This is a genomic window from Mesorhizobium sp. M1406, from assembly GCF_040317555.1.
GTDB lineage: Bacteria > Pseudomonadota > Alphaproteobacteria > Rhizobiales > Rhizobiaceae > Mesorhizobium.
Genome location: NZ_JAMYKW010000039.1, coordinates 1 through 49,849, shown reverse-complemented (window position 1 = coordinate 49,849; position 49,849 = coordinate 1). Strand labels below are relative to the sequence as shown.

Genomic DNA, 49,849 nt, shown 5'->3' with positions numbered 1-49,849 from the left:
CCTCCAGCTCCAGCCAGAAGGTTGAATCAAATTCCAATCGATTTGGGAATCCCTTATCGACTCACCGTAATTTCATCCCGCTCTATGCGGCGGGTGGGACCGTTCAGCCGAGCCGCACGGATAGTTCGACATCCTCGCCGAAGGGCGTGGACATGTAACCCGACGCCGGCGAGCGCACGCGTTCCAGATATTCGGGGCAGAAATCGGCATTGTCGGCGATGACCAATGCACCCGGCCTCAGGCGGCTCTCGACGAGGCTCAGGATCTCCGGATAGATCGCCTTGGCGCCGTCGAGCAGCAGCAGGTCGATCGTATCCGGCAGGTCCGCGCTCAACGTCTGCAGCGCGTCTCCCTCGCGGATCTCCACCAGGTCGATGAGGTCGCCCTCAGTCAGGTTGGCCTTGGCCCGCATGACCTTGGACGGCTCGAACTCGGTGGTGATCAGATGGCCGCCGCCATTGTCCCTCAGCGCCGCGGCAAGGTAGAGCGTCGAGATGCCGAACGAGGTGCCGAACTCGATGATGATGCGCGCGCCACTGCCGCGTGCCAGCATGTAGAGAAGCGTGCCGGTCTCCGGCGAGATCGCCAGCCAGAGGTCCTTCAGCCGTCCATAGAGATCGACATAGTCGGTCTTGCTGCGCGTGAGACGCGCCCGCTCTTCGCGCGAGAGTGCGGTGAGCGCGGGGCTGGTCGCCGCACCGGCCTCCTTGAACAGGCGAGCCAGCAAGGGTGCAAGCGGGGCGTTGGTGAGCGTTGTCATGAAAGTCTCCGTTCGAAAAATGACTGCGTCTTGTGTCGTGCTGAAAATACGAATATTCCTTCAGGTTTCCAATTCGCATTGCTGGGGCGCGACATGGCAGGACGCGTAAGCCTTTCAATTTCCTCCCGAAAACAGCCAAAACAGACTCGCGCCACGGAGCTCGTCGCCGCGATTTTGGAGGCTGCTGTTCAGGTTTTGGCGAGCGAAGGCGTGCGGCGTTTCACCACCACGCGCGTCGCCGAAAAAGCCGGGGTGAGTGTCGGCTCGCTTTACCAGTATTTCCCGAACAAGGCGGCGCTTCTGTTCAGGCTCCAGAGCGACGAATGGCGACAGACGGGTGGCCTGCTGCGCACCATACTCGAAAACGACCAGCAGCCACCGCTCGAACGACTGCGTGCGCTGGTTCACGCCTTCATCCGCTCGGAGTGCGAAGAGGCTGCGGTGCGCGTGGCGCTCAACGACGCCGCACCCCTTTACCGCGACGCGCCTGAAGCGCACGAGGCGAGAGCCTCGGGAGCGCGCATCGTCGAGACCTTCCTGCGGGAGGCATTGCCCGAGGCTGGGGAAGCCGTCCGCGCCTTGGCGGGAGACCTGATCATCACGACACTCAGCGCGGTGGGAAAGGATTTTTCGGGAACCCCTCGAACGCCAGGCGAGATCGAAAGCTACGCCGATGGCATGGCCGACATGTTCTGCGCCTACCTCGAAAGCCTCGGTTATCGGGACTGAGACCGCCGGCTCTGGCCGGTCGCCCCTTTGATGTTATTCCGCCGCCGATGCCAGCGGCCTGACCCTGGCCATCATCGTGCGCAGCACCGCCGGTTTGAGCGGCTTGTTGATCATCGGAATCTCGAGCCCGCCCGCGGCCGTGCGCACCTCGTTGGAGCGGTCGGCGGTGACCAGCACGGCCGGCAGGTTATCGCCATGGATCGCGCGCAGTCTGGCGATGATATCGAGACCAGTTTCACCGTCGAGATGGTAGTCGGCAAGGACGATGTCCGGCCGGTGCATCGCGGCACGCTCCAGATCCCTTGAGCCCGACACCGTGTCGACGTTGCAGCCCCAGCCTTCGAGCAGGAGCCTCATGCCTTCGAGGATGCGAGCGTCGTTGTCGATGCACAGCACGTGCAGCCCGGCCAGCGAAGCCGTCGCGCGGGCAGGAGCCCTGGTTTCGATTTCGCGCCGCGTCTCCTGCACGGCCGCCACGGGCAGGATGACGGAAAAGCGCGTGCCCTTGCCCGGATTGGAGAAGATCCGGATCTCCAGGCGCAGCACCCGGGCGATGCGGTCGACGATGGAGAGGCCGAGACCGAGGCCTTCGGCCTCGCGCGCGCCTTCGTCGAGCCGGGTGAACTCGCGAAAGACGGTGTTCAGCTTGTCGCCGGCGATGCCGATGCCGGTGTCGATCACCTGGATCTCGGCCAGCTCGCCGCGCCGCCTGACGCCGACCAGCACACGGCCGTGGCGCGTATATTTGATGGCGTTGGAGACGAGGTTCTGGATCAGGCGGCGCAACAAATTACGGTCCGTCGTCACGGTCAGTGATGACGGCATGATCGTCAACTCAAGCTTCTTTTCGGCGGCGAGCGGCCGGAAGTCATTGCCGATCTGGCGCAGCAGCCAGTCGAGGTTGAAGGCGCTATCGTCCGGCTTCATCGCACCGGCATCGAGGCGGGAGATGTCGAGCACGGCACCGAGAATGGTCTCGACCGATTCCAGTGAGGATTCGATGTTGACAGCTGCCTTGCCGGCAGGCCCCTTGCCGGCTTTCTCGATCAGCGACGAGCAATAGAGCCGGGCGGCGTTCAGCGGTTGCAGGATGTCGTGGCCGGCGGCGGCGAGGAAGCGCGTCTTGCCCAGATTGGCCTCCTCGGCCAGCATCTGCGCCTGCGCCAGTTCCTCGTTGACCCGGGTCAACTCCTCGTTGACCCTAGTCAGCTCGATGGTGCGGGTCTTGACGCGCTGCTCCAGCGATTCATTGGCGCGTTTGAGCGCCAGGTCCTGCTCGACTCGTCCGGAAATGTCGGCATAGGTGGCGACGATGCCGCCGTCCGGCATCGGGTTGGAGCGCAGCTCCAGGATGCGGCCGCTGGTCTTCAACTCCATCTGCCACGGGCTGACGAAACTGGTCAGCCGGTTGAGCATTGCCACGCGCTGCTCCGCCGGAATGTCGCCGCGCTCGGCAAGATGGCGCAGGATGCGATCGAGCGAGACGCCGACCTGGCCCATCTCGTCGGGCAGGTCGAACAGCGCCCGGTACTGGCGGTTCCAGCAGATCAGGCGGAAGTCGCGGTCGAAGACGGTGATGCCTTGTTCCATCTGGTCGAGCGCGATCTGCAGCAGGTCGCGGTTGTGCTGCAGCGCCTCGGTGGCGTCGTCGAGCAAGCGGAAGGCATCCCTGGATTCGCGGTCGTGGCGCCGAAACAGCAGCGACAGGATCAGCCGTGCCGAGGAGGAGCCGACGGCGCTGGCCAGCAGTTGCTCGGAAAAGCGGATGACGTCCATGCTCGCCTGCTCGTTGCCGTGCAGCGAGGTGCCGTTGGTCTTTTCGAACGACTGGAAGGAGCGCTCGGTGCGCTCGACGCCGAGATAGCGCCCGATCGTATCCTTGAGGTCGTTGACGGTGATAGCGGTGCGAAAGCGGCGCAGGCTGGGCATCGGGCTGGCATCGCGCGGCACGAAGATCGACGCCTGGATGCGCTCCAGCGGCACTGACGCGCGCGAGAGGGAACCCAGCACGAAGAACACCGCGTTGATCGACAGGCTCCATAATACGCCGTGGTTGAGCGGTTCGGCGACGGTGCCGAACAGGGCCTGCGGCCGCAACGCCTCGAAGCCGAACAGCCCGTGCGCGATGATGCCGGTATCGGGCGCGGCAAGCGATGGAAACAGCAGCGTGTAGCCCCAGACGAGGATGCCGGCGACCATGCCCAGAGCTGCACCCCGGCCATTGGCGCCGCGCCAGATCAGCCCGCCGATCAGGGCGGGTGCGAACTGGGCGATGGCGGCGAACGACATCAGGCCGATCGACGACAGGCGCACGCTGTTGGTGCTCTCGCGATAGTAGAGGAAGGCGATGAACAGCAGGATGAAGATCGCCCCGCGCCGCACGTTGAGGATGAGCGTCGACCAGTCTTCGTTCTCGGAAGTCGATGTCTTGAGCAGGCGGCGTACGAACAGCGGAATGACGAGGTCGTTGGAAATCATGATCGACAGCGCCACGCTTTCGACGATCACCATGGCGGTTGCCGCCGACAGGCCGCCGATAAAAGCCGCCATCGCCAGCACGTCATGGCCGCTGAACAAGGGCAGCGACAGCACGTAGAGATCGCTGCTGGTCCCCGTGCCGACCAGCGACAGGCCGGCGAACGCGATCGGCAGCACGAACAGATTGATCGCCACGAGGTAGAGCGGAAACACCCATGTCGCGGTGCGCAGTTCGGCCTCGCCACGGTTCTCGACGATGGTGACGTAGAACTGCCGCGGCAGCATGATGATGGCAAAACCGCTCAGACAAGTCAGGACCAGCCAGGTGGCCAGCGAGGTGTTGTAGCTCATCGCCTGCCGAACCTGCGCATTCTGGGCGAGCTTGTCGAATATGTCGCCTGGGCCGCCGAAGATCAGGAAGGTGACCATCAGGCCGATCGCCAGGAAGGCGGCAAGCTTGACCACGGTTTCGACCGCCACCGCCAGCACCAGCCCGTCCTGGTGTTCGGTTGCGTCGGCGTGGCGCGTGCCGAACAGCACCGCAAACAGCGCCAGCAGTATGGCGACGACCAGCGAGATGTCGCTGACGAAGGGATCGAAGGAGGGCGGCGATCCCGTATAGTGCTCGACCATCAGGCTGACCGAACCGGAAATCGCCTTCAACTGCAGCGCGATATAGGGCACCGCGCCGATGGTGGCGATGAGCGTGGCGATCGCCGCGACAGTGAAGCTCTTGCCGTAGCGGGCGCCGAGGAAGTCGGCGATCGAGGTGATCTTCTCGGTCTTGGCCAGCCGCACGATGCGGTTGAGCAGAGGAAAGCCGAACACGAACACCAGCACCGGGCCGGTATAGATGCCGAGGAATTCGAGGCCGCGTTCGGAGGAGAGGCCGACCGAGCCGAAGAACGTCCAGGACGTGCAGTAGATGGCGAGGCTGAGCGCGTAGATGAAGGGCCGGGCCCGGCTTGGCTCGGAAATGGCCGAGCGGCGGTCGCCCAGGCTGGCGATGGCGAACAGCAGCGTCACATAGGCGATCGCGATGATGACGATGAACAAGCCCTGCACGCCGGCAATATCCTCCCTTGCCGAATTTCAACCCGGCTTGCCCAGACGCAATCACAGCTTGGCTTCCGAGTCCATCACGGCTTTGGGTGCATGAAGGCTGTGATTCCGATGCATGTCGACCAAAGAGCGCAGCAGCTTTGGGCAACGGCATGCACAAAAGCAAAAGGCTCAAAGCACGGCGTAACGCGCTTTAACGGATGGCCGTCGGGTAACGGGAAACCGGTTGCTTTCTGCTTTTTGCCGATGTTGCAACCGGAGGTTTTTGTTATGTTTGTTCTTAGGTCGATGCCTGAGGACGGGAAACGGCAGCTCGGCCGGTCATGACAAGGAGGGTCGAATGCTGAAAGAGTTCCAGGAATTCATTTCCAAGGGCAATGTGATGGACCTTGCGGTCGGCGTCATCATCGGCGCGGCCTTTGGCAAGATCGTCGATTCCCTCGTAAACGACATCATCATGCCGATCGTCGGCGCGATTTTCGGCGGCCTGGACTTCAACAACTATTTCCTGGGGCTCTCCTCGGCCGTCAATGCCACCTCGCTGGTGGACGCCAAAAAACAAGGTGCTGTTTTCGCGTATGGCAGCTTCATAACCGTCGCGCTGAACTTCATCATCCTTGCTTTCATCATCTTCCTGATGGTCAAGGCGGTGAACAATATGCGCAAGCGGCTTGAGCGCGAGAAGCCCGCCGCGCCGGCCGCTCCGCCGCCCGCCGATGTCGCGCTGCTCACCGAAATTCGCGACCTGCTCGCCAAGAGATAGACAGATCAGGTTCTTCTGGACCAAAACCCCGGTCGTTCACGGCCGGGGTTTTCTGTTTTCGCATCTGGTAAGGAGCGCTGATCAACGCCCGAGATCGGAACGGACCCGCCCATGACCCTGATCGACAGCCTTCGCGCCGAAGCCCGCGCCGCGCCCGAAAGCGGCATTGTCGCCGTCGTCAATTACGGCCGCCTGCGCGAGGGCATGATCCCGCTCTGGGCCGGTGAGGGCGACCTGCCGACGCCTTCGTTCATCGCCGATGCCGCGTCAAAGGCGCTGGCCGGCGGCGAGACGTTCTACACTTGGCAGAGGGGCATCCCCGATCTCAGGCAGGCGCTTTCCCGCTACTATGCCAGGCATTTCGGCAAGACGTTTCCCGAGGAGCAGTTCATTGTCACCGGGTCCGGCATGCACGCCATCCAGCTGGCACTCGACGCGCTCGCCGGTGCCGGCGACGAGGTCATCTATCTGTCGCCGGCCTGGCCGAATTTCGACGCCGCGGCGGCGATATCGGGGGCCGTTCCGGTGGCTGTCACGCTCGACCATTCCGGCAATGGCTGGTCCTGCGACATTGAAAAGATCGCGGCGGCGATCACGCCGCGCACCAAGGCGCTGTTCATCAACACGCCGTCGAACCCGACCGGCTGGACCGCCGATCACGAGACCTTGCAGGCGATCCTCGATCTGGCGCGCGCGAAGAACCTCTGGATCATCGCCGACGAGATCTATTCGCTGTTCCACTACGGCCACGGCCGTGCGCCGTCCTTCCTCGACATCGCCACGGCGGAAGACCGCATCCTGTTCGTCAACAGTTTTTCCAAGAACTGGGCGATGACCGGCTGGCGCGTCGGCTGGATCAAGACACATCCCGCCTTGCAGCAGGTGTTCGAGAACCTGATCCAGTATTCCAACTCCGGCGTTGCCCAATTCATGCAGCGTGGCGCGGTTGCCGCCCTTGATGAGGGCGATGCCTTCGTTGCCGAACAGGTCGAGCGGGCAAGGAAGGCGCGCGACCTGGTCTGCGGTATTCTCGGCGCCACGGGCCGCGCCCGGTTCACCGTGCCGCAAGGCGCGTTCTATCTGTTCTTCACGGTCGACGGCATCACAGATTCACGCACTGCTGCCTTCGACATTGTCGACAAGGCCAATGTCGGCCTGGCTCCCGGCACCGCCTTCGGCCCCGGCGGCGAAGCCTTCCTCAGGCTGTGTTTCCACCGCCGCCTCGACCAGATCGAGGAAGCGGCGCATCGTCTGGCGAATTGGATGAAGACTGTTTGATGCCCTGAAGCCGGATTGAAAGTCGCTCCGGTGAGTCAACTGGCGCGGTTTTCGAGAACCGGAGCGCAGCGGACCTTTGGGTCCGTGAGCGGCGGAAGCGCAGAAAACTGTGTCAGATGGCCGCCGGAGTAGAGTTTCAAACGGCTTCAGCCGCCCGACTTGGGCACCAGCAGGGGAATGATCCGGTCGCTCTTGGCCACGGACGGCCGACCGGCGGAGCCATAGGGAATGCCGAGCGCATCCCAGGTCTCGACCAGCGCATCCTGCAACTCGGCGATCAGTGCATCGGAGTGGAACGGCGTCGGCGTGATGCGCAGCCGCTCGGTGCCGCGCGGCACGGTCGGGTAGTTGATCGGCTGAATGTAAAGGCCGTGAACGCCGAGCAGGCGGTCGCTGGCCATCTTGCAGAGTTCTGGATCGCCAACCAGGACCGGCACGATATGGGTGGCCGATTCCATCACTGGCAGGCCGGCGGCAGAGAGGATCTGCTTGGTCCTCGCGGCCTGCTGTTGCTGGGCGTCGCGCTCGGCCTGCGAGCGCTTGAGATGGCGGATCGACGTGGTCGCGGCAGCCGCGATCGCCGGCGGCAGCGCCGTTGTGAAGATGAAGCCCGGCGCATAGGAGCGCACGGCGTCGATCACGGCACTGGTGCCGGTGATGTAGCCGCCGAGCGTGCCGAATGCCTTGGCGAGCGTGCCTTCGATGATGTCGATGCGGTCGGTCAGGCCTTCGCGCTCGGTGATGCCGCCGCCGCGTGGTCCGTACATGCCGACGGCATGCACTTCGTCGATATAGGTCATGGCGTTGTAGCGTTCGGCGAGTTCGACGATCTGCTTGATCGGCGCAATGTCGCCATCCATCGAATAGACGCTTTCGAAGACGATCAGCTTGGCGCGTTCGCGGCCCGCCGCCTGCAGCAGGCTTTCCAGGTGCGCGACGTCATTGTGGCGGAAGATCTTCTTCTCGGCGCCCGAGCGCCGCACGCCTTCGATCATCGAGGCGTGATTAAGTTCGTCCGAGATGATCAGGCAATTGGGCAAAAGCCGCGCGATGGTCGAGATCGACGCTTCGTTGGACACGAAGCCTGAGGTGAAGACGAGTGCCGCTTCCTTGTCGTGCAGGTCGGCGAGCTCCAGTTCGAGCTCGACCAGCGGGTTGCTGGTGCCGGAAATGTTGCGGGTGCCGCCGGCGCCCGAACCCATCTTGCCGGCCGCATTCTGGAACGCGGCGATGACGTCGGGATGCTGGCCCATGCCGAGATAGTCATTGGAGCACCAGACGGTGATTTCCTCGGCGCGGCCGTTGGAACGCCAGATGGCGCGCGGAAACTTGCCCGCGATACGCTCGAGGTCGGCGAAGACGCGGTAGCGACGCTCTGCGTGGAGCTGGTCGATCGCTTCCTCGAAGAACCGCTGATAGTTCATGTCGGCTTCCCAATTTTTGCGCGGGATCATAACCATTGCCCTATTGGTCGTCCACCGGGCCTTCTTGGTCAAAATGCCACGCCCCGGACCTGTTCCTAACGACCACGGATCGTGGCCTATTCCCTTGATGTGGATCAACTTTGTTTCGGGACGATGCCACATACCGGCGATGCCGGTTACCATGAGTTGTAATGGCCAGGCGGCAGGCTTTCCAGTAAGGCGGGGGTTGAGACAGTTTCCGATAAATCTTGAGATGCGAGGTCGCGGATGACAGTTTTGGTAACAGGCGGCGCCGGTTATATCGGCAGTCACATGGTCTGGGAGCTGCTGGATGCCGGCGAGAGCGTGGTCGTTCTCGACCGTCTTTCGACCGGCTTCGAATGGGCGGTGGCGCCGGAGGCGAAGCTGGTGGTTGGCGATGTCGCCGACAAGGAATTGGTCGGCTCTATCATCAGGGAAAACAAAGTCGACGCGATCATCCATTTCGCCGGCTCCATCGTGGTCCCGGAATCGGTCGCCGATCCACTTGGCTATTACGAGAACAACACCTGCAAGACGCGCACGCTGATCGAAACCGCGGTCCGCGAGGGCGTGCCCAATTTCATCTTTTCCTCGACCGCGGCCGTCTATGGCGGCGCCGGACTGGAGCCAGTGCGCGAGGACGCCCGTCTGGCCCCGGAATCGCCCTATGGCCTGTCCAAGCTGATGAGCGAATGGATGCTGCGCGATGCGGCGATCGCGCACGGCCTGCGCTATACCGCGCTGCGCTACTTCAATGTCGCCGGCGCCGACCCGAAGGGCCGCACCGGTCAGTCGACGCCGGGCGCCACCCATCTGATCAAGGTCGCCTGTGAGACGGCGCTCGGCAAGCGGCCGTTCATGCAGGTGTTCGGCACCGATTATCCGACGCCGGACGGCACCTGCATGCGCGACTATATCCATGTCAGCGACCTGGCGGCGGCGCATCGCCTGGCCCTGCAGCGGCTGCGCGCCGGGGGACAAAGCCTCGTCGCCAATTGCGGCTACAGCCATGGCTACTCGGTGCTGGAGGTCATCGACAGCGTGCGGCGCGCCTTTGGCCATGATTTCGAGGTGAAGATGGGCGATCGTCGTCCCGGCGACGCCGCGGCGGTGGTTGCCAATTCGGATCTCGCCCGCGCGGAACTCGGCTGGACCCCGCAACGCGACGATCTCGACCAGATCGTTGCCGACGCGCTCGCCTGGGAGCGCATCCTGACCGGCAAGAACTCCGCTCGGGGCTGAGCCGGGTTCTCCCAAGGGCTCGCAAGGCGGGCGGTGAAGCGCTATTGAAGGCATTCGCGGCACGGCATGGAGGCGCTGCGCCGCGAGGAGCTTTTGGGGGATGGCATGAAAATAACGGTGCTCGGGGCCGGTGTCGTCGGTACGGCGGCCGCCTATTATCTGGCCAGCGACGGGCACGAGGTCACCGTGATCGAGCGTCATCCGGCGCCGGCTCGCGGCACCAGCCAGTCGAACGCCGGTCTGGTGTCGCCGGGGGACGCCACCGCCTGGGCCTCGCCGGCGGCCCTGAAGACATTCCTGCGCGCGCTCTACAACCATGATCTCGGCATCAAGGTCAGGCTGCGCTTCGATCCCTATTTCCTCGCCTGGAGCCTGCGCTTCCTGCGCCAGTGCACGAAAGAGCGCCTGCGCGCCAACAGCCGGGTCAAGTTGCGCCTGGCGCTCTATTCGCGCGACTGCATCAACGCCATCTCCGCCGATACCGGCATTCACTATGACGAGCGCAAGAAGGGCATCCTCTATTTCTTCCGCTCGCAGCACAGTCTCGACACCGGCACCGACAATTATCGCTATCTGGCCGAGCATGGCCTGCCGATCGAGATCGTCGGCCGCGAGCGGCTGGTCGAGCTTGAACCGGGTCTTGCCGGCGTGAAGGGAAAGATCGCCGGCGGCGTCTATTCGCCGATAGACCAGACCGGCGATTCCCGGCAGTTCGTGGAAAAACTCGCCGCCTATTCAGCCGAAAAGCTCGGCGTGAAATTTCTCTACGGCACCACGGTCGAGGGTCTGGACATCGAGGGCGACCGGGTGCGCGCGGTGATGACTTCGGCCGGCCCGGTTTCCGGCGATGCCGTGGTCATCTCGATGGGACCTGAGAGTGGCCTGCTCGGCCGCCGTTACGGCATCGACCTGCCTGTCTATCCGGTGAAGGGCTATACCGCGACCATTCCGCTGGAAGACGAGAGCAAAGGGCCGACCATGGGCGGCGCCGACGAGGATCAGCTGATCGCCTATTCCAGGCTCGGCAACCGGCTGCGACTGGCCTCGACCGCCGAATTCACCGGTTTCGACCGCTCGCACAAGCCAAGCGATTTCGCCGCCATGTTCAGGACCGGCAAGGATCTGTTCCCCGGCGCCTTCGACGAGAAGAAGGCGGAGCTGTGGGCAGGCCTGCGGCCGATGATGCCGAACTCGGTGCCGGTCATCGGCCAGGCGCGCTATAGGAATCTCTATCTCGACACCGGCCACGGCCACGTCGGCTGGACCATGGCCTGCGGCTCGGGAAAATTCCTTGCCGACCTCGTCGCCGGCCGCAAGCCGGAGATCGACCCGCAAGGGCTGGTCTACGGAGGCTAGGATGTCGGGACCGCAAGTCGCCATCGACCTTGGCCGCATCGAGCGCAATGCGCGCACGATCGTCGAGCGCTGCGCGCTCTCGGGCATCAAGGTCTTCGGCGTCACCAAGGGCACTTGCGGCATGCCGCAAGTGGCGCGCGCCATGCTACGCGGCGGTGTCGCCGGCATCGCAGAATCCCGCTTCGAAAACATCCGCCGGCTGCGCGACAGCGGCATCAACGCGCCGATCATGCTGTTGAGGAGCCCGCCCATGGCCCGTGTCGAGGAAGTGGTACGCACCGTCGACATCAGCCTGCAGTCGGAATTGAGCACCATTCGCGAGATTTCGCGCATCGCCGAGCGCATGGGCCGGATCCACGACATCATGCTGATGATCGACCTCGGCGATCTCCGCGAAGGCATCTGGCCGAACGACCTGATCCCGACGGTCGAGCAGATCCTGCGGTTCAAAGGGGGTGCGCATCGCCGGCATCGGTACGAATCTCGGCTGCTTCGGCGCCATCATGCCGACGCCGGATAATCTCGGCCAGCTCGTCGCCCATGCCTACAAGACCGAGCGCCTGTCCGGCAAGAGCCTCGACGTGATCTCCGGCGGCGCCTCGTCGTCGCTGCCGCTGCTGCTCGAAGGCAGACTGCCGGCCGGCATCAACAATCTGCGGGTCGGCGAGGCGATCCTGCAAGGCGGCGTCGAAACCTTCCGCGACACGCCTTGGGCCGAACTCGAACCCGATGCCTGCCGGCTGACCAGCGACATCATCGAGGTCAAGCTCAAGCCGTCACGGCCGATCGGCCAATCCGGCTACGACGCCTTCGGCAACCAGCCGGTCTTCCCCGACGAGGGCGACAGGCTGCGCGCCATTGCCAATATCGGCCGCGAGGACGTGCTGGTCGAAGGCCTGACACCGATCGCCAAGGGGATACGGGTGCTCGGTGCCTCCAGCGACCATCTGCTGCTGGATGTCGCCGATGCCGATCCGCCGCCGGCCGTCGGCGACCGTGTCGCCTTCCGCATGAGCTATGGCGCCATGCTGCTGGCGATGACCTCGGAATATGTCGAGAAGGCCCCGATGCACGACGTCGAGGACTTTTCCGGTCGCAAGATGGTGCAGATCACGGCCGAGCAAGGGGCTGCCGGCATCCTCGCCCGGGAAGGCACCGGCGCGCGGCTGGAAGCGATGAATTTCGACGTCATCGAGTTGGCCGATGTCGAGCGGCCGCCATCGGGGCTGATTCGGCTTGCCGCCGGCGCCGACCGTCGCATCGCGCACAAGGCGCTGACCGCAACGGCGCGCGCGACGCATTCCTTCGGCCTGATCTGGATCGATTCCATCGCCGCCCTGATGCCCGAGGACGAGGATGGCATCGACCTGCCGGAAGGCTCGGTGCTGGCGCGTACCCTCGGCCTCGATCACAAGGCGGGCGCGCTGCAGCCGCAGCTGTCGCCGGAGAATGTCGTCATCGTCGGCTTGCGCCACGCCGATCCGGCCGAGGCACGGGTGCTGAAGGATTCGCGCGTCTCCGCCTTCACCATGACCGACATCGACGCCATGGGCATGCGCGACCTGATGCATGAGGCGATCCGCGTCGCCACCTCCGGCACGCAAGGCTTCCATGTCAGTTACTCGCCGACCGCTACCGAATTCGCAGGCTGGGCGGCGGGCTCCGGCGGGCTGACGGTGCGCGAGACGCATCAGGCGATGGAGGCGATCGCGCTCTCCGGCGGACTGCTGTCGATGGATGTTTCCGGTCTGATCGCGGCTCTGGAGCCTCGGATCGGCACCGATGTCGTCAACTTCGTCATGTCGGCCTTCGGCAAGCGGATTTTGTAGCTGAGCATGATCCCGAAAAGTGGGTTTCGGTTTTTGGAAAAGGTCATGCTCAAACAGACAGACCCCAGCCCTGCGCTACGACCGCGGCGCGCCAGGCGCTGATGTAGTCCGCCCAGACAGGGTCGGTCGGCGGCTCCATTCTTTCGCCTTTGCCCTGCGCCATCAGTTGATCGGTTCCCAGCAAGGCAGCGCCGATGCTGGTGCCGGTGGCGGCCTCGGACGCAACGACAGCGCGTCCCGTGCTGGCTGCCAGCATGCCGACAAAGAGCCGGTTGCGGGCAAAGGGGCCTTCGACAGTGGTCGGGCCGTCGGCGCCGATCAGGTGGAGGCAGGTCGCCGTCATCAGCGCCAGATAGAATGAGATGGCGGCAAAGCACTGGCCGCTGTTCATCCCGTCGGCGTTGAGCCATGTCGCGATCTGATGCGGGAACGGCCCCGACCCTTGCTGGGTCGATGGCAGCAGCAGCACCTTCCGCGTCAGCACGGCGCCGACATCATCTTCGCTCCACTGCTCCGGCTGGTCCTTGGTCAGCATGGAAAACTCGCGGCCACCCATGAAGCGTGCCGAGGGGACGGGATTGCCGAGTGCGTTGACATTGACCAGCGTGTCGCGTGCCGCATCCAGCGCAATCTGTTTGCCGCCGACCGCCATCGACACCACCCAGGTGCCGGTCGAGACGACGGAGAAAGGCGGTTTGTCGGAGAGAAGATGCGGCAGCAGCGAGGCGTTGGAATCGTGCAGGCCGCAGAAGACCGGCGTTTGCGGGTCAAGGCCGGTTCGCGCGGCAAGCGCGGGCAGGATCGGGCCGAGGCGATCACTGGCTGGCCGCACCGGCACCATCAGCCAGCGCCAGTCCAGCCTGTCGACCAATGATGAAAAATCCGCCGTCCATGGGTTCCACAGATCAGTGTGGCAGCCGAGCGAGGTCACCTCATTGGCGGCGACGCCGGTCAGGCGCAAGGCCCAGTATTGCGGGTACATCAGCATCGCGGCGGCCTTGGCGAATTCCGCCGGGAAGCTTTTCTGTTGCCAGAAGAATTGCGCGCCGAGATTGAGGCCGAGCGGCAAGCGCGGCGTGCCGGTCTCGGCGAAGGGCGGCCGGATCGCGTCATAATCCACGGCCAGCCTGTCGGGGCCATCGAATTCATAGTCGAGCACCGGCAGCACCAGATCGCTCGCGGCGTCGACCAGTGCGCCCGTCGCGCCATGGGTCGTGATCGAAATGGCGTCGATGCGCTGTTCGCGGTTGAGGCCGGCAAGGCTGTCGAGGATGAACGTCCACAGCGCTTCGACATCATGATGCGGATAGGGCGCCTGCCGCACCGGCGCATTGGCCATGCGGCGCAACGCCACCTCGCTCAACGTCACGAGGTCGACGACCGCGACCTTGGCGTTGGTCTTGCCGATGTCGATGACGGCAATATGGCGCATCGCACTCATGCCATATGGAACACGGTTTCCAGCGGCACGGCCACCGGCTCGTTGTCCGGCCTGGTTTCCATGATGTCGGCCATGTGGGCCCACCAGCGCTGCATCACCGGATGCTTCGGCAGGTCGTCCATGCCGTGGTCGTCTCGCCGCCACAGCACGCCGAACAGAATGCTGGTCTCTTCGTCGAGATGGATGGAATAATCGGAGACGCCGGCCTGCTTCAGCAGTGATACCAGCGACGGCCAGATCTCGTCGTGGCGCTTCTTGTATTCGGCCTTCATGCCGGGCTTCAGCTTCATCCTGAACGCGTATTTCTGCGGCATCAGCGTCCTCCGAGCAGCCGCCAGACGATCGGCAGAGCGATGACGATGATCAGCAGCAGGCCGATGAAGATCGACATGACGATGCCGGGTACATTGAGCAGGCCAAGGCCGAAGGTCACCAGCCCCATGATGAAGGCTGCGAGCACGACGCCCAGAATGCTGCCGGCGCCGCCGAGGATGCTGACGCCGCCGAGCACCACCATGGTGATGACTTCCAGCTCATAGCCCTGCGCGATCGAGGGCCGCGTCGAACCGAGCCGCGAGGTGATCAGCACCGAGGCGATGCCCGACATCAGCCCGGTCAGGCAAAACAGGATGAACTTGGTGCGGCCGACGCGCACGCCGGAAAATTGTGCCGCCACCGGGTTGTTGCCGATGGCAAAGACACGGCGGCCGAAACTCGTGCGGTGCAGCAAGAACCAGTAAACGACGGCCGCGACCAGGAAGAGCACCAGCTCGAACGACACCACCCACCAGACATAGCCCTGGCCGAAAAACGCGAAGCTTTCGGGATAGCCCTTGTAGGCCTGGTCGCCGAGGATGATGAAGGCGATGCCGCGAAAAAGGCTCATCGTCCCGATGGTGACGACGATCGAGGGCAGCCCGAGCCTCGTCACCAGCAGCCCGTTGAAGGCGCCGCAGCCGAGCCCGACGACGATGCCGATCAGCACCAGCACCGGCGTACCGGCGCCGGCCTGGACCGCCATGCCCATCATGGTCGAGGCGAGCGCGATGATGGCGGCCACCGATAGGTCGATCTCGCCCGAAATGATCAGCAGCGCCATGGCGAAGGCGATCAGACCCTTCTCGGTGAAGTTGAAGGTGAGATCGGACAGCGAATACGGATCGAGGAAATACGGCGAGGCTAAGCTGTTGATGGCGAAGATGGCGACCGCCACCACGACCAGCAGCGCTTCCCAGGAAAAGATCGCCGAACGAAACGGCTTGTCGAGCCGGTCGGGAATGTGGCGCGGGGCCGGGATTTCGGTCATGCCGCCTCTACTTTCCGCAGGATGATGCGGCCCTGCCGGCGTTCGCCGCGCGCGTTGAGCACGACAGCCAGAATGATGGCGCTGCCCGAGATCGCCATCTGCCAGAAGGGCGAGATGTTGATGACCGGCAGCGCGTTGGAGATGATGCCGAGGAACAGCGCACCGAGCACCGCGCCGCCCACCGAACCGATGCCGCCGGCGATCGAGATGCCGCCGATGACGCAGGCCGCGATGATGTTGAGCTCATAGCCGTTGGCGACCTCGACCGAGGCGATCACATAGCGGGAGATCCAGAGATAGCCGGAAAGTCCGCCGATCATGCCGGAGATGCAGAAGACGATGAATTTCGTCCTGCCGACATCGATGCCGGCATAGACCGAAGCCGTCGGGTTGACGCCGATGGCATAGATCGAGCGGCCGAGCGCGGTGCGCGTCATCAGGACGAAGAACAGCACGATGACCAGGATGGCGATGCAGGACAGCACCGGAATGCCGAGGAACGCCGCCCGCTGGAAGCCGATGAAGTCCGGGCTCATCTTGTCGGCATTGACCCAGGCGCCGCCTGACAGGACGAAGGTGGCGCCGCGATAGATGGTCAGCGTGCCCAATGTCACCACGATCGAAGGGATGTTCAGCCGCCAGACCAACAGGCCGTTGATGGCGCCGAGCACCAGGCCGACGACCAGGGCGATGCCAATCAGCAGCGGGATCGGGATTGCCGGATGCGCGGCGTTCAGCATCGCCACCACCATGCCGGTGAAGCAAAGGTTGGACGCCATCGACAGATCGATCGACCGGGTCAGGATGACAACCACCTGGCCCAGCGCCAGGATCATCAGGATCGAGGTATCGTTGAACACCTGGCGCAAATTGACGGGGTCGGCAAAGGCCGGGAAGCGCGTCGAGATCAGCCCGATCAGCACGACGATGGCCGCGAACAGCCAGATTTCACGGTATTTAAGAAAGGCTTTCATGCCGCGATCCCTGCTGCCGTCCTGACCAGCGTCTCGGCGTCCAGCCCCTTGGTGTCGTAGACCGCCGCGACGAGACCCTCGCGCATGACGATGACACGGTCGGACATGCCGAGGATTTCCGGCAGTTCCGACGACACCATGATCACCGACAGGCCCTGCGCCACCAGCTCGGCCATGAAGCCGTGCACGGCGGCCTTGGAGCCGATGTCGATGCCCTTGGTCGGCTCGTCCAGGATGATCACCTTGGGCGCCGTCGCCAGCCATTTGGCGATGACGATCTTCTGCTGATTGCCGCCCGACAGCGTGCCGACATCCTGGCTGAGCGAGGAGGCGCGCAGGTCGAGCCGCTCGGTATAGGAGCGGGCGAGCGCGAATTCTTCCGACAGCCGCAGCAGGCCGGATCTGGAGGTACGCTTGAGCGAAGGCAGCGAGACGTTCTGGAAGATCGGCAGGCCGATCACCACGCCCTGCTTGCCGCGCTCTTCCGGCACATAGACGATGCCCGCATCGATCGAATCCGCAGCCGATTTCGGCGCGATCACCTTGCCTTCCAGCATGATCGTGCCGGCTGATGTGCGGGTTATGCCCGATATCGCCTGCATCACCTCGCTGCGCCCGGCGCCGACAAGGCCGTAAAAACCGAGGATTTCGCCCTTGTGCAGTTCGAAACCGATGTCGTTGAACTCGGTCGGATGCGACAGGCCGGAAACGGAAAGCACCGGCGCGCCGATCTCAGCCTTGCGCTGCGGAAAGATATGGTCGACGGCGCGGCCGACCATCAGGCGCACGATCTGGCTTTGGCCGGCATCCTTGATCAGGCCTTCGCCGACCATCTCGCCATCGCGGAACACCGTGTAGCGGTCGGCGATGCGATAGATTTCGTCGAACTTGTGGCTGATGAACAGAATCGCCTTGCCTTCGCTTTTGAGGAATTCGATCAGCAGGAAAAGCTCCTCGATCTCCTTCATCGAAAGGGCGGCGGTCGGCTCGTCCATGATGACGATCTGAGCGTCAATCGACATGGCCCGCGCCACGGCGACCAAATGCTTGTTGGCGATGCCGAGGTCCTTCAGCCGGGCGTCGGCGTGGATATGACTCGCGTGCATGGTGTCGAGCACTTCGCGCGCATTTTTGCGCATCGTGCGCCAGTCGATGGTGCCGAAACGCGTGCGCGGGGCGTGGCCAAGAAAGATGTTCTCGGCAACCGTCAAATCGTCGAACAGCACGGTTTCCTGGTGGATGGCGGTGACGCCGTGTCCGAAAGCTGCGTGCGCGCTGGGCAGGGTGACGGCTTGGCCGTCGATGCTGATCGTGCCGGTGTCGGGCTGGTAGATGCCGGTCATGATCTTGACCAGGGTCGACTTGCCGGCGCCGTTCTCTCCGATCAGCGCGGTCACCTGGCCCGGATAGAGCGACACGCTGACATTGTGCAGCGCGCGCACGCCGGGAAAGCTCTTGGAGATGCCGGACAGCGTCAGGCGTGGAGCCGCCTTACCCTCCCCCTTGTGGGGAGGGTCGCGAACAACGTGAGCGGGGTGGGAGTCTACTAGCATATCAAGGTCCTGGCACATGGAGATGTCGCCACCCCACCCCGTCTCGCTTGCATCGCTTCGCGAAGCCGGCTCGCCGACCCTCCCCACAAGGGGGAGGGTGGTGCGAGCGTCCAGATCAATAGATCTTGGAGAACTTCTCGATGTTCGACTTGTCGAACTGGAAGGGCGGAGCCATCGCGGCCGAGTTGGAGTCGTCGAGCGTGACCTTGCCGACGCGGCCGATCGACAGCGTGGCACCGGGCTTGGCCTCTTCCTTCTTCACCGCCAGATCGTGGGCGAGATAGACGGCCGAATAGCCGAGGTCGATCGGGTTCCACAGCGCAACCGCCTGGCTGGCGCCGTTGTCGATGAACTTCTTGAACTCGGACGGCAGCGCCAGACCGGTGACATTGACCTTGCCGATCAGGTTCTCATCGGTGACGACCTGGGCGGCGGCGACGACGCCGACGGTGGTCGGCGCGATGATCGCCTTGAGGTTCGGATAGGACTTCAACAGGCCCTTGGCCTCGTCCGTGCTCTTGGCCGAATCATCATCGCCATAGACGGTGGCGACGAGTTTGATCTTGGGGAACTTCTCCGGCAGGATTTTCTTGGCCGCGTCGATCCAGGCATTCTGGTTGGTGGCGGTCGAGGAGGCCGACAGGATGGCGACTTCGCCGCCTTCCGGCAGGTAGTCGGCGGCAAGCTTGATGATGGTCTCGCCGATCAGTCCGGTGTCGGACGGGTTGAGGTGAAGCTGGCGGCCTTCCTTGGCGACGCCCGAATCCCAGGAGATGACGGTGATGCCGCGCTCCATGGCCTTCTTCAGCACCGGCACCAGCGCGTCGGCGTCATTGGCCGAAATGGCGATGGCATTGACCTTCTGGGCGATCAGCGAATTGACCACCTCTATCTGCGCTTCGGCGGTCGCCTTGGTCGGGCCGGTGTAGATGATGTCGACATCGCCGAGTTCCTTGGCCGCCTCCTCGGCGCCCTTGTTGGCGGCATCGAAGAAGCCGTTGCCGAGCGACTTCACCACCAGTGCGATCTTGACGTTCTCGGCATAGGCCGCATTCACGAACATGGCGGCTGAGAATGCAGCCGTCACCATCAATTTCTTCAAGAAGCTCATCGAATATCCTCCCTTGAGCGTTGCATTCCATCGCCGCTGCTGGCGTGAGAGTGTCTCAGGCCTGCAGCGAAGATTCTTCCTTTGCCGACTTGCGGGCGACGATCAGCGTCACGCCGGCGGTCTCTAACATCTTGGCTTCGCGATCCTCGATGCCGTCATCGGTGATGACGGTTGCGATGCGCGACAGGCCGCACAGGATCAGGCTGGAGCGTTTGCGGAATTTCGAGGAATCGACCAGCACCACCAGTTCGTCGGCCTGGTCGATCAGTTTTTGCTCCGCCTGGATCAGCAGCGGGTCGCCCTCCATCAGGCCGAGCGGGCCGAGCCCCTGCGCGCCCATGAACATGCGGCGCGCATAGAAGTTGCGCGTCACGTCATTGTCGAAGGGCGACAGGATGATGTTCTGCTCGCGGTAAATGGTGCCGCCCGACAGCATCACCGTGTTCTTGGAGTGCTTGAGCAGGTGTTCGGCGATCGGGAACGAATTGGTGAAGATCGGCATGCGGCGACCGGTCAGGAAATGCACCATCTGGAACGTGGTGGTGCCGCCATTGATGATGATCGGCTCGCCATCCTTGCACAGCTCGACCGCTTCACGGGCGATTGCCCGCTTCTGCGAGGCGTTGATCGTTTCGTTGACGGAAAAGGGCCGGCCGGCCAGCCCAATGAACTGCGGCGGCGAGATTGCTTCAGCGCCGCCGCGCACACGGCGCAGGCGCTTCTGGACATGGAGGGCCGCGATGTCACGCCGGATCGTCGCCTCGGAGGACTCCGTCAGGTCGACCATCTCCTGCACCGTCACCACAGGCTTTTCCTGGACGGCGGACAGAATGATCCTGTGGCGCTCTTTTTCGTGCATGGTTCCTCCCTGCCTGAGCATCTAGGCACCCAAAACGCGCAGTGTCAATCATTTCCGATCATATAATTTCATTGTGCAGTGCAATATGATCGATCTTGATCGTTTGTGATTGACAAACCCGCCGCTTCCGTGGAAATTCGGGCCAAATGGGCCGCACCGTTTGCGTGCCTTCGGGAGGATTACATATGCTCGACAAGCGCACCGGCGCGCGCCTCGCCAATCTGTGGGACGAGGCCAAGGCTCAAGCGATGAGCGAGCCGGAACTTCTGGTCTATCGCTCGAACACGCTTGGCTCCGACAAGCGCGTCACCAACTATGGCGGCGGCAACACCTCCTCTAAGATCTGGCAGAAAGACCCGCTCACCGGCGAGGATGTCGAAGTGCTTTGGGTCAAGGGCTCGGGCGGCGACAGCGCGTCGATCAAGCTCGACGGCTTTGCCACCCTTTACATGGACAAGCTGCGCGCGCTCAAAGGCCTTTATCGCGGCGTTGAGCACGAGGACGAAATGGTCGGCTTCCTGCCGCACTGTACGTTCAATTTGAACCCACGCGCGGCCTCGATCGACACGCCGCTGCATGCCTTTGTGCCGAAGCCATTTGTCGATCACATGCATCCCGATGCCATCATCGCCATTGCCGCCGCCAAGGATTCCAAGGCGCTGACCAAGGAGATATTCGGCGACGCCATCGGCTGGCTGCCGTGGAAGCGGCCGGGCTTCGAACTCGGCCTGTGGTTGGAGAAATTCTGCCTCGAACATCCCGCCGCAAAGGGCGTCATCCTGGAAAGCCATGGGTTGTTCACCTGGGGCGACACCCCTCGGGAATGCTACGAGACGACGATCTCGGTGATCAATCAGGCGATCGAATGGTTCGAGCGCCGCTCCGAGGGCCTCGCCATCTTCGGCGGCGAAGTGGTCAAGTCGCTTGACGCGGCCGAACGCCGTGCCATCGCGGCAAAACTGATGCCGAAAATCCGCGGCCTGATCTCGGAAAAGAGCCACAAGCTCGGTCATTTCGACGATTCGCCCGCCGTGCTCGAATTCGTCAACTCCAGGGAGCTACGCCCGCTGGCGGCGCTCGGCACGTCGTGCCCTGACCATTTCCTGCGCACCAAGATCCGTCCGCTGGTGATCGAGTTCGATCCGGCAAAGCCCGACGTCGATGCCGTCATTGCGCGCCTCGCCGACGACGTGGCGGCCTATCGTGTCGGCTACCAGGCCTACTATGACAGCTGCAAACATGCGGACTCGCCCGCCATCCGCGATCCCAATGCCGTCGTCTATCTGATGCCCGGCGTCGGCATGTTCACCTTCGCCGGCGACAAGGCGACGGCGCGCATCTCCGGCGAATTCTATGTCAACGCCATCAACGTCATGCGCGGTGCCTCGACCGTCTCGTCCTATGTCGGCCTGCCCGCACAGGAAGCCTTCGACATCGAATACTGGCTGCTCGAGGACCTGAAGCTGCAGCGCATGCCGAAGCCGAAGGCGCTTGCCGGCCAGATCGCGCTGGTCACCGGTGGCGCCGGCGGCATTGGCCGCGCAACCGCCAACCGGCTGCTGCGCGAAGGCGCCTGCGTCGTGCTGGCCGACATCGACGAAACAGCCCTTGCCAGCGCCAATGACGAACTGGCCAAAGCCTATGGCAAGGATTTTGTCAGGCCGGTGCTGATCAACGTCACCTCGGAGGACCAGGTCATTTCGGGCTTCGCCGAGACTGCGGTCGAGTTCGGCGGCATCGACATTCTGGTGTCGAATGCGGGGCTGGCTTCCTCGGCGCCGATCGAGGAGACGACGCTGGCGCTGTGGAACAAGAACATGGACATCCTGTCGACCGGTTATTTCCTGGTCTCGCGGGAAGCGTTCCGGCTGTTCCGCGTGCAGAATATCGGCGGCAACGTCGTCTTCGTCGCCTCCAAGAACGGACTTGCCGCCTCGCCTAACGCCGCCGCCTACTGCACCGCCAAGGCCGCCGAGATCCATCTCGCCCGCTGCCTGGCACTGGAGGGCGCGGAAGCGCAGATCAGGGTCAATGTCGTCAACCCGGACGCGGTGCTGCGCGGCTCGAAGATCTGGACCGGCGAGTGGAAAGAACAGCGCGCCGCCGCCTACAAGATGTCGACCGACGATCTGGAGGAGCACTATCGCTCGCGCTCGATGCTGAAGCGTTCGGTGTTTCCCGAAGACATCGCGGAGGCGATCTATTTCTTCGCCTCCGACATGTCGGCCAAGTCGACCGGCAACATCGTCAATGTCGACGCGGGCAACGCGCAGAGCTTTACGCGCTAGCGGACGCCAGAGCGCTTCCCTTCTCCCCGTTCTACGGGGAGAAGGTGCCGGCAGGCCGATGAGGGGCAGCGCTGACTGAACGCATTTTGGGAGGAATAGCAGTGTCCGAATCCATCATCTCCGCCGACCTCGTCGACAAGGACAACGCCTCGCGCAAAGCCAGTCTCGAGCGCGACTACACCTCGCTCGGCGAACGCCTCGATCGCCGCGGCATCGCCATCGACGCCATCCGCGACAAGGTGGAGAAATTCGCCGTTGCGATCCCGTCCTGGGGCGTTGGCACCGGCGGTACCCGCTTTGCACGCTTTCCCGGTGCCGGCGAGCCGCGCGATATCTTCGACAAGATCGAGGACTGCGCCGTCATCAGGCAATTGACGCAGGCGACGCCGACCGTGTCCCTGCACATTCCGTGGGACAAGGCCGACCCGAACCGGCTGAAGCAGGCGGCTTCGCGCTTTGGCCTCGGCTTCGACGCCATGAACTCCAACACCTTCTCGGATGCGAAGGACCAGAAACTCTCCTACAAATTCGGCTCGCTGTCGCATGCCGATGCCGGCACGCGCCGGCAAGCGGTCGAGCACAATCTCGAATGCATCGAGATCGGCAAGACGCTCGGCTCCAAGGCGCTGACGGTGTGGATCGGCGACGGTTCGAACTTTCCCGGCCAGGTGAATTTCGCCAAGGCGTTCGAGCGCTATCTCGACGCCATGAAGGAGATCTATGCCGGGCTGCCCGCCGACTGGAAGCTGTTCAGCGAACACAAGATGTACGAACCGGCCTTCTATTCCACCGTCGTGCAGGACTGGGGCACCAATTACATCATCGCACGGGAGTTGGGTGACAAGGCGTTCTGCCTGGTCGACCTCGGCCACCATGCGCCCAACGTCAACATCGAGATGATCGTGTCGCGGCTGATCCAGTTCAAAAAACTCGGCGGCTTCCATTTCAACGATTCGAAGTATGGCGACGACGATCTCGATGCCGGTTCGATCGACCCCTACCGGCTGTTCCTTGTCTTCAACGAACTGGTCGATGCGGAGCTTTCGGGTGCCGAGGGTTTTGACCCGGCCCACATGCTCGACCAGAGCCACAACGTCACCGATCCGATCGAAAGCCTGATGCTGTCGGCGGTCGAAGTGCAGCGCGCCTATGCGCAGGCGCTGCTTGTCGACCGCAAGGCGCTCGAAGGGTTTCAGGACAGCAACGACGCGCTGATGGCGACGCAGACGCTGAAAGCCGCCTACCGCACCGATGTCGAGCCGATCCTGGCCATGGCCCGCCTGAAGACCGGCGGCGCCATCGATCCGGTCGCCGCCTATCGGGCGGCGGGCTACCGCGCCAAGGTCGCGGCCGAACGCCCTGCGGTCGCCGGTGGGAGCGGCGGCATCGTCTGAGGCGAACTTCCAGCGGATATTGCCCCTCACCGGTTTGCTTCGTGAGGGACCATTTGTGAATGGACTCGATTGATCCGACAGGCTCTTCTAGGCGCATCCCCGCCCGGAGAACCGCCATGCCTCTCAACCGTCGGACATTGATCGCCGCCAGTCTTTCCATCACCTTCGTCCTGACGCCGTTGACGAGCGTCTTCGCCGCATCGCCGGCGCCGGCCAAGGGCGAGCACGGCATGGTGGTGACGGCACAGCATCTGGCGTCCGAAGTCGGCATCGAGGTCTTGAAGAAGGGCGGCAATGCCGTCGATGCGGCGGTTGCCGTCGGCTATGCGCTCGCCGTCGTCTATCCCAATGCCGGCAATATCGGCGGCGGCGGCTTCATGACCATCCGCTTCAAGGACGGCAAATCGACCTTCCTCGATTTCCGCGAACGGGCGCCGCTGGCGGCGACCAAGACCATGTATCTCGACAAGGATGGCAACCCGGTGAAGGGCGCCAGCCTTGACGGTTACCTCGCCGTTGGCGTGCCGGGATCCGTCGCCGGTTTGGAGATGGCGCGCGAAAAATACGGCAAATTGTCCCGGCAGGATCTGATGGCGCCGGCAATCGGCTATGCCAAGGACGGGTTCATCCTCAATCAGGGCGACGCCGCCTCTTTTGCCGGCAGTGCCGACAGGCTGGCGAAGGACCCCGCTGCCGCCGCCATCTTCCTGAAACCCGGTGGCAAGCCCTATGGCATCGGCGAGCGGCTGATCCAGCCCGACCTCGCGGCCTCGCTGGCCGCCATTTCCGAAAAAGGCGCCGATGCATTCTATAAAGGCGCTATCGCCGCCGCCATCGTCAAGGCGAGTGGCGCCAAGGGCGGCATCCTGGCCAAGCCGGATTTCGAGCAATACGCGGTCCGCGAACTGAAGCCCGTGACCTGCGCCTATCGCGGCTACGAGATCACCTCCTCGCCGCCGCCCAGCTCCGGCGGCGTCATCATCTGCGAAATCCTGAACGTGCTGGAAGGCTATCCCTTATCCTATCTCGGCGCCGGTTCCGCCGAAACGGTCCACGTCATGGTCGAAGCGATGCGTTATGCCTATGTCGACCGCAATTCGGCGCTCGGCGATCCCGATTTCGTCGACAACCCGATCGGGAAATTGCTGGACAAGGGGTATGCCAAGGATATCCGCGAGAAGATCGACCCCTTCCGGGCCGGTGTGTCGCAGGACCTGATGCCGAAAGGCTTTGGCGAGAGCAAGGAAACGACGCATTATTCGATCATCGACAATGACGGCAACGCGGTCGCGGTCACCTACACGCTGAACGGCTCCTTCGGCGCCGGCGTCGTCGCCGATGGCACCGGCATCCTGCTCAACAACGAGATGGACGATTTCACCCAGAAGCCCGGCGTGCCCAACCTCTATGGCCTGGTCCAGGGCGAGGCCAATGCCATCCAGCCGAAGAAGACGCCGCTATCGTCGATGAGCCCGACCGTGGTGGCCAAGGACGGCAAGCCGTTCATGGTCATCGGCAGCCCCGGCGGCTCGCGCATCATCACCATCACGCTGGAAGCCATCGTCAACGTCATCGACCACGGCATGAACATCCAGGAGGCGATCGACGCGCCGCGCATCCATCACCAGTGGCTGCCCGATAAGGTCTATATCGAGCCGTTCGGGCTGTCGCCGGATACCGAAAAGCTGCTGGCCGGCATGGGTTATCACCTCGATCTCGGTGACCAGACCTGGGGCCAGGCGGCCGGCATCCTGGTCGGCGGCAAAAGCCTTGAGGAGATCGAGAAGGGTGGCGGTGCGCGCTATAACGGCGCCATCGACAGCCGCGCGGCCTCTGGCGAGGCGCTCGGATACTGAGGTTGGCAAGACTGGAGATGGACTTGCAGCAGCGTAGCGATTCGGGTTGATCGCTCGCTGCTCAAGCGGGTTGGCGCATAGCCGCGATGGTTGTCACAGGACCAGCGTGATGGTGGAGGCAATCAGCATCAAGGCGGCGATGCCGACGAACAGCGCGTAGATGCGCGGCCGGTCGAGCAGCAGCGCGTTTCCGGATATCCAGGCGGACGTGGCGCCGCCAAGCGCGAAGAGGAAGCCGTTGCGGTGCCCGAAGACCATCGATGCGGCCATCAGCCCGCCAATGATCAGCGCGCCGAAGACGATGATCACGGCAACGGCGTATTTCTCGAAATCGTTGCCACTTCCCATGCTCGGACCGATCGCGTTCAACGTCGGCAGGTCGTCCGGATCGAAGGGGTTCGTCGACCCATATTCGTCTTGACCGGCAGGCTCTCGCATCATTCGTTCTCCGTGTAGCGGCAACAAACCATCAAGCCTTGCCGAGTGCAACCCGATCGCGCCGCCTTGATGCGTTCGACCGGTCTTTGACGCCTTCTGGCGGCGGCTGCCGCCGGCTTTTTGATACGCGCCCCTAGCCGTCTTTGGGTCTCTGGCTATCCCGGACACGGCGATGGCCGTCCCTCTATCATGGAATGTATTCGTGGAGGAAAAATGATTCGGCACGTGGATTGGGTTTCGCGGGCCGCGATTTTCGGTGGGCGTGGTGTCGCACGGGCAGGCTGAATCGCCTGCGGCCAGCGGACGGTTACGCCTGACATTCGGTCGAACAAAAAGCAGACCTGTCGGAGTCCCTTCAATGTTGACTACTAAGCTCATGTTTCATAGTCAACCTGGAGACCAGATCGAAAAGCAGGCGCGCAGCATTGCACAGAGACCGAGAGCTCCAGCCGAGAGCCATGCCCGATCATACGTGCCGAATGACCCGCCGCCAGGCACTGGGGCTTTTCACGCTGCCGTTCGCCGGCATGGCGTCCGCGGCGACGGGTGAACCCCGCCGGCCGCGCATAGTCTGCCTGGATGATGGGCTGGCCGAGACCTTGCTCATGCTGGGTGTACCGCCGGTAGCCATTGCCGACCGTCAAGTCTGGGAGACCTGGGTGGTCGAGCCGCCGCTGCCGCCTGACATCGCCGACGTCGGCACGCTGCTCGAGCCCAACCTCGAATTGTCGCAGCAGCTCAAGCCCGACATCATCCTCTCCACGCCGTATCTCGACGGCATCAAGCCGCTGCTCGAACGCGTGGCGCCGGTGATGACGATCGGGCTCTATACCGAAGCGGGGCAGCCCTATCAGCGCGCGGTCGAGGCGACGCGCCTGCTCGCCGGGCTTGTCGGCAAGGAAAACGAAGGCGAGGCACTGATCGCGGCCACAGATGCGTGTTTTTCAGAAGTTCGCCGGCAGCTGGCGCCGCTATCGGCGCGGCCGATCTATGTCGTCAGCTTCATGGATTCCCGCAATGTGCGCGTCTACGGTAGGAAAAGTCTGTTTCAGGAGGTGTTCGACCGCATCGGGCTCAGCAACGCCTGGACGGCCGAGACCAATTATTGGGGGTTTTCAACCGTCGGCGTCGACGGGTTGGCGACATCCAGCGACGCACGCCTTGCCTATCTCGAACCCTTGCCCGAGGGCGCCGGCGGCACGCTGACCGAAAGCCCGGTCTGGAACGCCATGCCTTTCGTGCGCAACCCGATCATGCGCCTTCCCGCTGTCCTGATGTTCGGTGCGCTTCCGTCAGCCGCCCGATTCGCCCGGGTCCTGGCGTTGGCAATGATCGCGGAGGCCGCCCGTGGCTGAGGATGCCGCGGCCATCGCTCAGGAGGGAAAGCCCGCGTCGGCCGGCCGGGCCTCCCCGTCGAGCTTTCTTGGCAATCAGCCCGTAGGCGCGATCCTGCTTTGCGCCATGCTGCTCGCGGCAGCGTTGGCGGCAACCGTCTCAAACCTCACGGTGCAGCTGCCGGCGGCGCTCTGGCTCCAATCGCTCGCCGCCCCCGACGTCGCCGACATGCGGCAGGTGCTCGTCCACTACGCCTTCCTGCCCCGGCTTGCCGTCAGCCTCCTGTGTGGCGCGGCGCTCGGGCTTGCAGGAACGGTCCTGCAACAGGTTCTGCGCAACCCGTTGGCCTCGCCCGAAACGGTCGGTGTCTCGGCCGGCGCCTATCTGGCGCTGGCACTGGCGACGCTTCTGTCGCCGTCCCTGCTTGCCTTCGGCCGCGAATGGATAGCGCTTGCCGGCGCCTTCACGGCCTTTGCCGCCGTCTTTGCTCTGTCCTGGCACAAGGGCCTGTCGCCGCTTTCGGTGGTGCTGGCGGGGCTTGTGGTCAGCCTCTATGCCGGCGCCATCGGTGCCGCTCTTATTGTGCTGCGGCATGAATGGTTGGCCAGCCTGTTCATCTGGGGCGCCGGTTCGCTCGGCCAGCAGGACTGGTCGACGACACTGTGGCTGTTGCCACGCATCGGCACTGCTGCGCTGGCGATCTTCCTCATGGTGCGGCCGCTGACCTTGCTTGGCCTCGACGATGAAGGCGCGCGCAGCTTTGGCGTCCCGCTCGGCGCCTATCGCTTCGCCGGACTGGCGGCCGCCGTCGCGCTGATCGCCTTTGTCGTTGCCGCTGTCGGCGTTATCGGTTTCGTCGGCCTGGCCGCCGCCACCTTGGCGCGCATCGGTGGTGCCCGACGGCTAGGTCAGCAGATGGTGATGGCGCCGCTCATCGGCGGCGCGTTGCTGTGGGCCGCCGACCAGGCCGTGCAGATCGCGACCGGACCGCAAGGTGACCTGCTGCCGACCGGAGCGATCACCGCGCTTCTCGGCGCGCCGCTGCTGCTCTGGCTGCTGCCGCGCCTTGCGCTTGGGTTGGAAACTCCGGCTTTGACGGCCGAACGGCTGCCACGCGCAAGCCGGCCCGGCCTCGTGCTGGCGGCGATCGGCCTGGGTCTGCTTTTGCTGCTGGGGCTGGCTTTGCTCTATGGGCCGGGGCCGCATGGCTGGACCTTCGCTTTCGGCGATGAACTCCGGCCCCTACTGTCGTGGCGGTGGCCTCGCGTGCTTGCCGCGCTGAGTGCCGGCGCCATGCTGGCGCTGGCCGGGCTGATGATGCAGCGGCTGACCGGCAATCCGATGGCCAGTCCCGAAGTGCTGGGCATCAGCGCCGGTGCCGCGCTTGGCATGATAGTGGCGCTGTTCGCGCTCTCCGACGCCGGACGCCCGGTTCAGACGGCGGCGGCAACCATCGGCGCCTTCGCCGCTTTGCTGGTGACGCTGGCGATCTGCCGCCGTGCCGCTTATGCGCCGGAGCGGTTGCTGCTCGCCGGCGTCGCCCTGACGGCCTTGTTCGACGCGCTGATCCTGGTGCTCACCGCCACCGGCGATCCTCGCGCCATGCTGCTGCTCAACTGGCTCACCGGTTCGACCTATGGCGTCGATGTCAGCGCCGCCCTGCTGACCGGCGGCATCGCCGTCTGCCTCTTCGCGCTCGCGCCTCTCTTCATGCGCTGGCTCGACATCCTGCCGCTCGGCTCCGCCGCCGTGCAAGGCCTTGGCATCAACTTGAAGGGAACGCGGCTTCTCGTGCTGCTGATGGTCGCGGCACTCACCGCCGCCTCGACGCTGATCGTCGGTCCGCTGACCTTTATCGGCCTGATGGCGCCGCATCTTGCCCGACGCCTTGGCCTGTCCCGTGCCCTGCCGCAAGCCATTGGCGCGGTGCTCGCCGGCGCGCTGATCATGGTCGCGGCCGACTGGATCGGTCGCACAGCCATCTTCCCGCGCCAGATTCCGGCCGGTCTCGTCGCCACGCTGATCGGCGGCCCGGTGCTGATGTGGCTGCTGCGAAGGTGATACGCACCGACGAATTCGGGCGGGCAATGGCGAAGCATCTTGATGTTTTTCCCGGGCGTGCGTGCGCTCTTCGAACTGCATGCCGGCGAAAACCATATGTCGATCCTGCCGGTCATCGTCAATCGCGGGTGCAGGCGGCGTTTGCGGTGAGGGGCTCTGGCTAACGGCCTTCACTCCTCAACGCTGCAATGACCTGTTCTCGTTGTGTGGCCTCCTCCGCGTTCATAGCGCCAAAGCGCAGGGCGCAGCGGAATATTTCCCCCGGCGCGACGCAAACCAGGCGACCTCTTTCCTTCGCCGCAAGATAGCCGTCCGGTTCGGCGGTCGCCGGCAGCACGAGGCCAAGCGCGTCCTGATCAGCACCACGCGTGATCCAGCGCACGGCATAATTGAGCTCGTCGGGGCGAAAGCTGACGAAATCCGCCGTTCGGTCCGGATGGACCTGCAGAGCGTGCGCCCAGCCCTCGGCGTCTGCCTTCGCCTTCATCGTCAGCACGAGTTCGGGATCGATCGGCTCGCCCTTGCTCAATATGCGATGCCGCGAAGGGTCGGCTACGACGGCGTCGCGATAGGCAAGGTAGCTTTCGCTCGGTGTAAAAAAGGGCGGAAGCACTTGGCGCACGACAATGTCGGCGTGATCATCGGCGACGGTGTCGATCAGGCGCCCGCCATCGGCCGGCCTGAAGTTGATGTGCGACAGGTACATCAGCTCCATGGGCGAGCGTTTCAGGTTCTCGATGGCAATGTCGACGGCCACGCCGGTGCCGTCGCGCTGCAGCCGCACGGTAGGCTTCATCAAATAGTCGTGGCTGAAGGCAACGGTCTGTCGGCAGTGCCCCGTCAACGCCATGAAAGGCCCCTCGGCATTGCTGCCGGCGATCAGTTGCGCATGCCCATAGGGCGCATTTGGCAGGTCTCCGTGAAGCGGGTGGCGGTCATCCGGGCCAGGATTGCCCATCGCGGTGGCGCCGCAGTGAATGAAGAACGCGCCGTAGTTGGAGAGGTAGTCGCGGGTCGCGACGGGCTCGTCGAACATCGAGCGCATGGTCAGGGAGCGGTTGAGGAACGTTGCGTCCCAGATCTGCTGCCCCTGGAACGGCAGCATGACAATTTCGCCCATTGCGTTGCTGATCCGAAGACCGGCAACGCCGGATCGATAGCGAAAGGCGGTGGCGAGAAGCCCGCGATAGCGCGCCACGATTGTTTCCGACTGGCTGAACAGTTCGGGTGCGAGGTCGACGAAGACGTGATCGGAATACTCGGGATACATTGTTTCGACCTCGATCTGTCGCAGGCGCATGCCGATAGTCGCAGGAAACGTCTGGAAATCAACGGCAGCGCGTCAGACTCAGCCAGGACGGCTGATGGCGGAGCGTCTCGGTACCCGGGGAGAGGGCATCTTCGCCTGTATCGCTCGCGGCGCTTTGCAACAAGCCCCGATTCTATTTGGCTGAGGCCGGAGGCAGCTCGTACAGGGTGGCGCCCTTCTCCTGGCCACGCTCGACATAGCCGATGATATGAAACCATCTGGCGACGTCAGGTTCCTGGAGCCAGCTTGCGCGAGTGGATGGGGAGGTTGCCGGCGGGCGCCTGGATATGCCTGGATATGCCTGATATGCCCGCTTGCGCGTCCGCGGCTCGATCTGCCGTCTTGAACTATGCGTGGCGTGCTCGCGTTCTGGCGGCCTTCTGCGCTGCCTGCTTCCTTCCGCGAGCGCCTTTCGTTTCGGCGGCTTTCTTCGCGGCGGCCGAGCGCTCCTCAGCCGTCCGGCGCGAAGCCGCACGCTTGGCCTGCTGCGAGAGCGCCTCGTGCGACGCCGTGCTCTTCGGCTCGTGCTCGAGCACATTGGAGACGGCTTTCGAGACCTGCGGGCGGCGTTTCGGCCTGCGTTCGCCCTGGCCGGCCTCGTAGGCGTATTCGGCGCTTTTGCGCGTACTCTCCTTCACCTTGCCTTTTTTGGGCGGGGGCAGGTCTACGCCTGCGCGTCTTGCTTCGGAAAGTCCTATGGCGATGGCCTGCTGGGTCGATCGCGCGCCGTGTTCGCCGTGGCGGATTTTGTCAATCTCCTCGTGCACGAACTCGCCGGCCTGGGTGCTCGGCGACTTGCCCTCGCGCTTGTCCTTTCGGGCCTTCTCGATGGTCTTCTTATCCGGCATTGTCTTTCTCCCACATAAGGGTTGCGACAGCCATTCGGGTTGCAGGTGCTGTCCTACGGAGGTCCTAACGCGTTGGGGACGCAAATGATCCCGCACCGGGTGATCCAAGGCGCGGCCATCAGGATGTCGACGCCGATCTCTCCGAACTCATGGCGCGAGAACCATCGGCTGGCGAGGTCCGCGACTTCGTCCAGGGCGCCAGGCTCTTCGAACAGATGCGTCGCGCCAGGGACGATGGCGAGCTCCTTCTCGCGCCCGAAGTCCAGACCGGTGGGGCAGGGGAATTCCTTGCCTTCATCAAGGACGAGCTGAAGCCGTGGGTCGCCAGTCGGGTCACGGTCGATGCAAGCCGCCAGGCGCTTTACGGCCATCCTTCGGGGCCTTCAAGCGGCCCTCTGCCTTCCAGAGGATCGCGGCGAGCCCCGCCATCTATTGGGCGTGCGCGCGAGCTTCGAACCGCATGCCGGCGAAAACCACATGTCGATCCTGCCGGTGACGGTCAATCGCGCGGTGCAGGCGGCGTTTGCGGTGAGGGTGAAGGATACCGCCCTTTGCGGAACGCTGCAGCAAGGTGGTCGGGCGCCTCGCGCCGTCATTCCTGTGAAGGGGAGGCGCTCAATCGACGGTAGGAGACGCCGCCGAAGCTTGCCGTCACAAAATCCGTGACGGACATCTTGCGCTTGCCTCCGTCGCTGCAGGCGTAAACCGGCCAACCGGCATCGCTGCATTCGCTGGCAGCGCAAATGCGCGCCAGGCAGTTTCCGGTAGTCAGCCGGAAGCCGCCCTTGCCGGCGAAGCCTTGCAACAGGCTGCCGTCCGCCGAGCGCCATGTCCGCGCACGGAATTCCGCTCGCAAAAGCAGTGGTTCGAGAGGGACCGCAAGGTTGGTTTCGCCGGCACGCCCCGCGAACTGCAGACGGAAGCGCGCCATTGCGGTCGTGTATGCGGTCACAAGATCCGCTTGGCGAAAATAGGCGGTCGCCAGGCTGGAGCGGTCAAGCAGATGAGACATCCACTCGCCTGCCTCTACCGGCCTCATCAAGGCAACAAAGGCAAGAAAGGCGAAGCAAGTTCGTGACATTTTCCAGCAGCCATATCGATCTCGGCGTACCGGTTTGCCCCCGGTTGCCCTCCCATAACATCCCGCCAATTGGCGCCCGGCGCAAGCCGCTTGCTGAGGCAGCCCAGAACGCCGCCGAGCAAAGGCGCCCGGAGCCGAAGACCGTGACCCGCATCGACGAACCTGTGCGGGCGATGGGCGAGGTGGAGGCGGCGTTTGCGGCCATGGTGAAGACCTTCACCAGCCAGGGTTGCTTAGCCGATGCGAGCGGGCGGCAGCTCGTACAGGGTAGCGCCATTGTCCTGGCCGCGCTCGACGTAGCCGATGACGCCAAACCATCTTGCGACATCCGGTCCCTGGAGCCAGCTGCGCGAGTGGATGGGGAGGTTGCCGGCGAGTGCCTGGATATGCCTGATATGCCGCTTGCAAAAGCGAACGGTCGAGGCACGGAAGAAATCCTCCTGCGCTGCAAACAGCGTATCGGCGGCGTCGCTGTTCTCATGCCAGGCGATGATCGCCACGGCCTTGTCGCCCTCGACAAGCGCGTGCGCACGGCCTTCCTTCAAGTTCATCATCAGATTGTCATAGGCGATCTTGCTGTCCTTGCCAGCCGCCACGTATTCATCCGACATTCGCTTGGACAGACCGCGAAAGACATCCTCCAGATCCCCAAGCGTTGCTGCGCGTGCTCTCATTTCTCCTCCTGCGGCCCCGGCAGGCAGTTTGCCCTAAGGTTTGGGGATCACCAAGCAAATCAAATCCGCCGGCAGCCCAATCTGCGCAAAGTCGTTTCACTCGGCAATGTGCGGTAAACGTTCCGGAACCATTTTAGCGCAAGCTAATTGGATGGCGGTTTTTGTGAGCGGATCCATGTGTTTGAAGTTCGTCCAGCCCTTCGATGCGGACTCTTCGACCAGGAATCTGCGCCACGCCTCGCTGCAGGACTTCCGGGAGGAATGAAAAAATGGGTCCCACCGATCAGCACATCGAGCGACGCTCTCATTCACGTGGGATTGTTCTGAAGGACGCAACCATCATCACCGATGATGCCAACATCGGATGCTCCGTCAGGAACCAGCATGTTCATGGTGCGGAATTGCGGGTGGACTCCGGTGCCACAATTCCCGACCGTTTCGTCCTTTACGTCCCCGCGGACGACGCCAGCTATCGTGCCGTGGTGCGGTGGCGAAGGAACGAGCGGCTTGGCCTGCAGATCTATTAGCGGCGGGAATGCGGAGTGTCAGAATGCCTGCTCGACGAAGGGTATGGCCGACGTTGACAAATCCGAGCTAATCTCGCGTTCGTGAGTTCGGAGTGCGCAAGGCTCCGGCCGCTGTTGAGAGGGAGAGAGCACAAATGGCCGCCTATCTGATCGCGGATGTAGACGTAAAAGATGCTGCCGTGTTCGAGGAATACCGGCGGGATGTTCCGGCCACCGAGGAGCGCTACGGTGGGCGATACCTGGGTCGTGGCGGTGCGACCAAGGTTCTGGAAGGTGACTGGGAGCCACACCGTTTGGTTATTATCGAATTCCCCGACATGGCGTCATTGATGGGCTGGTACAATTCGCCCGAATATGCCCGCCTTATCGAGATCCGCAAGCGTTGCGCCAGCACCAGGATCATTGCGCTTGAGGGGATCGCAACACCCGCTGTGTGAGGATCTCGTTCTCGGGGCGCCGTCATCAGACACAAAGCCGGTCGTTGACCGACGAAGAAAACCGTCGCCTCATTGGGGAAGAAGGCGACGACGGGCGGGAACTTGATACGACCGACCACGATTTCCCCGGCTTTATCGAGGGGCAAGGACTCCAATTCTTTTTTCCGGTCGGGAATAACGGCCCGCTGCCATCGGTGGCGGGCTTTCCGCATGGTAAGTCTCGCAACAGCCACGGCAGATACCATGGTGCCCTCACCAAAGGGGGAATCGATGGTTTCGGCAATTGCAAGTCAGCATCGGCAGGTACCGGAAACTCAATTGAAAGCGGCAAAACCGGAAACGGGCGAAGGATTCGCGCCAGGCAAGAGCGCCGACAGCGTAGGACATCGCGCCAAGGCAATGGTTGTCGAAACGGGCGACACAGATCCTAACTCGCAGGGTAATGCCGCATCGAAGATCGCCAGAATGGACATCACGGTTTTGACGCCTCCGCCCGAAGAAACACCTGCGGAGCAAACCTAGGCCGAGGCTGCCACTTGGCGGTTTTTGCCCGCTGCTTCACTGTGGCGGGCGGATGCGTCTCGATAGCGCGACGTTGTGTCCAAAATGTCCTTAACGGCAGGGCCAGGCTTCACCGCGCTGTGACGCCGGTTGGGTAACGGCAAGGCCGACAACCATTTCAACTAGGTGCTTTTTAAGCAATTGCTGCCTGTCGGCGCTGAAGAGCCTGTCGCCGAAGATGTGGGAGAAGGTTGCCCGGTTGGACACGTTGAAGAAACTCAGGGCACTGATATGCCAGTGCAACTCCAGCGGTTCGACATCGTCCCGAAACAGGCCTGCTTCCCGCCCGCGGCGGCAGATTGCCTCCAGCTTCTGGATCGCGCCGGCATTAAGCGAGCGGATCAGGTCGGATTTCTCCAGATACGCCCCGTGGTGGATGTTCTCGATCATGACGATGCGAATGAAATCGGGGTTGCGGCTATGATGGTCGAACGTGAACTCGGCTAGGTGTCCCAAGGCCTCGACGGGCGGAAGGTGATCGAGTTCAAGTTCCTGCTCGCCAGCCCGCACCTCTCGGTAGGCTTCCTCGAGGACGCGACCGTACAGCCCTTCCTTGTCGCCAAAATAATAATATATCATGCGCTTTGACGTATTCGTCTTCGCCGCGATCTCATCGATGCGCGCTCCCGATAGCCCGTTGGCGGCGAATTCCGCCATTGCCACCGCGAGGATATTCTTCCGGACTCCCGCCGGATCCTGCTTCCAGCCGTTTCTGCCGCTTGTCTTGTCGTCCATGGATGACCTTGCCCTCACTGCGCAAACATTACACCGGGCGTTGAGATAATGAAATTAACCGGCTTGTACAAAGTCATTGACGAAATTAACCAGACAGTACAAAGTGCGCCCCGATGGCACGAGGAGCATGCGAAAGCGTGGTTGCCGTCCCGGAGGTCTGATTGGTATCAGCAGCCGCCAGCGCGGTCATGACGGAGAGGAAGGCGGTCGCCGATTCCCGACCGATTCTGGTCGGGCTGCTTGGCCGCGGCATTCAGCAGTCCCGCACGCCGGCCATGCATGAGGCTGAGGGCCGCGCGAACGGAATCGCCTATATCTATCGCCTTCTCGATGCCGATCGCATGGGCGTCGTGCCCCCGCGGCTTTCAGAGGTCGTCGACTTTGCCGAGTACTTCGGCTTTGACGGATTCAACGTCACCTTCCCCTACAAGCAGGAGATCATTCCGCTTCTCGACGAGCTGTCCGACGCAGCGCAGGCTATCGGCTCGGTGAACACGGTCGTCCTGCGGGGCGGACGGCGCGTCGGTCACAACACAGACATGTGGGGTTTCAAGGAAAGCTTCCGCCTCGGCATGGCGCTCGCTCCACGCGACCGCGTGGTGATGCTCGGCGCTGGTGGCGCGGGCGCGGCGGTCGGCCACGCTCTGCTCGAGAGCGGCGTCGGCAGGCTGATGATCGGCGATATCGATACGGCTCGCGCGACCGCGCTTGCCGACCGGCTGTCGTCGCGGTTCGGCGCAGACAAGGTCGAAGCCGTAACCGACATCGTCGAGGCATCGCAAGCGGCCGACGGGATCGTCAACGCGAGCCCTGTAGGCATGGACAAGCTTCCCGGCATGCCCATCGATTCCGCTCTGCTGAGGCGCGGCTGCTGGGTGGCCGACATCATTTACTTTCCACTCGAAACCCAGCTGCTTGCCGAGGCGCGCCGCCGTGGCTGCCGCACGCTTAGCGGTGAGGGCATGGCAATATTCCAGGCGGTGCGAGCATTCGAGCTGTTCACCGGCACCGCGCCGGACACGGATCGTATGAAGGCGGTTTTCTCGGCGTTTGGTGGCGCGCCACCCGAATAGAGATCAACCGGATTTCACTCAGAAGTCACTTCGTATCGCAAAAGGGAGGAAGGACTAAAATGAACCTCACAACGACACGTCGCCGGTTCCTGGTTGGAGCTGGAATTCTCGCCGCCGGCTCTTTTCCGGCCTTCGCTCAGGACAAGCCGAAACTGCGCTTTTCGGCCGTTTTCTCAGAGCAGGACATCCGCGCCGATATGATGAAGATGTTCGCCGATGCCATCAAGGACGACTTCGCCTTTGAAGGCTACTATGGCGGTAACCTCTTCAAGCAGGGCACTGAACTCGTCGCGATCCAGCGCGGCAACCTCGAAATGGGCAACATCGCCCCGCAGGACATCTCAAAGCAGATTCCGGCGTGGTCGATTGTGACGGCCGGCTACCTGTTCCGGGATGCCGCTCACCTCAAAGCGTTCTTCGCAAGTGAGTCGGGTGCGGAACTCAAGAAAATGACCGAGGACCAGCTTGGCGTGAAGGTGCTCGGCCCGACCTATTTCGGCGTCCGGCAGGTTGGGTTGAAGCCTGACAAGAAGATCAAGACGCCGGCCGATCTCGCCGGCGTCAAGCTGCGCATGCCTGGCGGTGATGCCTGGCAGTTCCTGGGAAAGGCGCTCGGCGCGAACCCAACGCCGATGGCCTATGCCGAGGTCTATACAGGCCTGCAGACCGGCGCGATCGACGGTCAGGACAACCCGCTGCCGAACGTCGAAAACATGAAGTTCTACGAGGTCATGTCGCAGATCGTGCTCACCTCGCATCTCGTCGGCTTCGACCTTCTCAGCATCTCGAAGAAGGTTTGGGATGAGATGGGCGCCGACAGGCAGGCGAAGGTCCAGGCTGCCGCCGACGCGGCGATCGACTTCTCGACCGAGAAACACCTGACCCACGAGAAGGAACTCGTCGAGACTTTCAAGGGCAAGGGCTTGAAGATCTACGAGCCGGATGTCGCCGCCTTCCGCAAGCACGTCCAGGAACAGTATCTCGCTTCGGATCTTGCCAAGGACTGGCCGGCGGGCATGGTCGACAAGATCAACGCGCTCTAGGCGCGGACAGCGAACAGGTCCGGCCGCTGGCGGGTCAGCCGGACCTCGCGATGACAACGGAGCGAGGCCGGCAAGAACGGGATAAGTCCATTGAAAAGGCAGCTTAGACAATCCGGCCGCTGGCTCTATCGCCGCGCAGAGAACGTTCTGGCCGCGATGCTGGGGCTGATGTTTGCCGCCTTCATTCTGCAAATCGTCTTCCGTTATCTGCTCAACCTGCCCATCGGCTGGACCAATGAACTGAGCGTTATCCTCTGGATATGGCTGGTTCTGTTCGGCGCCGCCTTTGTCGTGCGCGAGGAAGAGGAAATCCGCTTCGACCTGATCTATTCCGCCGTCGGTCCCGGCGCGCGGCGCGTCATGTTCCTGATCTCCGCCACAGCGCTGATCGTTCTCTATGGCATCTCGTTCCCGGCGGTCTGGGACTACGTCACCTTCATGAAGGTCGAGAGCACCGCCTATATGAAGATCCGCTTCGACTGGCTTTATTCGATCTATGTCATTTTCGTCATCGCCGCGATCGTCCGCTACCTATGGCTCTCCTGGCAGGCGATGTTCGGCAAGGCGCCGAAGGAGTTCGACCCGACCAAGGCGGGGTCGGGCGTATGAGCCTTACCAGTCCCTTTTCCCTCACGATCACCGCCATCATCGCGCTGTCGTTCCTCGGCCTGCCGATCGGCCACGCCATGATCGCCAGTTCCATCTTCTATCTGCTGCTTGCCGGCCTCGACATGGGCACCGCCGCCGAGCAGATCCTGAACGGCATGTACACCAACTACATCCTGCTCGCCGTGCCGCTTTTCATTCTTGCGGCGGAACTGATGAACATAGGCTCGATGACGGATCGTCTCATGGCCTTCTGCAACGCCATCGTCGGGCGATTCCGTGGCGGGCTCGCCTACGTCAACATCGTGCAGTCGATAATCTTCGCAGGCATGTCCGGCTCGGCCATCGCGGACGCCGCCGGCTCCGGCAAGATGATGCAGCAGCTGATGACCAAGGACGGCAAGTATCCGGCGAGCTATGCCGCGGCGCTGACCGCTGTCACCGCCGTGATCGGCCCGATCATTCCGCCGTCGATCCCCATGGTCATCTATGCGCTCGTTTCCGACGCCTCGATCGGCTACCTGTTCCTCGGCGGCGTCATTCCCGGCCTGCTCATGGCCCTGGCGCAGATGGGCATCGTCTTTTTCGATGCGCGCCGGCTGAATTTCCCCGTCGAGAAGCCGACGCCCGTACGCGACCTGCCGCGCATCACCTGGGAGGCGTTGCCGTCGTTGATGATGCCTGTCGTGCTGCTCGGCGGCATCTACAGCGGCGTCACCACGCCGACCGAAGCGGCCGCCGTTGCCGCCGCCTACGCACTGCTGATCTCGGTCGTGCTCTACCGCAGCGTCTCGTTCGGGGATTTCTACCGCTCGGTGCTGGCCAGCGCGCGCACGACCGCCTCGATCGGCATGTTGATCGCCGGTGCCCTCATCTTCAACTATGTCGTGACCGTCGAGAATATTCCGCAGACCGTGGCTGCCGTCCTGAAAGCATGGGACTTGTCGCCGACCGGCTTCCTGATCCTCGTCAACGTCATACTGTTGATCCTCGGCTGCCTGCTCGAAGGCACCACCATCCTGCTGGTCGTCGTGCCGGTACTGATCCCGACCGCGCGGGTCCTCGGCCTCGACATGGTGCATTTCGGTATCATGGTTGTCGTCAACATCATGATCGGCCTGATAACGCCGCCATACGGGCTGTTGCTCTTCATCATGACACGCATCGCCGAAGTGCCGTTGCGCGACCTGGTGCGCGACGTGCTGCCGTTCCTGTGGGCGATGATCGGCGCGCTGGTGCTGATCACATTCTTCCCCGGGCTGGTGCTGTGGCTGCCGCGACTGTTCGGATATCAGGGGTGAACGCCATGAAACCTATCTTCATCCTCAATGGCCCTAATTTGAACCGTTTGGGAAAGCGCGAGCCGGAAATCTACGGCACGACCACGCTTGCCGAGATCGAGACGATGTGCTGGGAGGCGGCTGGACAGCGACCGATCCGCTTCCACCAGTCGAATGCGGAGCACCAGCTTGTCGACTGGATCCATGAAGCGATCGACGAGGGCGTCGGCATCGTCATCAACCCGGCCGGGCTGAGTTTCAGATCGATCCCGATCCTCGATGCGCTGAAGATGTTTTCCGGGCCGATCATCGAGCTTCACATCTCAAACATTCACAGGCGCGAGGAGATCTACCACCATTCGCTGGTGTCGAAGGTCGCGACCGCCGTCTTGGCCGGGCTTGGACCCAAGGGATATCGCGTCGCCGTGCAGTCACTGGTGGAGATGACGGCGGCGTGAGCGGCGCGCCGGCAGACCCAGTGTTTGCCGGAACGCCGTCGGTACTCGCGATCTCAAACGAAACAGGGGAAGGAAAAGCCACATGTGTCCTCCAGGGTGCCTTCATTCGATCTGCGAAAAAGCGACGCGACGCGGCCTGCTCAAGGCTGGATTCACCCTCGGCCTCGGAGCCGCCGCCGCGGCAACGCTCCCGACGGTTCAGCCGGCACGCGCCGCGCAAGCAGGTTTCACGGACACGGTCGATCTTTCACATGCCCTCTACGAAGGATTTCCGACCTTCAGCGGTGACAAATGGTTCACCGTCGAGCAACTCGTCACCTTCGCCAAGGACAAGGTGAACCTCAATCGCTGGATGATCATCGAGCACAGCGGCACGCATATGGACGCGCCGATCCATTTCTCCGCCGACGGCCTGACGGCCGACCTGATCCCGATCTCGGATCTCATCGTTCCGGTCGCCATCATCAACATCGCCGCCCGCGCCGCCGACAATGTCGACACGTCGCTGACGCCAGATGACGTCAAGGCGTGGGAATCGAAAAACGGTCCGCTGCCGGAGGGATGCTGCGTCGTCATGAATTCCGGCTGGCACAAACTGATCGGTAATCCGAAATTCACCGGCTATGACGACCAGAAGAAGAATCACACACCAGGCTTCCACATCGAAACGGCGCAGATGCTGATCAACGAGCGCAAGGTGAAGGGCATCGGAGTCGACACGCTGTCGCTCGACACCGGGCTGAATTCGGGTGGAGCGTTTCCAGTTCACTACGAATGGCTGGGAAGCGGTCGCTGGGGCGTGGAATGCCTGGCGAATCTCGACGCGATTCCGGAATCCGGAACGCGTCTCTTCCTCGGCATCCCCAAGGTGAAGGGCGCCACGGGCGGTCCAACCCGGGTGATCGCCCTCCTATGATGCCGCAACAAGACCGCGTCGAGTCTGTCGTTTTTTCCCTTGATCCTTATGGGTCGAGGGCGTTGCAGCGCGGGTCCGCAAAGAGATGAAGACCTCGATCGCCACGGTCTCGATAGGCGGCGACTTCCCCGAGAAGCTCGCCGCGATCGCCGCCGCCGGCTTCGATGGCGTCGAGATCTTCGAAAACGATTTCCTGGGTTTCGACGGCTCGCCCGCCGACGTCGGCAACATGGCGCGCGATGCCGGGCTCGCCATCACGCTGTTCCAGCCCTTCCGCGATTTCGAAGGGCTGCCGGAGCCGCAGCGCAGTCGAGCATTCGACCGCGCCGAGCGCAAATTCGACGTCATGCAAGAGCTTGGTACCGATCTGATGCTGATCTGTTCCAGCGTCTCGCCGGTGGCGCTCGGCGGCATCGACCGCGCGGCGGCGGATTTCCGCGAACTCGGCGAGCGCGCCGCAAGGCGTGGCTTGCGCGTCGGCTACGAGGCGCTTGCCTGGGGAAAGCACATCAATGACCATCGCGACGCCTGGGAGATCGTTCGCTGCGCCGACCATCCCAATGTCGGGCTTATTCTCGACTCGTTTCACACTCTGGCACGGAAGATTGACGTCGGCTCGATCCGCTCGATCCCGAAGGACAAGATCTTCATCGTGCAACTGGCCGATGCGCCGCTGATCGAGATGGACCTGCTCTACTGGAGCCGGCACTTCCGCAACATGCCGGGCGAAGGCGACCTGCCGGTCAAGGCTTTCGTCGGCGCGGTCGCCGCCACGGGCTATGACGGATACCTGTCGCTGGAGATTTTCAACGATCAGTTCCGTGGCGGGTCGCCGAAATCGATCGCCGTGGACGGCCGCCGGTCGCTGCTTGCGCTGATGGATCAGGTGCGGCGCGACGAACCCGGGCTCCAGCTCGAGATGCCAGAGATGCCGGACCGGGTCGGCGTCACGGGCGTGGCGTTCGTCGAATTCGCGGCCGACGATTCCGGAAGTGCCGCGCTGTCAACGCTGCTGCACGCGCTGGGCTTCAAATTGGCGGGACGGCATGTATCGAAGGAGGTCAGCCTCTATCGGCAGGGCGAGATCAACATTGTCGTCAACACCGAGCGCGAGGGTCTGGCCCACTCCTCATTCCTGGTCCACGGGACATCTGTCTACGCCATCGGCCTCAAGGTCGAGGATGCGAAGGCGACAGTCAAACGCGCGCAGGCGCTCGGCGCCGAGCCGTTCGAGCAGGCCGTCGGACCGGGCGAACTGCAGATTCCGGCGATACGCGGGGTCGGCGGCGGCGTCGTCTACTTCATTGACGGCACGTCGGAACTCTCCAACGTCTGGGACGTGGAATTCCTGCCCGTCGACGACGCCAGCCCCTGCGAGCCCGCTGGTCTGACGCGGATCGACCATGTCGGACAGACGATGGAGTATGGCGAAATGCTCACCTGGCTGCTCTTCTACAGATCGATATTCCGTACCAGGAAGACGCCGATGGTGGATGTCATCGATCCGTCCGGCATTGTGAGAAGCCAAGCGATCGAGAGCGATGATGGCCAGCTAAGGCTGACATTGAACGGGGCCGAGAACCGGCAGACGCTTGCCGGGCGTTTCATTGCCGAGAATTTCGGCTCGGCCGTGCAGCATTTGGCGTTTCTGACCGGCGATATCTTCGCCACCGCGGCGGCGCTGAGACGAAACGGCTTCGCGCCCCTCGCCATTTCACCGAACTACTACGACGATGTCGAAGCACGGTTCGGGCTCAAACCGGATCTCGCCGACCGGCTGCGCGCCGAAAACATCCTCTACGACCGCGACGACAACGGCGAATTCTTTCAGCTCTATGCACCGACCTTCGGCGAAGGCTTCATCGTCGAGGTGGTGGAACGCCGTGGCGGCTACAAGGGCTACGGCGCACCCAACGCGCCGTTCCGCATTGCGGCTCAGAAACGACATCTGCGGCCGAAGGGCATGCCCCGCGAATTGCGCCGGTGAGAGTCCCGGCATGAATTTCGCGCGCATCAAGGGGTCACGCTGCACTATCGCATCGACGGGCCGCCCGCCGCTTCGCCGCTCGTGCTCGTCGACGGCGGCGCTGATCCGGCATCGCGGTTTGAGATCATACGCGGCACGGGTCATATCCCGGCGAGCCTGTTCGTCGCAGGCTTCGTTGGTTCGCCGGCGATGAATTTTCTGCAAGGTCGGCTGGACGCTGCTGGCCGGTTCCAGGTTGGCGGTATTGCGATCGACACGTCAGCCTACGGTTTCGAATATCCATCGCTGGAGAGCGATGTCGTGCTCGGTATCCGCTGCGAAGATATAGGCGTGGTAGAGCGAGGGGCGCCCCAAAGCATTCCGCACGTGCGCGCATCTGCCGGCGCGAGGTACGAAATTGATGCCGCTCGTTCGTTCTTAGGGAATGCTGAGAGTGGCGTCCCATTTTCCCTTAATCACCGCATCCGCGACCAGATCCAGAATCACGGCTCGCACCGCTTCGGCCGCGAATGTGCCGGTTCTGTCAGCAATCTCGCAAATGAAAAGCGTGCGTGACAGTTCCGGCTCGATGATTGGACGAAAGTGAAGAGCACCGCTTTCGATATGTTCCTTCATAAACAGCTTTGTTCCGATCACACAGCCAAGTCCCGCAACAAGGGAATCGGCAATGGCATGAACCGAATTCATCTGCAGTCGAGCCTTGCTTTCGAGTCTCTTCAGCAGGCCGACATCATCGACCAGGGCTCGGGCAGAGAGCCCTTGCCGCAAGAGAATGATCGGAAGCTCGAGCAAGCTGGCGAATGGTATCGGCTCGTCGGTGTCGCCAATAATTTCACGTTTCCCGATACAAATCATGGTTTCTTCGAGGATCGGCTGGGTTTTCAGACGCGATTCCGTCGGTGGATTATAGACGAGCGCGAGATCAACTTCCGACGTCATGAGATGCATCAACGTGGAACCCGAAAGGCTTTCGGAAAGCGAGAGCCGCAGTTTCGGATAATCCGCCAGGACTCTTTGCGCCAGCGACACACCGATGGCTTTCACCGCCGAATAGGCCATGCCGACGGAGACATCTCCAGATATTTGCCCGCCGGATTCCCGGATATCTTTCTCAGCAGCTGCCATCGCCTTCAGGATCGATTTGGCGTGGGTATAGAGGCGCTCTCCTGCCGCGGTCGGCTGCATTCCACGCGGCTTGCGGAAAAATAGAGCTGTAGATAGCTCCGCTTCAAGATTGGAGAGGTGGTGGCTCAGAGCCGATACAGCGATGCGCATGTGTTCGCCGGCAGAAGACAGGCTGCCGTGCTCGTAGACCGCCGAAAAATAACGAAGTTGCCGTGAATCCATACGTTTCTCGTTTCGAGAAAGCAGATTTAGAAACACTATAATTTCGCGATGCCGAAGACAAGGATATCGTCCTCGGGCTGACGACAAATGTGGATCGGACCGCCCATGGAATTGACCTTCAAACCGCTTGACGGTCTTCGTGTCGTCGAGATGAGCCATATGATCATGGGACCCTCCTGCGGGATGTTTCTCGGATTTCTTGGTGCCGAGGTCATCAAGGTCGAACCGCCGGAAGGTGACAAAACTCGAAGGCTCGGCGGTATGGGCCGGCCAATGTTTCCCGTCTTTAACCGCGGCAAGAAGTCTGTTCAGCTGGACTTGAAGACCGAAAGCGGGCGGGCTGCGTTGGACAAGCTTCTCGCGACAGCCGATGTTTTCGTCGAGAACTTCCGCGACGCTTCGCTCAGCAAGATGGGCGCTGATCTGGATCGCCTCCGAACACAATATCCAACAATGATCATAGCCTCGCACAAGGGCTTCTTGCGTGGACCTTATCAGGATCGCACGGCGCTAGATGAGGTCGTGCAAATGATGACCGGACTTGCGTATATGACCGGACCGACGGGCCGGCCGCTACGGGTCGGGTCGTCGGTCAACGACATCATGGGTGGGCTTTTCGGAGCATTTGCCGTCCTGGCAGCACTCCTTGAGCGTCACCAGACAGGGGACGGGCGCAATCTTCGCATTGGTCTGTTCGAGAACTGCTTGTTGCTCGTTGCCCAACACATGGTCCAGTTCGAGTTGGAAGGCAAGAATCCACCGCCCATGCCGGAGCGTGAGTTCTCCTGGCCCGTCTACGACATCTTCGACACGGCGGATGGGCGGCAGATTTTCGTCGGTGCCGTCACTGAAGGACAATGGGCGTCGTTGTGTGGTTTGCTCGGTCTCAATGAACTGCTTGCAGATGACCGTCTGCGAACACGCATGGACCAGATCAATGCCCGCGCCTGGACGGTCCCCATAGTGGCCGCCGCGATTGCTGGCAGCGATGCAGATGGCTTGCTCAAATCGTTCGAGGAACTCGGCATTCCCTATTCGCCGATTGCTAAACCCAGTGACATGTACGCTGATCCACACGTCATGCGCCCTGGCGGCCTTGCAACATCGAAAACATCGGAAGGCGAAACGTTTCGAGCGCCCTCACTGCCATTTGAAGTCGATGGGATCATGCTGACGGGCGGCGGTGACCTTCCTGCTGTCGGCCAAGACACGGAATCGGTACTGAAACAGCTCGGTCTGACCGATGCGGATATCGAATCCGCCCGTGGCGATGCCAAGGCGCAAGCCGCATGAGATCGCTAGCTGAAATCTATCCCGCCGACCGTGTGACGCTTCGAGAGGTCGGACTTCGCGATGGGCTTCAGTTGGTGAGAACATTTCCATCCACCAGCGCCAAGCGCGATTGGATCGCCGGCGAATATGCGGCGGGCGTTCGTCACTTCGAGATCGGCTCCTTTCTGCCTGCATCACGCATGCCACAATTCGCTGACATTCGCGAGATGATCAAAACAGTTGCTCGCCTTGAGGGTGCGTTTTCCATGGGGCTGGCTCTCAATGAGCGAGGCGCAATAGATGCACTCGAAACCGAAGTTGACGAAATCGTCTGCGTCGTCTCGGCAACTGAGGAACACAGCCAGGCGAACATGCGCCGATCACGCGACGCTGCAGTCAAGCTTGTCGGCAAAGTGGTCGAGCTGCGCAATCAATCGCAGGGCAAGCCGCTTGTTAATGCCGGGATTGCCATGGCGTTCGGTTGCTCGATCGCAGGCACCGTCGATCCAGCAGAAGTGCTGCATCTCGCCGAGGCGTGTCTCGAGGCAGGGGCCGATATAATCGGAATCGCTGATACTGTGGGTTTTGCCGGACCGAGGCAGGTCGGCGGACTATGCGTTGAAATGAAGAGGCTCTGCGGCGATCGACCGTTTCTCGTTCATCTCCACGACACACGCGGGATGGCTATTGCCAACGCCTCGGCGGCACTCGATGCAGGCGCTCGAATTCTTGACGGTTCGCTCGGTGGTCTTGGGGGCTGCCCGTTCGCTCCGGGCGCAACTGGCAACATTGTCTTCGAGGATCTCGTCTATCTCTGCGAGACAATGGGTTTCCGAACTGGAATCGACATGGATGCGCTGACGGCGGTGCGCGCTATTCCGGAATCGGAAATGCCCGGTGAACAGCTTTACGGCGCCATCGCGCGGGCGAAGCCGCCCAACACAATGGATTGGCGGGCCTGATCTGGAGGAGATCGGCCACCCTTATTGGCATTCGCATAGACACCAAGGGAGGAAGTTATGATCACACGCAGGCATTTGCTAGCAGCGACAGGCAGCATCGGCTTTGTACTCGCTACCAGGCAATCAGTATTCGCCGCATCCAGCGCTTCGATAACATACGGATCCACGACTCCGATCTATGCGATTAGCGCTGTTGCCCTGGAGAAAGGCTTTTTCAAAGCTGAGGGGCTGGATATGACCCTGACACCGCTCGATGCGGGCTCGCTCGCCCGGCAAATGGTCGCCGCCGGGCAAGCCACTTTCGGACAAGGCGATGCGAGCCATCCGCTGCAGCTGACCAACCGCGGCAAGCCCGCCAAGATGATCATGGCGACCCAAGTGGTCGCGTCGACTGCAAACATGGTGGTCAGGGCGGATCTTTACGAGCAAGGTGTGACGACCCCTGACCTGTTGGCCAATATGAGTAAGCCGGATGGCTCAAAACCGGTGATTGCAGCCACTGCTATCGGTTCTGGAACGTGGATGTTCGGTTCCTACTATTTTGAAAAGCGAGGCCTCGACAAGAAGGTGAATTGGATCGCTGGCGGTGGCAGCAAGACTTCGCTCGCCGGTCTCCAATCAAAGCAATATGATGCGCTCATGACGCCCCTGACCTGGCAGTTGCAGGCGGAACGTGGCGGGTTTGGCAAGACCATTTATGATGTTCGTGCCGACGGCGTCTGGCAGCGCGACTTTGGCGGAAACATTCCCTCGATCGTCATCTATGCATTGCAGGATACCATCGATCGCGAGTCGGAAATGGTTCAGGCATATGTAAATGCCATTTACCAGGCCATGCGTTGGGTGAAGACGGCACCCGCAGACGAGGTCTACGGCCTGGTCGCCAAGAAATATTATGGTGGGATCGATCCGGAATTCGCCAAGACTGAACTGTTGTTCGACCGTGACACGTGGGCCTACGATGGCACGATAGCACCCGAAGACTATGAGCGCGGTGCGAAGGTCTGGTTTCGCAAGGCCACGGAGATTCCCCCAACCCCATTCGAACAAGCGGTCGATACGCGCTTTGTCGCTGCCGCAAAGGCAAGGTTCGGCTGAGATGACGATCATGCGGCCGGTTATGAGCCCGTCGCTGCCCCAGCGGCAGCGGACCACTCGTATTGAGGTGCGCGCCCTCGAAAAGAGTTTTCGTGCGGCTGGTGCGGGCTTTACCGCTGTCGATCGGGTTTCTTTCGACGTGGCTGAGGGAGAGTTCGTCGCTCTTCTTGGACCGTCCGGCTGCGGCAAGAGCACGATCCTTAACATGGTCGCGGGTCTTGTTGAGAAGACTAGCGGAGAGATCCTGATCGACGGCCAGCAGATGAACTTCGGCCAAGTCAATCCGAAGGTTGGCTACATCTTCCAGCGCGACACAGTATTTCCCTGGCGGACCGTGGAGGCGAATGTCGAATATGGTTTGGAAATCCACGGCGTCCCGAAGCTGGAACGGCAGGAACGGGTTCGCAAAGCGCTGCAGATGGTCGGCCTTGCCGATTTTGCCAAGAGCTTTCCGAGGATGCTCTCGGGAGGCATGCGCCAGCGCGTGGCGCTGATGCGCACCCTCATCACCAGGCCAGAGATTCTGCTGATGGACGAACCCTTCGGAGCGCTGGACACCCATACAAAACTGGAGATGCATCGCATCCTCCTGGAGATATGGGAAGCGCGGCGCCAGACTGTGATCTTCGTCACACATGATCTTGGCGAGGCCCTGACGCTCGCCGATCGCATCATTCTTCTGTCTGCACGCCCTGGCCGGCTGAAGGAAGATTTTGAAGTCCCCCTCGCGCGGCCGCGCGACGCGGTCGCGCTGCGCGAGTCACGCGAATTTGCTGAGATGTTTTCTCACATCTGGCACTCGCTCGGTGAGGAATTCAGGAAGACCAAGGCGGAATGAAATGAAACCGAACGTCATCGCAGTGTTCTCGTGGCGAATTACGATTCTCATTGCCATTCTAGCGATCTGGCAATGGGGTTATGACCTGAGGAGCATCGGGATATTGCGATATATAGTGCCAAGCATTCTCGATCCCTATTTCGTCTCCAGGCCTTCCGAGATATGGCAAAGCTTTCTCCGCCTTGGCTGCTTTGCGGATCAAGCGGGTACGATGCTGGACCGTTCAGGCATTGGGCAATGCTTCAATGACAACGCCAACAATCTCTGGTCGGCGACACTTGCTACTTTGAAAAACACTTTTTTCGGCTTTCTGGGCGGGACCATATCGGGTGTTGTAGTCGGGATGGTCCTAGGGCGCTCCGACTACCTGTCAAAGGTATTCGAACCGTACGTCGTTGCACTCAATTCGATTCCGCGTATTGCCTTGGTGCCGTTGATCATACTGATGTTCGGCATCGGCGACATGTCGAAGATTGTTACGGCATGGATCGTGGTGTTTTTTGTCGTCTTTTTCAATACTTACGAGGGAACAAGAGCGGTCGACCAGGACCAGATCGCCGCCGCCCGGCTGCTTGGGGCAAGTGAAGGAAAGATTCTTCGCACTGTCGTCGTACCGTCTGCCTTGGCATGGGTTTTCGCATCGTTGACGCCGGCTGTTTCCTTTGCGCTCGTCGGTGTCATTGTCGGCGAGTTTATTGGGTCAGAACGCGGTGTCGGCAAATTGATCGTCGAGTCTGAAGCGCGCGCGGATGCCGCCGGAATGATGGTCGCAATTTTTGTGCTCATGATCGTGGGGATTCTCCTGGCGGTCATCGTCCGCCGAATTCAGGCCTATTGTCTGCGCTGGCAACCGCAATTTAACAGCCACGGTTGAGCCTGCCGTTTGGACAATGCCAAAGCCAGCTGGCGCGAGGGGAATTTTCTGCAGACGATCAATGCCTTTACATTCGCGGGCTGGGCCTGATGTCTTCTCCATGAACGGGTTGGAGCGCGTCTTCAGCATGCAAAATGACTCACCGGCGCTCGCCGCTGCCGATGTCGGAGTCGCGATCTGTACAGGTACGGACATCACCATCGAAAGAGCCGACGTCGTCCCGAGCGCGTGCGGCAACGAAGGCGGTGGAGTTGCACCGAGAATCGCGCGTTGGTCGACCTAGAGCGGGATGAAATTACGGTGAGTCGATAAGGGATTCCCAAATCGATTGGAATTTGATTCAACCTTCTGGCTGGAGCTGGAGG

45 protein-coding genes and 1 pseudogene are annotated in these 49,849 nt (G+C 62.3%); 28 read left to right on the top strand and 18 right to left on the bottom strand.

Translation table 11 applies throughout. The features are described 5' to 3' along the window. Nucleotides 1-103: 103 nt before the first annotated feature. Entirely contained in the window at nucleotides 104-760 is a 657-nt protein-coding gene (locus NKH03_RS25105) for an O-methyltransferase (protein WP_352971252.1), read from the bottom strand. Nucleotides 761-853: 93 nt separating this feature from the next. Between NKH03_RS25105 and NKH03_RS25100 the strand changes: the two genes are divergently transcribed. After that, complete coding sequence (locus tag NKH03_RS25100; RefSeq protein WP_352971260.1) at nucleotides 854-1,489, top strand: TetR/AcrR family transcriptional regulator; 636 nt, start codon at nucleotides 854-856, stop codon at nucleotides 1,487-1,489. A gap of 33 nt (nucleotides 1,490-1,522) precedes the next feature. On the opposite strand, the gene NKH03_RS25095 is transcribed toward NKH03_RS25100, so the two are convergent. Continuing rightward, the gene (locus NKH03_RS25095) at nucleotides 1,523-5,032 is read right to left on the bottom strand and encodes a PAS domain-containing hybrid sensor histidine kinase/response regulator (protein WP_352971249.1); all 3,510 of its coding nucleotides are present in this window, start codon (nucleotides 5,030-5,032) and stop codon (nucleotides 1,523-1,525) included. A gap of 337 nt (nucleotides 5,033-5,369) precedes the next feature. Here NKH03_RS25095 and mscL point away from each other — a divergent pair, with 337 nt between their 5' ends. Further along, the gene (mscL, locus tag NKH03_RS25090) at nucleotides 5,370-5,792 is read left to right on the top strand and encodes a large conductance mechanosensitive channel protein MscL (RefSeq protein WP_352971257.1); all 423 of its coding nucleotides are present in this window, start codon (nucleotides 5,370-5,372) and stop codon (nucleotides 5,790-5,792) included. A 111-nt stretch (nucleotides 5,793-5,903) separates the two neighbouring features. Next, entirely contained in the window at nucleotides 5,904-7,070 is a 1,167-nt protein-coding gene (locus tag NKH03_RS25085) for a pyridoxal phosphate-dependent aminotransferase (protein ID WP_352971246.1), read from the top strand. Between the two features lie 146 nt (nucleotides 7,071-7,216). Here NKH03_RS25085 and hemA read toward each other — a convergent pair whose 3' ends face one another. Next, nucleotides 7,217-8,494, bottom strand: a complete 1,278-nt coding sequence (hemA, locus tag NKH03_RS25080; RefSeq protein WP_352871385.1) for a 5-aminolevulinate synthase — start codon at nucleotides 8,492-8,494, stop codon at nucleotides 7,217-7,219. Nucleotides 8,495-8,761: 267 nt separating this feature from the next. Between hemA and galE the strand changes: the two genes are divergently transcribed. The 4 genes from galE (at nucleotide 8,762) to NKH03_RS25060 (ending at nucleotide 12,942) form a co-directional block, all read left to right on the top strand. After that, on the top strand, nucleotides 8,762-9,757 hold the full coding sequence (galE, locus tag NKH03_RS25075; protein WP_352971244.1) for a UDP-glucose 4-epimerase GalE: 996 nt from the start codon (nucleotides 8,762-8,764) through the stop codon (nucleotides 9,755-9,757). Nucleotides 9,758-9,862: 105 nt separating this feature from the next. Then, nucleotides 9,863-11,113 carry a D-amino acid dehydrogenase gene (locus NKH03_RS25070; RefSeq protein WP_352971242.1) on the top strand — a complete coding sequence of 417 codons (1,251 nt, stop codon included), beginning with the start codon at nucleotides 9,863-9,865 and terminating at the stop codon, nucleotides 11,111-11,113. A 1-nt stretch (nucleotide 11,114) separates the two neighbouring features. Then, nucleotides 11,115-11,633 (top strand): alanine racemase, encoded by a 519-nt coding sequence (locus NKH03_RS25065; protein ID WP_352971239.1) that lies wholly within the window; start codon nucleotides 11,115-11,117, stop codon nucleotides 11,631-11,633. Next, nucleotides 11,617-12,942 carry an arginase family protein gene (locus NKH03_RS25060; protein ID WP_352971236.1) on the top strand — a complete coding sequence of 442 codons (1,326 nt, stop codon included), beginning with the start codon at nucleotides 11,617-11,619 and terminating at the stop codon, nucleotides 12,940-12,942. The genes NKH03_RS25065 and NKH03_RS25060 overlap by 17 nt, the downstream gene beginning before the upstream one ends. A 49-nt stretch (nucleotides 12,943-12,991) precedes the next feature. Here NKH03_RS25060 and NKH03_RS25055 read toward each other — a convergent pair whose 3' ends face one another. From NKH03_RS25055 to NKH03_RS25025, 7 genes are all read right to left on the bottom strand, one after another. Continuing rightward, complete coding sequence (locus NKH03_RS25055; RefSeq protein ID WP_352971234.1) at nucleotides 12,992-14,383, bottom strand: FGGY-family carbohydrate kinase; 1,392 nt, start codon at nucleotides 14,381-14,383, stop codon at nucleotides 12,992-12,994. Then, on the bottom strand, nucleotides 14,380-14,697 hold the full coding sequence (gene rhaM / locus NKH03_RS25050; RefSeq protein WP_352971231.1) for an L-rhamnose mutarotase: 318 nt from the start codon (nucleotides 14,695-14,697) through the stop codon (nucleotides 14,380-14,382). The genes NKH03_RS25055 and rhaM overlap by 4 nt, the downstream gene beginning before the upstream one ends. Then, nucleotides 14,697-15,689 carry an ABC transporter permease gene (locus tag NKH03_RS25045; protein ID WP_352971228.1) on the bottom strand — a complete coding sequence of 331 codons (993 nt, stop codon included), beginning with the start codon at nucleotides 15,687-15,689 and terminating at the stop codon, nucleotides 14,697-14,699. Before NKH03_RS25045 ends, rhaM begins: the two co-directional genes overlap by 1 nt. Continuing rightward, nucleotides 15,686-16,663 carry an ABC transporter permease gene (locus NKH03_RS25040; protein ID WP_352971225.1) on the bottom strand — a complete coding sequence of 326 codons (978 nt, stop codon included), beginning with the start codon at nucleotides 16,661-16,663 and terminating at the stop codon, nucleotides 15,686-15,688. The genes NKH03_RS25045 and NKH03_RS25040 overlap by 4 nt, the downstream gene beginning before the upstream one ends. Further along, nucleotides 16,660-18,216: a sugar ABC transporter ATP-binding protein gene (locus tag NKH03_RS25035; RefSeq protein ID WP_352971223.1), complete on the bottom strand. Its 1,557-nt coding sequence runs from the start codon at nucleotides 18,214-18,216 to the stop codon at nucleotides 16,660-16,662. The genes NKH03_RS25040 and NKH03_RS25035 overlap by 4 nt, the downstream gene beginning before the upstream one ends. A gap of 115 nt (nucleotides 18,217-18,331) precedes the next feature. After that, nucleotides 18,332-19,327, bottom strand: a complete 996-nt coding sequence (gene rhaS / locus NKH03_RS25030) for a rhamnose ABC transporter substrate-binding protein (RefSeq protein ID WP_352871372.1) — start codon at nucleotides 19,325-19,327, stop codon at nucleotides 18,332-18,334. Between the two features lie 55 nt (nucleotides 19,328-19,382). After that, nucleotides 19,383-20,186, bottom strand: a complete 804-nt coding sequence (locus NKH03_RS25025) for a DeoR/GlpR family DNA-binding transcription regulator (protein WP_057145053.1) — start codon at nucleotides 20,184-20,186, stop codon at nucleotides 19,383-19,385. A 185-nt stretch (nucleotides 20,187-20,371) separates the two neighbouring features. On the opposite strand from NKH03_RS25025, the gene NKH03_RS25020 reads away from it, so the two are divergent. The 3 genes from NKH03_RS25020 to ggt all read left to right on the top strand — a co-directional run bounded on the left by NKH03_RS25020 (nucleotide 20,372) and on the right by ggt (nucleotide 25,724). Continuing rightward, nucleotides 20,372-22,474 carry a bifunctional rhamnulose-1-phosphate aldolase/short-chain dehydrogenase gene (locus NKH03_RS25020; RefSeq protein WP_352971220.1) on the top strand — a complete coding sequence of 701 codons (2,103 nt, stop codon included), beginning with the start codon at nucleotides 20,372-20,374 and terminating at the stop codon, nucleotides 22,472-22,474. A gap of 101 nt (nucleotides 22,475-22,575) precedes the next feature. Beyond that, entirely contained in the window at nucleotides 22,576-23,868 is a 1,293-nt protein-coding gene (gene rhaI, locus NKH03_RS25015) for an L-rhamnose catabolism isomerase (protein WP_352871370.1), read from the top strand. Between the two features lie 116 nt (nucleotides 23,869-23,984). Beyond that, complete coding sequence (ggt, locus tag NKH03_RS25010; RefSeq protein WP_352971218.1) at nucleotides 23,985-25,724, top strand: gamma-glutamyltransferase; 1,740 nt, start codon at nucleotides 23,985-23,987, stop codon at nucleotides 25,722-25,724. A gap of 93 nt (nucleotides 25,725-25,817) precedes the next feature. On the opposite strand, the gene NKH03_RS25005 is transcribed toward ggt, so the two are convergent. Further along, the gene (locus NKH03_RS25005; protein ID WP_292188085.1) at nucleotides 25,818-26,165 is read right to left on the bottom strand and encodes a hypothetical protein; all 348 of its coding nucleotides are present in this window, start codon (nucleotides 26,163-26,165) and stop codon (nucleotides 25,818-25,820) included. Nucleotides 26,166-26,620: 455 nt separating this feature from the next. Here NKH03_RS25005 and NKH03_RS25000 point away from each other — a divergent pair, with 455 nt between their 5' ends. Beyond that, a complete protein-coding gene (locus NKH03_RS25000; protein WP_352971215.1) occupies nucleotides 26,621-27,517 on the top strand; it encodes an ABC transporter substrate-binding protein in 897 nt (298 codons plus the stop codon). Continuing rightward, nucleotides 27,510-29,558 (top strand): Fe(3+)-hydroxamate ABC transporter permease FhuB, encoded by a 2,049-nt coding sequence (gene fhuB, locus NKH03_RS24995; protein WP_352971213.1) that lies wholly within the window; start codon nucleotides 27,510-27,512, stop codon nucleotides 29,556-29,558. Before NKH03_RS25000 ends, fhuB begins: the two co-directional genes overlap by 8 nt. 160 nt (nucleotides 29,559-29,718) lie before the next feature. Here the strand turns inward: fhuB and NKH03_RS24990 are convergent, their stop codons facing one another. The 5 genes from NKH03_RS24990 to NKH03_RS24965 form a co-directional block, all read right to left on the bottom strand. Further along, a complete protein-coding gene (locus tag NKH03_RS24990) occupies nucleotides 29,719-30,828 on the bottom strand; it encodes a DUF4432 family protein (protein ID WP_352971255.1) in 1,110 nt (369 codons plus the stop codon). A 386-nt stretch (nucleotides 30,829-31,214) separates the two neighbouring features. Continuing rightward, nucleotides 31,215-31,715, bottom strand: a complete 501-nt coding sequence (locus NKH03_RS24985; RefSeq protein WP_352971210.1) for a DUF6496 domain-containing protein — start codon at nucleotides 31,713-31,715, stop codon at nucleotides 31,215-31,217. A gap of 53 nt (nucleotides 31,716-31,768) precedes the next feature. After that, nucleotides 31,769-32,086 (bottom strand): hypothetical protein, encoded by a 318-nt coding sequence (locus NKH03_RS24980; protein ID WP_352871364.1) that lies wholly within the window; start codon nucleotides 32,084-32,086, stop codon nucleotides 31,769-31,771. A 221-nt stretch (nucleotides 32,087-32,307) separates the two neighbouring features. After that, nucleotides 32,308-32,727, bottom strand: a complete 420-nt coding sequence (locus tag NKH03_RS24970; protein ID WP_352971207.1) for a hypothetical protein — start codon at nucleotides 32,725-32,727, stop codon at nucleotides 32,308-32,310. Nucleotides 32,728-33,029: 302 nt separating this feature from the next. Then, nucleotides 33,030-33,470: a hypothetical protein gene (locus NKH03_RS24965; protein WP_352971205.1), complete on the bottom strand. Its 441-nt coding sequence runs from the start codon at nucleotides 33,468-33,470 to the stop codon at nucleotides 33,030-33,032. Nucleotides 33,471-33,739: 269 nt separating this feature from the next. On the opposite strand from NKH03_RS24965, the gene NKH03_RS24960 reads away from it, so the two are divergent. The 3 genes from NKH03_RS24960 (at nucleotide 33,740) to NKH03_RS24950 (ending at nucleotide 34,956) form a co-directional block, all read left to right on the top strand. Next, nucleotides 33,740-33,997 (top strand): PilZ domain-containing protein, encoded by a 258-nt coding sequence (locus tag NKH03_RS24960; RefSeq protein WP_352971204.1) that lies wholly within the window; start codon nucleotides 33,740-33,742, stop codon nucleotides 33,995-33,997. A gap of 134 nt (nucleotides 33,998-34,131) precedes the next feature. Further along, on the top strand, nucleotides 34,132-34,434 hold the full coding sequence (locus tag NKH03_RS24955) for a DUF1330 domain-containing protein (RefSeq protein ID WP_352971202.1): 303 nt from the start codon (nucleotides 34,132-34,134) through the stop codon (nucleotides 34,432-34,434). Between the two features lie 270 nt (nucleotides 34,435-34,704). After that, nucleotides 34,705-34,956, top strand: coding sequence for a hypothetical protein (locus tag NKH03_RS24950; RefSeq protein WP_352871358.1), 252 nt, complete (start codon nucleotides 34,705-34,707; stop codon nucleotides 34,954-34,956). Between the two features lie 90 nt (nucleotides 34,957-35,046). Here the strand turns inward: NKH03_RS24950 and NKH03_RS24945 are convergent, their stop codons facing one another. Beyond that, nucleotides 35,047-35,730: a TetR/AcrR family transcriptional regulator gene (locus NKH03_RS24945; protein ID WP_352871356.1), complete on the bottom strand. Its 684-nt coding sequence runs from the start codon at nucleotides 35,728-35,730 to the stop codon at nucleotides 35,047-35,049. Between the two features lie 188 nt (nucleotides 35,731-35,918). Here NKH03_RS24945 and NKH03_RS24940 point away from each other — a divergent pair, with 188 nt between their 5' ends. From NKH03_RS24940 to NKH03_RS24905, 8 genes and pseudogenes are all read left to right on the top strand, one after another. After that, entirely contained in the window at nucleotides 35,919-36,803 is an 885-nt protein-coding gene (locus NKH03_RS24940) for a shikimate dehydrogenase (protein ID WP_352871400.1), read from the top strand. Nucleotides 36,804-36,862: 59 nt separating this feature from the next. Next, nucleotides 36,863-37,846: a TRAP transporter substrate-binding protein DctP gene (dctP, locus tag NKH03_RS24935; protein ID WP_352971200.1), complete on the top strand. Its 984-nt coding sequence runs from the start codon at nucleotides 36,863-36,865 to the stop codon at nucleotides 37,844-37,846. 156 nt (nucleotides 37,847-38,002) lie between these two features. Continuing rightward, nucleotides 38,003-38,455, top strand: coding sequence for a TRAP transporter small permease (locus tag NKH03_RS24930; protein ID WP_502913558.1), 453 nt, complete (start codon nucleotides 38,003-38,005; stop codon nucleotides 38,453-38,455). Continuing rightward, nucleotides 38,452-39,753 carry a TRAP transporter large permease gene (locus NKH03_RS24925; RefSeq protein ID WP_352971196.1) on the top strand — a complete coding sequence of 434 codons (1,302 nt, stop codon included), beginning with the start codon at nucleotides 38,452-38,454 and terminating at the stop codon, nucleotides 39,751-39,753. The genes NKH03_RS24930 and NKH03_RS24925 overlap by 4 nt, the downstream gene beginning before the upstream one ends. A 5-nt stretch (nucleotides 39,754-39,758) precedes the next feature. Next, on the top strand, nucleotides 39,759-40,190 hold the full coding sequence (locus NKH03_RS24920) for a type II 3-dehydroquinate dehydratase (protein ID WP_352971195.1): 432 nt from the start codon (nucleotides 39,759-39,761) through the stop codon (nucleotides 40,188-40,190). Nucleotides 40,191-40,272: 82 nt separating this feature from the next. After that, nucleotides 40,273-41,106 (top strand): cyclase family protein, encoded by an 834-nt coding sequence (locus NKH03_RS24915; protein WP_352971192.1) that lies wholly within the window; start codon nucleotides 40,273-40,275, stop codon nucleotides 41,104-41,106. Between the two features lie 85 nt (nucleotides 41,107-41,191). Continuing rightward, nucleotides 41,192-43,093 (top strand): bifunctional sugar phosphate isomerase/epimerase/4-hydroxyphenylpyruvate dioxygenase family protein, encoded by a 1,902-nt coding sequence (locus NKH03_RS24910; protein WP_352971190.1) that lies wholly within the window; start codon nucleotides 41,192-41,194, stop codon nucleotides 43,091-43,093. Between the two features lie 189 nt (nucleotides 43,094-43,282). Continuing rightward, nucleotides 43,283-43,408, top strand: a pseudogene (locus NKH03_RS24905) (hypothetical protein); the annotation flags it as partial. Between the two features lie 102 nt (nucleotides 43,409-43,510). On the opposite strand, the gene NKH03_RS24900 reads toward NKH03_RS24905, so the two are convergent. After that, nucleotides 43,511-44,440, bottom strand: a complete 930-nt coding sequence (locus NKH03_RS24900; protein WP_352871347.1) for a LysR family transcriptional regulator — start codon at nucleotides 44,438-44,440, stop codon at nucleotides 43,511-43,513. A gap of 105 nt (nucleotides 44,441-44,545) precedes the next feature. On the opposite strand from NKH03_RS24900, the gene NKH03_RS24895 reads away from it, so the two are divergent. From NKH03_RS24895 to NKH03_RS24875, 5 genes are read left to right on the top strand one after another with little or no spacing between them, the layout of a single operon-like run. Beyond that, nucleotides 44,546-45,733 (top strand): CaiB/BaiF CoA transferase family protein, encoded by a 1,188-nt coding sequence (locus NKH03_RS24895; protein WP_352871346.1) that lies wholly within the window; start codon nucleotides 44,546-44,548, stop codon nucleotides 45,731-45,733. Beyond that, a complete protein-coding gene (locus tag NKH03_RS24890) occupies nucleotides 45,730-46,674 on the top strand; it encodes a hydroxymethylglutaryl-CoA lyase-like TIM-barrel protein (protein ID WP_352971189.1) in 945 nt (314 codons plus the stop codon). The genes NKH03_RS24895 and NKH03_RS24890 overlap by 4 nt, the downstream gene beginning before the upstream one ends. Before the next feature lie 57 nt (nucleotides 46,675-46,731). Continuing rightward, nucleotides 46,732-47,772: an ABC transporter substrate-binding protein gene (locus tag NKH03_RS24885; RefSeq protein ID WP_352971187.1), complete on the top strand. Its 1,041-nt coding sequence runs from the start codon at nucleotides 46,732-46,734 to the stop codon at nucleotides 47,770-47,772. Between the two features lies 1 nt (nucleotide 47,773). Then, the gene (locus tag NKH03_RS24880; protein WP_352871343.1) at nucleotides 47,774-48,610 is read left to right on the top strand and encodes an ABC transporter ATP-binding protein; all 837 of its coding nucleotides are present in this window, start codon (nucleotides 47,774-47,776) and stop codon (nucleotides 48,608-48,610) included. A 1-nt stretch (nucleotide 48,611) separates the two neighbouring features. Next, a complete protein-coding gene (locus NKH03_RS24875; protein ID WP_352871341.1) occupies nucleotides 48,612-49,484 on the top strand; it encodes an ABC transporter permease in 873 nt (290 codons plus the stop codon). The last annotated feature ends 365 nt before the right edge of the window (nucleotides 49,485-49,849 follow it).

Bases quoted from the DNA above. Each gene is read 5' to 3' on its own strand.
- NKH03_RS25105 (WP_352971252.1), bottom strand. From the start codon at position 760: ATGACAACGCTCACCAACGCCCCGCTTGCACCCTTGCTGGCTCGCCTG.
- NKH03_RS25100 (WP_352971260.1), top strand. From the start codon at position 854: ATGGCAGGACGCGTAAGCCTTTCAATTTCCTCCCGAAAACAGCCAAAA.
- mscL (WP_352971257.1), top strand. From the start codon at position 5,370: ATGCTGAAAGAGTTCCAGGAATTCATTTCCAAGGGCAATGTGATGGAC.
- NKH03_RS25085 (WP_352971246.1), top strand. From the start codon at position 5,904: ATGACCCTGATCGACAGCCTTCGCGCCGAAGCCCGCGCCGCGCCCGAA.
- hemA (WP_352871385.1), bottom strand. From the start codon at position 8,494: ATGAACTATCAGCGGTTCTTCGAGGAAGCGATCGACCAGCTCCACGCA.
- galE (WP_352971244.1), top strand. From the start codon at position 8,762: ATGACAGTTTTGGTAACAGGCGGCGCCGGTTATATCGGCAGTCACATG.
- NKH03_RS25070 (WP_352971242.1), top strand. From the start codon at position 9,863: ATGAAAATAACGGTGCTCGGGGCCGGTGTCGTCGGTACGGCGGCCGCC.
- NKH03_RS25065 (WP_352971239.1), top strand. From the start codon at position 11,115: ATGTCGGGACCGCAAGTCGCCATCGACCTTGGCCGCATCGAGCGCAAT.
- NKH03_RS25060 (WP_352971236.1), top strand. From the start codon at position 11,617: ATGCCGACGCCGGATAATCTCGGCCAGCTCGTCGCCCATGCCTACAAG.
- NKH03_RS25055 (WP_352971234.1), bottom strand. From the start codon at position 14,383: ATGAGTGCGATGCGCCATATTGCCGTCATCGACATCGGCAAGACCAAC.
- rhaM (WP_352971231.1), bottom strand. From the start codon at position 14,697: ATGCCGCAGAAATACGCGTTCAGGATGAAGCTGAAGCCCGGCATGAAG.
- NKH03_RS25045 (WP_352971228.1), bottom strand. From the start codon at position 15,689: ATGACCGAAATCCCGGCCCCGCGCCACATTCCCGACCGGCTCGACAAG.
- NKH03_RS25040 (WP_352971225.1), bottom strand. From the start codon at position 16,663: ATGAAAGCCTTTCTTAAATACCGTGAAATCTGGCTGTTCGCGGCCATC.
- NKH03_RS25035 (WP_352971223.1), bottom strand. From the start codon at position 18,216: ATGCTAGTAGACTCCCACCCCGCTCACGTTGTTCGCGACCCTCCCCAC.
- rhaS (WP_352871372.1), bottom strand. From the start codon at position 19,327: ATGAGCTTCTTGAAGAAATTGATGGTGACGGCTGCATTCTCAGCCGCC.
- NKH03_RS25025 (WP_057145053.1), bottom strand. From the start codon at position 20,186: ATGCACGAAAAAGAGCGCCACAGGATCATTCTGTCCGCCGTCCAGGAA.
- NKH03_RS25020 (WP_352971220.1), top strand. From the start codon at position 20,372: ATGCTCGACAAGCGCACCGGCGCGCGCCTCGCCAATCTGTGGGACGAG.
- ggt (WP_352971218.1), top strand. From the start codon at position 23,985: ATGCCTCTCAACCGTCGGACATTGATCGCCGCCAGTCTTTCCATCACC.
- NKH03_RS25005 (WP_292188085.1), bottom strand. From the start codon at position 26,165: ATGATGCGAGAGCCTGCCGGTCAAGACGAATATGGGTCGACGAACCCC.
- NKH03_RS25000 (WP_352971215.1), top strand. From the start codon at position 26,621: ATGCCCGATCATACGTGCCGAATGACCCGCCGCCAGGCACTGGGGCTT.
- NKH03_RS24990 (WP_352971255.1), bottom strand. From the start codon at position 30,828: ATGTATCCCGAGTATTCCGATCACGTCTTCGTCGACCTCGCACCCGAA.
- NKH03_RS24985 (WP_352971210.1), bottom strand. From the start codon at position 31,715: ATGCCGGATAAGAAGACCATCGAGAAGGCCCGAAAGGACAAGCGCGAG.
- NKH03_RS24980 (WP_352871364.1), bottom strand. From the start codon at position 32,086: ATGGCCGTAAAGCGCCTGGCGGCTTGCATCGACCGTGACCCGACTGGC.
- NKH03_RS24970 (WP_352971207.1), bottom strand. From the start codon at position 32,727: ATGTCTCATCTGCTTGACCGCTCCAGCCTGGCGACCGCCTATTTTCGC.
- NKH03_RS24965 (WP_352971205.1), bottom strand. From the start codon at position 33,470: ATGAGAGCACGCGCAGCAACGCTTGGGGATCTGGAGGATGTCTTTCGC.
- NKH03_RS24960 (WP_352971204.1), top strand. From the start codon at position 33,740: ATGGGTCCCACCGATCAGCACATCGAGCGACGCTCTCATTCACGTGGG.
- NKH03_RS24955 (WP_352971202.1), top strand. From the start codon at position 34,132: ATGGCCGCCTATCTGATCGCGGATGTAGACGTAAAAGATGCTGCCGTG.
- NKH03_RS24950 (WP_352871358.1), top strand. From the start codon at position 34,705: ATGGTTTCGGCAATTGCAAGTCAGCATCGGCAGGTACCGGAAACTCAA.
- NKH03_RS24945 (WP_352871356.1), bottom strand. From the start codon at position 35,730: ATGGACGACAAGACAAGCGGCAGAAACGGCTGGAAGCAGGATCCGGCG.
- NKH03_RS24940 (WP_352871400.1), top strand. From the start codon at position 35,919: ATGACGGAGAGGAAGGCGGTCGCCGATTCCCGACCGATTCTGGTCGGG.
- dctP (WP_352971200.1), top strand. From the start codon at position 36,863: ATGAACCTCACAACGACACGTCGCCGGTTCCTGGTTGGAGCTGGAATT.
- NKH03_RS24930 (WP_502913558.1), top strand. From the start codon at position 38,003: ATGCTGGGGCTGATGTTTGCCGCCTTCATTCTGCAAATCGTCTTCCGT.
- NKH03_RS24925 (WP_352971196.1), top strand. From the start codon at position 38,452: ATGAGCCTTACCAGTCCCTTTTCCCTCACGATCACCGCCATCATCGCG.
- NKH03_RS24920 (WP_352971195.1), top strand. From the start codon at position 39,759: ATGAAACCTATCTTCATCCTCAATGGCCCTAATTTGAACCGTTTGGGA.
- NKH03_RS24915 (WP_352971192.1), top strand. From the start codon at position 40,273: ATGTGTCCTCCAGGGTGCCTTCATTCGATCTGCGAAAAAGCGACGCGA.
- NKH03_RS24910 (WP_352971190.1), top strand. From the start codon at position 41,192: ATGAAGACCTCGATCGCCACGGTCTCGATAGGCGGCGACTTCCCCGAG.
- NKH03_RS24900 (WP_352871347.1), bottom strand. From the start codon at position 44,440: ATGGATTCACGGCAACTTCGTTATTTTTCGGCGGTCTACGAGCACGGC.
- NKH03_RS24895 (WP_352871346.1), top strand. From the start codon at position 44,546: ATGGAATTGACCTTCAAACCGCTTGACGGTCTTCGTGTCGTCGAGATG.
- NKH03_RS24890 (WP_352971189.1), top strand. From the start codon at position 45,730: ATGAGATCGCTAGCTGAAATCTATCCCGCCGACCGTGTGACGCTTCGA.
- NKH03_RS24885 (WP_352971187.1), top strand. From the start codon at position 46,732: ATGATCACACGCAGGCATTTGCTAGCAGCGACAGGCAGCATCGGCTTT.
- NKH03_RS24880 (WP_352871343.1), top strand. From the start codon at position 47,774: ATGACGATCATGCGGCCGGTTATGAGCCCGTCGCTGCCCCAGCGGCAG.
- NKH03_RS24875 (WP_352871341.1), top strand. From the start codon at position 48,612: ATGAAACCGAACGTCATCGCAGTGTTCTCGTGGCGAATTACGATTCTC.